Here is a 57,671-nt window from a genome sequence, read left to right as displayed (position 1 = left end):
TCCAGCGTCGGGCCGCTGCCGAAGACGCCGTGGAACGGCCACAGCACCAGGGCGTGCTTTTGCATATCCGTCGCGGTCGCCTGACCGATTTCGTCGGTACCCGGCACCATCCACGGCAGAATGCCGACGCCGTCCGGGAATACCACCAGACACTCGGTGCTGCCTTCCCACAGCTTGCGGGTAAAGAAATCAGAATTATTTTCCAGCACGTAGGTCAGGGCGATCAGGTTGGTGGCGTGGCAGTGCATGATCACGCGGTCTTTGCCGTTGGTCGCCTTGATGCGCTCGCAGTGGGAGAGGAAGTGCGCCGGCAGCTCCGAGGTCGGCACCGCGTCGTCCGTTAGCCCCCAAAGGATGTGGTAGCCCGCGCCGTCGCTGTCCACCTTCACCACGCCGAGGTTGGCTTCCGGGTCCAGCTGAACGTTGCGGAAGAACTTGCCGGAACCGGTAACGATAAACGGCGTGTTGGCGAGCAGCGGCATCGGCTGGCTCAGGGCGATATAGCGCGGCTTCTGGTGGAAATCGGCGGCAAAGGGCTCGATATCCGCGTCGTCCAGGCGCAACGTGAGGTTGCCGCCGTTGCGCTCGTCCCAGCCCTTCAGCCAGGCGTCGGAGGTGGCTTTGATCATGCCCTGGACGAACCAGGAGGTGGTGATGGTCTGCATACAGTGTTTCCTTTGAAAATGCCGGGTGGCGTTACGCTTACCCGGCCTGCTTTTACCTGTAGGCCCGGCATGCAATGCGCTGCCGGGCGATATTTTTTACTGACGAGCGGCGAGAACGTCCTTCTCATACGCCCGCACGTTGTCCAGCCACTGGCTGCCCGCCGGGGCGTCGTGACGCTGGCAGTACATCTCCCACACCGCCTGCCACGGCAGGGATTTCTGCTCTTCCAGCAGCGCCAGGCGCGCGGTGTAATCGCCGCTCTCTTCCAGCTGTTTCAGCGCGGCGGTTGGCTCCAGCAGGGCGCGCAGCAGGGCTTTCTTCATGTTGCGGGTGCCGATAACCCATGCCGCGATGCGGTTGATGGAGGCGTCAAAGAAGTCGAGCCCGATGTGCACGCGGTCAAACAGATCGTGGCGGATGATTTCGCTGGCAATCGCCTGGGTTTCGTCGTCCAGCAGGACCACGTGGTCGCTGTCCCAGCGCACCGGACGGCTGACGTGCAGCAGCAGGCGCGGCACGTAGAGCATGGCGGCGGAGATTTTGTCGGAGATCACCTCGGTCGGATGGAAGTGGCCAGCATCCAGGCACAGCGCGGTCTGGCGGCTGGTGGCGTAGCCCATGTAGAACTCGTTTGAGCCCACGGTGTAGCTCTCTGCGCCAATGCCGAACAGCTTGCTCTCCACCGCGTCGATATGGTGCGACGGGTCCAGCTTTTCGCTGATGGCTTCATCCAGCGCGGCCAGCAGGCGCTGGCGCGGCGCCAGACGGTCAACGGTGATGTCCTTCATGCCGTCCGGGATCCAGATATTCATCACTGACGGCGTGCCGAGCTGCTCGCCGAAATACGCGGAGACGCGGCGGCTGGCCTTCACGTGGTCGATCCAGAACTGCCGGATTTCGTCGTTGGCGTGTGCAAGGGTAAACCCGTCTGCACTCAGCGGGTGCGAGAAGCAGGACGGGTTAAAATCCAGTCCCAGCCGGTTGGCCTTTGCCCACTCCACCCAGTTCTTAAAGTGTTCCGGTTTGATTTCGTTACGCGCGACCGGCGCGTCGGATTCGAGATAAATCGCGTGCAGGTTCAGGCGTTTTGGCCCGGGGATCAGGCTCAGCGCCAGTTCCAGATCCGCACGCAGTTCGGTGGCGTTACGCGCTTTGCCCGGGTAGTTACCCGTTGCCTGAATGCCACCCGTCAGGGAACCGCCCGGGTTCTCGAAGCCGGCAACGTCATCACCCTGCCAGCAGTGCATGGAGACGGGCAGACGGTCGAGCTGGCGCAGCGCCTCTTCGACATCCACGCCGACGGCGGCGAAACGCTGTTTAGCCAGGTCCCAGGCTTGTTCAAGTTGAGTGGTCATGCGCAAAGCTCCTTAGTCAGTCGTTTTTGCTGAAACTGCGCCCGGTAGCGGGCAATGTCATGGCAGGGATTGGGGGTGAAGGTGGTCAGGCTGTTATTCGCCGTCACCACCGTACGGAAATCGTCAACGTTTGATAGTTCGTCCAGCGTCATTAGCTGAATGCCGATGTTGCCGAGCGTGGAAGCCTCTACGGGGCCTGCCACCACGGTAATGCCGCAGGCATCGGCGCAGAGCTGGTTCAGCAGCTGGTTCTGGCAGCCGCCGCCCACGATGTGCAACTGAGTGAACGGTTTACCGCGAAGGTCAGCCAGCTCGCTCAGGATGTCGGCATAGAGCAGGGCGAGGCTGTCAAAAATACAGCGCGCCAGCTCGGCGGGGCGGGAAGGTACCGGCTGCCCCGCGTCAAAACAGGCGGCCTGGATCTCAGCGCTCATGTGCACCGGGTTAATAAAGCGGTCGTCGTTCGGGTTAATCAGGAAGGTGCAGGCCTTCAGCTTTTCGGTTTCCGCGATAAGCGCGGGCAGGTCGGTGACGTTCTGCTCTTTCAGCACCCGCTGGAGCAGCCACAGGCCCATGATGTTCTTCAGCACGCGGTAGCGTCCTTCGGCACCGCCTTCGTTGGTGATATTGGCGGCCAGCGCGGCGTCGCTGGTGTAGGGCGTTTTGCTCTCAAAACCCATCAGCGACCAGGTACCGGAGGAGAGATAGGCCGCGTCTTTGCTGGCGAGCGGCGAGGCAATGACCGCGCTTGCGGTGTCGTGACTGGCGACGGCGACAACGGGAATTTCATTCCCCTGCGGGCAAATCCACTGGCCGATCACGTTGCCCGGATGGGTTGGCGTGCCGAACCAGGACGGCGAGGCGCCCGTCCATGCCAGCAGGTGTTCATCCCAGTTATCGGTGTTGATATTGACCAGCTGCGTGGTGGTGGCGTTGGTGTATTCCCAGTTCATGTTGCCGGTCAGACGATAGCTTAAGTAGTCCGGGATCAGCAGCGCATGCGCCACCTTTTCAACCAGCTCTGGCTGTTGCTCAACCAGCGCCCGCAGCTGATACAGCGTGTTAAACGGCAGGAACTGGATGCCGCTGCGACCATAGATATTCTCCTTGCCAAGCTGCGCGATGGCGTGCGCCATCAGCCCATCGGTGCGGCTGTCGCGGTAGGAGACGGGCAGGCCGACGCGTTCGCCGTGACGGTCCAGCAGCGCGTAATCCACGCCCCAGGTATCAATGCCGATACTGTCGATGCGGATACCGTCTTCGCAGACGTTATGAAGTCCGGTGCGGATCTCCGCTTCCAGCGCATCGATATCCCAGGTCACAAAACCGTCCTGTTTTTGCAGACAATTGGCGAAACGGTGCATTTCACGAAGCGTAAGGGTGTGCTGGTCACAGTCCCAGGTGGCGAGCATTACACGGCCGCTGGATGCGCCTAAATCGACAGCCACACAATGGCGAAAAGTCATGGTCGGGTCCTTTCTTAAGTCATTAGCGATGAGTGTAAGAAAGGGAAGAAATAGCCACCTTCTCGCCACTGACAGCCCAAATCTCGCGCTGGCAAGAAAGCAAAGGTGAACGTGAGGGAGTTCACAGTTTCCAGTAATGACGGGGTTTGCAGGCAGTGTGACGCTGACCGCATTTCCCGATCTTTCCGCCTGTTTCTTGAAAAACCGGCAGCTTTTGCACGGTTTACTGTCAAAAATTTAAGGTGAGCGTGGAAGGCCTTAATTACTATTTTGAGAACTTTTCTCATTGGTGGGGGCCGTTATGACCGTACTGCACAGCGTCGATTTTTTTCCTTCGGGAGCTTCTCCGGTCGCGATTGAGCCACGGCTTCCTCAGGCTGCATTTCCTGAGCATCATCATGATTTTCATGAGATTGTGATTGTTGAGCACGGAACGGGCATCCACGTGTTCAACGGTCAGCCGTATACCATCAGCGGCGGCACGGTGTGCTTCGTGCGGGATCACGACAGGCACCTGTATGAACATACCGACAACCTGTGCCTGACCAACGTGCTTTATCGCTCTCCGGACGCGTTCCAGTTTCTCTCCGGGCTGAATCAGCTGTTGCCGCAGGAGAAGGATGGCCACTACCCGTCGCACTGGCGGGTAAATCAGTCCACGTTGCAGCAGGTGCGTCAGCTGGTGAGCCAGATGGAGCAGAGCGAGGACGCAGAGGAGACGCACGCGATTGCCACCCGCGAGCTGCTGTTTATGCAGCTGCTGGTGCTGCTGCGCCGCAGCAGCCTGGTGGAAGGGATGGAAAATAACGACGCGCGGCTGAACCAGCTCATGGCCTGGCTGGAAGATCATTTTGCTGAAGATGTCTGCTGGGAAACGCTGGCGGACGACTTTTCGCTCTCGCTGCGCACGCTGCATCGTCAGCTCAAGCAGCATACCGGGCTCACGCCGCAGCGTTACCTTAACCGTCTGCGCCTGATCAAAGCGCGCCATCTTTTACGCCATACCGACGAAAGCGTCACGGATATCGCTTATCGCTGTGGTTTTGGCGACAGTAACCACTTTTCGACGCTGTTTCGCCGGGAATTTAGCTGGTCGCCGCGCGATATTCGTCAGGGGAAAGACGCGTTGCTTCAGTAACGCGAGGGCAGTCACCGTTTTTTTGCCGCAAAAAGGCTAATAATGTCCGGTTATTCGCCGTAGAGGTTGTGGTGTGGCTGCTCAGTTAATTCTTCGCAAAGATGATTTTTTTGCCTCCGCGAGTCAGGCTGTCGCGGTGGCGGACCGCTACCCGCAAAATGTCTTTGCCGAGCACACCCACGAGTTCTGCGAGCTGGTGATGGTGTGGCGCGGCAATGGCTTACACGTTCTCAACGACCGGCCCTACCGCATTACGCGCGGGGATCTGTTTTACATACGCGCCGAAGACAAACACGCCTACGCCTCGGTTAACGATCTGGTGTTGCAGAACGTCATCTACTGCCCTGACAGGCTTAAACTGAATGTCGACTGGGCGGGCAACATTCCGGGATTTCTGAATGCCGGAGGCGAACCGCACTGGCGCTTAAGCAGCAGCGGCATGGCTCAGGTGCGCCAGACGATTTCCCAGCTGGAGCAGGAGAGCCAGAAGGGCGACCCGGTGGCGAACCAGATGTCGGAGCTGCTTTTCGCCCAGCTGGTGATGACCCTGAAGCGCCATCGTTACGCCACGGATAATCCCTCCGCCACCACGCAGGAAGCGCTGCTGGATAAGCTGATCGCACTGCTTGCGGGCAGTCTGAACAAGAGTTTCGTGCTGGAAAAATTCTGCGAGCAGGAGCAGTGCAGCGAGCGCGCGCTGCGCCAGCAGTTCCGCACCCAGACGGGTATGACGATAAACCATTACCTGCGCCAGCTGCGCATCTGCCACGCCCAGTATCTGTTACAGCATACGGAGCTGATGGTCAGCGAAGTGGCGATGCGCTGCGGATTTGAGGACAGTAATTACTTTTCGGTGGTGTTTAACCGCGAGGTGGGGATGACGCCGGTTCAGTGGCGTCATCGCAGTCGAAAGGCGGCGTAATCAGTTCGCCATGCCGAGGCCGACAATGTTGGCGGCGATAATAATCACCACGCAGCCCAGGCTCAGCACGCCAACCGGACGACGCCCGGCGTTGTTCCACTCCTTCAGCACCAGCCCAACCAGCCCGCCGCACAGTACGTAGAAGCTCATGTGCAGCATCCAGCTCATATAGTCATACTGCGCCGGAATGCTGGCGTGGCCCCAGGCGTAGAAGAAGAATTGCAGATACCACATCAGGCCGCCGAGTGCGGAGAGCAGAACGTTGGTAAGGATCAGGGGTTTTGCCAGCGAGAAGTCGGCTTTTACCGACAGGTTTTTCACTTTTGCCAGACGAATGAAGCAGAAGCCGAGGTTTACCAGCGCGCCGCCGCCCATGATCACCACATAGCTTGGCAGAGCGACATACAGCGGGTCGACGCCCAGCGCCGCAGCGGCCTCGTGCATCGGTTTGGCGGCGTTCATGGCAAACGACATGCCCGCCGAGAAGACGCCGCACATCACCGCCAGCAGCAGCCCTTTCTTCAGGTTGAACTCTTCGGCCCTGATGCCCATCTTGCGTTCTTTTAGCTGGCCTGCGCGGGTGACGATCCCCACGCCGATCACCGCCACCAGCACGCCCAGCAGCGTCATCCGGCCGCCCTGGGTGTTGATCAGCACGTCGAAATGGCCGTTAAGGATGGGCGTCATCAGGGTGCCCACTATCAGCGTAATGCCAATCGCGATGCCGATGCCCATCGACATGCCGAGGTAGCGCATGGTGAGGCCGTAGTTGATATTACCGATGCCCCACATTGCGCCGAACAGAAACACCGGCAGTAACGTAGAGGCGTTGAAGGAGGAGAAGTAGCCCCAGAAATCGGGCAGCAGCACGGCGCTGATGGTCCACGGCAAAATCAGCCAGGAGACCGTACCGCCAACGGACCACATGGTTTCCCATGACCAGCCTTTCACCTTTTTAAACGGGGCATAGAAACAGGCAGCACTGGCCGCGCCTATCAAATGCCAGAAAATACCCATCGTAATCGCATGATTCATTTTTTTATCCTCATCGTTTTTATTGTCGGTGGCTTCCCGCCGACTTGATGAGTGTAAAAATTAGGCGGTTTGGGAACCTTCAGAAGGTTGCCGCACTTTTGTGGAGGGTGGCAATCAGCACGTTAAGCGCGTGAGCAGACTCACAATTTTGTGATTCATCGAAATCGTAATAACCCTATAAAAACTACGGCATTGATAATCATTTTCAATATCATTTAATTAACTATAATGAACCAACTGCTTACGCGGCATTAACAGCTGTGCCGCCCGACAATAATGGAGAGGATTATGAGTTATACACTGCCATCCCTGCCGTATGCCTACGACGCACTGGAACCGCATTTCGACAAGCAGACGATGGAAATCCATCACACTAAACACCACCAGACCTACGTGAACAACGCGAATGCTGCGCTGGAAAGCCTGCCAGAGTTCGCTAATCTGCCTGTTGAAGAGCTGATCACCAAGCTGGACCAGCTGCCAGCAGACAAGAAAACCGTACTGCGTAACAACGCGGGCGGTCACGCTAACCACAGCCTGTTCTGGAAAGGCCTGAAAACCGGCACCACCCTTCAGGGCGACCTGAAAGCGGCAATCGAGCGCGACTTCGGCTCCGTTGACAACTTCAAAGCGGAATTCGAAAAAGCCGCTGCAACCCGCTTCGGCTCTGGCTGGGCGTGGCTGGTTCTGAAAGGTGACAAACTGGCGGTCGTTTCTACTGCAAACCAGGACTCCCCGCTGATGGGTGAAGCCATCTCTGGCGCATCCGGCTTCCCAATTCTGGGCCTGGACGTGTGGGAACACGCTTACTACCTGAAGTTCCAGAACCGTCGCCCTGACTACATCAAAGCGTTCTGGGATGTCGTGAACTGGGACGAAGCCGCAGCGCGTTTCGCCGCTAAAAAATAAGGTTGCATTGACGCCTGTGAGAAGCGAGTCTGATGACTCGCTTTTTTTGTATCTGCGTAATGGAGGCAGCGATGCATTACCCGGTGAACGTGTTTACAGGCAAGGTAAGGGAGTACGACGGCAGCCGCCCGAGCGCCATCGCCAAAGTGCAGGTCGACGGTGAGCTGTCGCTGACCGAGCTCGGGCTGGTGGGCGACCAGCAGGCCGAAAAGAAAATCCACGGCGGGCCCGATCGCGCGCTGTGCCACTATCCGCGCGAGCATTATCAGCACTGGAAAACCGAATTTCCTGAACAGGCGGACCTCTTCGTCGCGCCCGCGTTTGGCGAAAATCTCTCAACGGAAGGGCTGACGGAAAATAACGTCTTTATTGGCGATATTTACCGCTGGGGCGATGCCCTGATTCAAGTCACCCAGCCGCGCTCGCCGTGCTTTAAGCTCAACTACCATTTCGGTATTCAGGATATGTCGGCCCAGCTGCAAAACGCGGGCAAAACCGGCTGGCTGTATCGCGTTGTGCAGGCGGGACAGGTTTCTGCGGATGCGCCGCTTGAGCTCGCGTCGCGCCTGAGTGAGGTGTCGGTGTACGAGGCCTGCGCGATTGCCTGGCATATGCCTTTCGACGATGAACAGTATCATCGCCTGCTGTCGGCGGCGGGGTTGTCTACCAGCTGGACAAGAACGATGCAGAAGCGGCGTATAAGCGGGAAGATCGAGAGTAGTTCGCGGAGATTGTGGGGGAAATAGGCTCCGTAAAACGTAGGCCGGGTAAGCGAAGCCGCCACCCGGCACATACCGTTACGAACGCTTATACAGCGGTAGCCACAGCGTTAACCGCAGCCCGCCCAGTGGGCTGTCATCGGCTTTCACCCAGCCACGGTGCTGCTGCATGGCGGTTTCAACAATCGCCAGACCCAGCCCCGTACCGCCGGACTCGCGGTCGCGCGCCTCGTCGGTGCGGTAGAACGGACGGAAAATCTGTTCGCGATCTTCCGGGCTGACGCCTGGACCATCGTCATCGACAATGACGGTAATCCCGTCTTTATCCACCGAAAACGCCACTTCAATCTTCGTGTGCGAATAGCGCAGGGCGTTACGCACGATATTCTCCAGCGCGCTTTCCAGCGTGTTGGGGTTACCGTAGAGCGGCCACGGGCCCGGCGGGAAGTTGACGGTGAACGATTTCCCCATCTGCTCCGCTTCGAACGCTGCGTTGTCCAGCACCTCGTGCCACAGGTGATTGGCTTTCACCGTTTCGCTCACCAGCGCGTTTTTCTGCTGGTTACGCGACATCACCAGCAGATCGTTAATCATGCTGTCCAGACGATGCGCTTCCGTCTCAATACGCTCCAGCTCTTTGCTCTCACCGCTGCGGCGGCGCAGCAGGGCGGTGCCCAGCTGTAAGCGCGTGAGCGGCGTACGCAGTTCGTGTGAGATGTCTGACAGCAGGCGTTGCTGGGCAGTCATCATCCGATCAAGCGCGCTGACCATCTGGTTAAAACTGGTGCCGGCGGCCAGAAACTCCTGCGGCCCGGATTCCAGCTCCGGATGCTGCCTGAGGTTGCCTTGTGCCACTTCGTCCGCCGCGTTTTTCAGCTTACGCGCCGGTTTCGCCAGGCTCCACGCCAGCCATAACAGCAGCGGGGAACTGACCAGCATCGTGACGATCAGCAGCAGAAGCGGACGGTCAAACAGCAGGTTGATGAAGTCGGACTGGGAACTGCTCGCAGGGCGAATCAGGTAGAGCTGGTAGTTATCTTCCCCATCCCGTACCGAGAAAGGGCCGACCATCTCTACCCGACCATATTTCTTTTTCTGTGGGTGATCGGCGTTATCCGCCTGGCCAATAAAGTTGCGGATGATCTGCATCTCATTGCGATCGGCCCCAATCACGCGACCTTCGCTGGTAACCAGCAAAAGACGTTGTCCGGGGGGCGCCCACTTGTCGATAGCGCGAAACAGCCTGCGCCACCACATTAAATCGTTCGGCGGATCGTTTGCCAGCTCCGCTTCCACGTGCTGCTCGATCATCACGCCCTGACGTTGCTCGCTGTCGAGAAGCTCCGTCATCTGGCGTGAGTCGAGTTTTGGCAACATCAAAACGAGCATTAAAACCAGTGCCAGCGTCAGCCAGAAGATGGCGAAGATGCGGGCGGTTAAGCTGCCTATCATGAAGCGGAAACCATCAGATAACCGCGACCACGCAGGGTTTTAAACCATGGGTGACCGTCTTTACGCTCCGGCAGCTTACGGCGCAGGTTCGAGATATGCATATCGATGGCGCGGTCAAACGGGGTAAGGCGTTTGCCGAGCACTTCCTGGCTTAAGTGTTCACGCGACACCACCTGGCCGAGATGCTGCGCCAGCAGATACAGCAGGGTGAACTCGGTGCCGGTTAGCTCCAGCGTTTCACCGTCGAAGCTCGCTTCCTGGCGGCCCGGGTTCAGGCTCAGGGAGTCCACTTCCAGCGTAGGTGAACTGTTGTCGGTATTCTGCTGCTGCTCGCTCCAGTGAGAACGTCGCAGGATCGCACGAATTCGGGCCACCAGTTCACGGTCGTTGAACGGCTTAGGTAAGTAGTCATCCGCACCCAACTCAAGGCCGAGAACGCGGTCAAGTTCGCTGCCGCGTGCGGTCAGCATAATAACGGGGGTCTGGTGTGTCTGGCGAAGCTCTTTCAACGTATCAATGCCGTTTTTCTTCGGCATCATGACGTCGAGCAAAAGTAAATCGATGCTGTCGTCAAGGAGACTCAGCGCCTGTTCCCCATCATGGGCAACCAGGACGTTGAAACCTTCCATGTCGAGCAACTCCTTTAAAAGAGATGTGAGCTCTCGGTCATCATCAACTAACAGGATTTTATTCATTGTTTAAATACCTCCGAGGCAGAAATTACGACATCAAGGCTATCTAATCCATGACTTTACGTTGTTTTACACCCCCTGACGCATGTTTGCAGCCTGAATCGTAGACTGTCTCTCGTTGAATCGCGACACGAAAGATTTTGGGAGCAAGTGATGCGCAAAGTTACCGCTGCCGTCATGGCCTCAACGCTGGCCTTCAGTGCGTTTAGCCAGGCTGCTGTAGCTAACATCAGCGATAACGGCTCCTCGGTTGAGGGCGCAACGCAGCACAGCAGCCAAAACCATATGTTTGACGGCATAAGTTTAACCGAACATCAGCGTCAACAGATGCGAGATCTGATGCAGAGGGCACGACACGACCAGCCCCCTGTTAATGTTAGCGAAATGGAGACAATGCATCGCCTTGTCACCGCAGAAAATTTTGACGAAAACGCTGTACGCGCTCAGGCCGAAAAAATGGCGCAGGAACAGGTTGCCCGCCAGGTAGAGATGGCGAAGGTTCGCAACCAGATGTTCCACCTGCTAACGCCCGAGCAGCAAGCGGTTTTGAACACCAAACATCAGCAACGTATGAACCAGTTGCGTGAGGTTGCACGGATGCAGCGAAGCTCAGATATGACGCTTTTCAGTAGCAATAGCAGTACCCGTAGTAACCAGTAAACCCTGTTTTCCTTGCCATAGACACCATCCCTGTCTTCCCCCACATGATGTGGGGGTTTTTTTTGCCCGTCGTTCAGGTTTGTTAACGCTTTATTCATCCTTTCACTCCACCGCCATCCGTTATACTAGCGCCATGGCATGACAGGAGTGTTTATGAATCAATCCTATGGACGGCTGGTAAGCCGGGCCGCAATAGCCGCGACGGTGACGGCGTCGTGTTTGCTGATCATTAAAATCTTCGCGTGGTGGTACACCGGCTCGGTCAGTATTCTGGCGGCGCTGGTGGATTCGCTGGTGGATATTGCCGCCTCGCTGACCAACCTGCTGGTGGTGCGCTACTCGCTGCAACCGGCGGATGAAGAGCATACGTTTGGGCACGGCAAGGCGGAATCGCTGGCCGCGCTGGCGCAAAGCATGTTTATTTCGGGCTCCGCGCTTTTTCTGTTTTTGACCGGCATTCAGCACCTTATTTCGCCTTCCCCTATGAACGATCCGGGCGTTGGCGTGGTCGTAACGGTAGTTGCACTTATAAGCACACTTGTTCTTGTAACGTTCCAGCGCTGGGTCGTACGCAAAACTCAAAGCCAGGCTGTACGGGCCGATATGCTTCATTATCAGTCTGATGTTATGATGAATGGGGCTATTCTTATTGCGCTTGGTCTGGCCTGGTATGGCTGGCATCGGGCCGATGCGTTGTTTGCGTTAGGGATAGGGATCTATATTTTATACAGCGCGTTGCGGATGGGGTATGACGCGGTACAGTCGCTTCTTGACCGTGCGCTTCCGGACGCAGAACGTAATGAAATTTATGCCATCGTGACCAACTGGCCTGGCGTCAGTGGCGCTCACGATCTTCGTACGCGGCAGTCAGGGCCGACCCGCTTTATTCAGATTCATTTGGAAATGGAAGACAACCTGCCACTGGTTCAGGCGCATATGGTCGCTGAACAGGTGGAGCAGGCGATTTTGCAGCGTTTCCCTGGGTCAGACGTCATTATTCACCAGGATCCGTGCTCTGTCGTACCCAGGGCGTTTTGAGCTTTCGTAATTCGTTGTAAAAAAGAGAGCCAGACCAGCATTTTGTGGATAAATTACCACCATATGGCCTGACCTGAATCAATTCAGCTGGAGGGGATTGATATACTATTTGCAGTATTCGACGGTTGAACAGTTTCTTCCGGCAGCAGATTTCAATTTTGCATTCCTAAGTTCAGAGGTAGTCATGATTAAGAAAATCGGTGTGTTGACAAGCGGCGGTGATGCGCCGGGCATGAACGCGGCAATCCGTGGGGTTGTCCGTGCAGCGCTGACGGAAGGTCTGGAAGTTTTTGGTATCTATGACGGTTACCTGGGCCTGTATGAAGACCGCATGGTTCAGCTGGACCGCTACAGCGTGTCTGACATGATCAACCGTGGCGGTACTTTCCTCGGTTCTGCGCGCTTCCCGGAATTCCGTGACGAACACATCCGCGAAGTGGCTATCGAAAACATGAAAAAACGCGGCCTGGACGCGCTGGTGGTTATCGGCGGCGACGGCTCGTACATGGGTGCAAAACGTCTGACGGAAATGGGCTTCCCGTGCATCGGCCTGCCTGGCACCATCGACAACGACATTAAAGGCACCGACTACACCATCGGTTACTTCACCGCGCTGGGTACCGTTGTGGAAGCGATTGACCGCCTGCGTGACACCTCTTCCTCTCACCAGCGTATTTCCATCGTTGAAGTGATGGGCCGTTACTGCGGTGACCTGACCCTGGCGGCGGCAATTGCCGGTGGCTGTGAGTTCGTGGTGGTTCCGGAAGTGGAATTCAGCCGTGAAGATCTGGTCGCTGAGATCAAAGCCGGTATCGCGAAAGGTAAGAAACACGCGATCGTTGCCATCACCGAGCACATCTGTGACGTTGACGAACTGGCGAAGTACATCGAAACCGAAACCAAACGCGAAACCCGCGCGACCGTACTGGGTCACATTCAGCGCGGCGGTTCCCCGGGCCCATACGACCGTATCCTGGCGTCCCGCATGGGTGCGTACGCGATTGAGCTGCTGCTTCAGGGCCACGGCGGCCGCTGCGTCGGTATTCAGAACGAGAAACTGGTTCACCATGACATCATTGACGCCATTGAAAACATGAAGCGTCCGTTCAAAGGTGACTGGCTGGACTGCGCGAAAAAACTGTACTGATTCGCTGTGTTTGTTATGCCCGGTGGCGCTGCGCTTACCGGGCCTGCGTAGCGACAAATGTAGGCCGGGTAAGGCGAAGCCGCCACCCGGCTTTTTTATGCCTCTCCATTTTATATTCCTCCACGTTATAGCCAATCTTTTTTTATTCTTTAATCATCGGTTAGCTTTCTGGCACGCTGCATTCATCAAAACACTGCATAAGAGAGCTGGGCGATGAAGAAATGGGGCGTGGGGTTAACATTATTGCTGGCATCGACCAGCGTTCTGGCAAAGGACATTCAGTTACTGAACGTGTCGTACGACCCGACGCGTGAGCTGTACGACCAGTACAACAAAGCTTTTGCGGCGCACTGGAAACAGGAAACCGGCGATAACGTGGTGGTTCGCCAGTCTCACGGCGGTTCCGGTAAGCAGGCGACATCGGTGATCAACGGCATTGAAGCTGATGTGGTTACCCTGGCGCTGGCTTACGACGTGGACGCTATTGCGGAGCGCGGCCGTATCGACAAAAACTGGATCAAACGCCTGCCGGACAACTCTGCACCCTACACCTCGACCATCGTCTTCCTGGTGCGTAAAGGCAACCCGAAACAGATTAAGGACTGGAACGACCTGGTGAAACCGGGCGTGTCGGTCATCACGCCGAACCCGAAAAGCTCCGGCGGCGCACGCTGGAACTACCTGGCGGCCTGGGGCTACGCGCTGCACCACAACAACGGTGACCAGGCGAAAGCACAGGAATTCGTGAAAGCGCTGTTCAAAAACGTCGAGGTGCTGGACTCCGGCGCGCGCGGTGCAACCAATACCTTCGTTGAGCGCGGCATCGGCGACGTGCTGATCGCCTGGGAAAACGAAGCCCTGCTGGCAACCCACGAGCTGGGTAAAGACAAGTTTGAAATCGTGACCCCGAGCGAATCCATCCTCGCTGAACCGACCGTCTCCGTAGTCGATAAGGTTGTTGATAAGAAAGGGACCAAAGCGGTGGCGGAAGCCTACCTGAAGTACCTTTACTCGCCGGAAGGTCAGGAAATTGCGGCGAAAAACTTCTATCGCCCGCGCGATGAGGCCATCGCGAAGCAATACGAGAACGCCTTCCCGAAACTGAAGCTGTTTACGATCGACGATGTTTTTGGCGGCTGGACCAAAGCGCAGAAAGAGCACTTCTCCAGCGGCGGCACCTTCGACCAAATCAGCAAGCGCTAGGCGTTTCATAAAGCACGACACGGTAACCCGGTGTGAGAAATCCGCCGGGTTTTTTATTTGGTCATCATTTTGCGTTACTCTTTTGCCTTTACTGAAAACAGGGAACGCGTTGTGAAAAAAATTATCTTACTGATTCTGATCGTTATCGCCCTTGCCGCAGGCGGCGTGTATTGGATGAAAGCGGGTAATCCGAATGCGTTGCGCCATATCGTGCTCGACCAGTGTGTGCCCAACCAGCTGCAAAACCGTAACCCGGCGCCGTGTGCGCAGGTGAAGCCGGACGCTGGCTACGTGGTGTTTAAAGACCGCAACGGGCCGCTGCAATACCTCCTGATGCCCACGTACCGTATTAACGGCACCGAAAGCCCGCTGCTGACTGAACCTCAGACGCCGAATTTCTTCTGGCTGGCGTGGCAGTCGCGTAACTTTATGAGCATGAAGCGGGGCGCCGACGTGCCTGACAGCGCCATTTCGCTGACCATCAACTCCCCGACCGGGCGCACGCAAAACCATTTCCATATCCACATCTCCTGCCTGCGCCCGGACGTGCGCGAGAAGCTGAACGCGGCTCAGGGGCAAATCAGCACCCAGTGGCTACCTTTTCCAGGCGGGCTGGAAGGGCATGAGTACCTTGCCCGTCGGGTAACGGAGAACGAACTGGTGCAGCGCAGCCCGTTTATGATGCTGGCGGAAGAGCTGCCGGAAGCCCGCGACCATATGGGACGCTTCGCGCTGGCGATGGCGCAGCAGTCGGACGGCTCGTTTGTACTGCTGGCGACGGAGCGTAATCTGCTGACCTTTAACCGCGCGTCGGCTGAGGAATTACAGGATCATCAATGCGATATCCTGAAGTGACCCCACCATAAATAGCGTTTACTCGCCCTGCCTGTCGCCGTAGACTTGCTGAAAAATTCTACAGGAGACAGGCATGTCGCTCTGGTTAACGCATCCTCTGCTGCTTCCCTCGCTGATCGTCGGCGTCACCATCGTGCTGTGGGCGACGTCGCTGTTGCCAGAATTTATTACCGCGCTGCTGTTCTTCACGGCGGCGATGACCGCCAGAATCGCCCCGCCGGAGGCGATCTTCGGCGGCTTTGCCTCGTCGGCTTTCTGGCTGGTGTTCAGCGGTTTTGTGCTCGGCGTGGCGATCCGGAAAACCGGCCTGGCGGACAGGGCGGCCCGGGCGCTGTCGGCAAAGCTTACCGACTCCTGGGTGCTGATGGTGGCAAGCGTTGTGCTCCTGAGCTATGCCCTGGCGTTCGTCATGCCCTCAAACATGGGGCGTATTGCGCTGCTGATGCCAATTGTTGCCGCAATGGCGAAGCGGGCCGGCATTCCTGATGGCTCGCGGGCGTGGTTTGGCCTGGCGCTTGCCGTAGGCTTTGGCACGTTCCAGCTTTCGGCCACCATCCTGCCCGCCAACGTTCCCAACCTGGTGATGAGCGGCGCGGCGGAAGGTTCATACGGTATCCACCTCAATTATGTCCCTTATTTGCTGCTGCACACGCCGGTGCTGGGCATTCTCAAAGGCCTGATTCTGATTGGCCTGATCTGCTGGCTGTTCCCCGGCAGCCCGAAACCGGCGAAGGATCTGGCGCCATCGGAACCGATGGGGCGTGACGAAAAACGGCTCGCCTGGCTGCTGGCGGCGGTGCTGGTGATGTGGGTGACGGAGAGCTGGCACGGCGTGGGACCGGCGTGGACGGGGCTGGCAGCCTCGGTCATCGTCATGCTGCCGCGCATTGGTTTTATCACCGGCGAGGAGTTCTCCGCCGGGGTGAATATGCGTACCTGTATCTACGTCGCGGGTATTCTCGGGCTGGCGATTACGGTGACGCAAACCGGTATTGGAGCGGCAGTGGGGGAGGCGTTGCTGCATATCATGCCGCTGGATGCAGACAAACCGTTTACCAGCTTCCTGGCGCTGACGGGGATCACCACGGCGCTCAACTTCATTATGACCGCCAACGGCGTTCCGGCGCTGTACACCACGCTGGCGCAGAGCTTCTCGGACGCGACCGGCTTCCCGCTGCTGTCGGTGATCATGATTCAGGTGCTGGGGTATTCCACGCCGCTGCTGCCGTATCAGGCGTCGCCGATTGTGGTGGCGATGGGCTTAGGGAAAGTGCCTGCGAAGGCGGGGATGGTGCTCTGCCTGGCGCTGGCGATAGCAACCTATCTGGTGCTGCTGCCGCTGGATTATCTGTGGTTTAGCCTGCTGGGACGGCTGTAAAAAAGCCCGGTGGCGCTGACGCTTACCGGGCCTACAGAACCGTAGGGCGGGTTAGCGAAGCGCCACCCGCCACAAAGGCAATTACGCCTGCTTAGCCGCTTCTGCTGCTTTAACGATCACCGCGAAAGCGTCAGCCTTCAGGGATGCGCCGCCAACCAGCGCGCCGTCGATGTCTGGCTGGGTGAACAGCTCAGCAGCGTTGGATGCGTTAACGGAACCGCCGTACTGGATGATCACTTGCTCAGCCACTTTCGCGTCTGCTTTCGCAATGTGGTCACGGATGAACTTGTGCACCGCCTGAGCCTGCGCAGGAGTTGCAGATTTGCCGGTACCGATCGCCCAGACTGGCTCGTAAGCGATAACCGCGCCTTCGAACGCTGCCGCGCCCTGCGTTTTCAGCACGGCGTCGATCTGACGCGCGCATACTTCTTCGGTTTTGCCCGCTTCGTTTTCTGCTTCGGTTTCACCGATGCACAGCACCGGGATCAGACCCTGCTCTTTCAGCACGGCGAATTTCTTCGCGATGAACTCGTCAGATTCTTTGTGGTAGGTGCGACGCTCGGAGTGGCCGATGATGATGTATTTCGCGCCGATGTCTTTCAGCATTTCAGCGGAGGTTTCACCGGTGAATGCGCCGGACAGGTTAACGTCAACGTTCTGCGCGCCCAGCACGATGTGGCTGCCGTCAGCGGCACGTTTAGCCAGATCCAGGTACATATCCGGCGGAGCGATAGCAACCGCGCAGCCGGTCACGCCAGCCAGCTCTTTACGCAGGTTAGCAACCAGTTCGTTTACCATGTGGCGGCTGCCGTTCAGTTTCCAGTTACCCATCACTAAAGGATGTCGCATTTCAATTCTCCACGCTCAATAAGCGAATTAAGGAATATGGCCACCCTTAAGGGCAGCATGGTCTGTGAATCAGTATAGAGATTTTCCCTCGAAAGGCTTTGCTTTTTGTCATTAATTCGCCCCCTCAAGTGCGTCTGATAACGCCAGCTTAATCGGTTCAACCGCGAAGGTCAGCCCCTTTTCGCCGTTGTCTGCGACGACGTAGCGAACGGCGCCTTCCGTATCGGCGTAATAGCGTTTGTTTTTCCCGGCGGTAAGCAGTTTTTGCAGCTTTTGCTGGCTTTGCGCTTTGGTGAAGGTGGGGGTAAAGGCGCGCAGGATGGCGCTCATGTACTCCAGCGCTTTCGCTTTCGCCGCTTTCTGCTCTGGCCCCTGAATCGGCAGCCAGGTGATCTGCATACTTTTGATTTTTAACGTTCCGCGCTCAAGGGCAGTGGATGCATACAGATTCTCGTTAATTTTGCTGGCGGCGCGGGTCAGGGTCGGCGTATCGCGGGCACCGTCAATCGCACGGAACTCCCCCAGCGCAAGCGAGGGGTTTTCTTTGTTGAAGGCCTCGCGGAACTGGCTGATAGATTGATCGAAAGAGGGGGCGCCCGCCAGAAGATAGGGCGCGGTGACCGGGGAGGCCGTTTCCGCAGCGAACAGGGGGAAACTGGCGCTCAGCATCGCTAAACACAAATAAAGAGAGTGTGCCGAACTTTTCATCAACATTGCCCCTGGCCGTCATTGCCCATGATTAAAACGATATCTGGTTGGCTTGTCAAAAGGTCACAACTCCAGGGTAAAATGCGGGCTAAACAATAATAAGGAACCTTACATGACCATACAGCAGTGGCTGTTTTCATTCAAAGGGCGTATTGGACGCCGTGACTTCTGGATCTGGATGGCTGCGTGGGTTATCGCCATGCTGCTTCTGTTTTTCGTTGCCTACAACGCCTGGCTGAGCACGCAAACCGCGGCGTTTGCGCTGGTCTGTTTGCTGTGGCCAACCGCCGCCGTGGTGGTGAAGCGTCTGCACGATCGTGGCCGCTCCGGCGCATGGGCTTTCCTGATTATTCTGGCGTGGATGCTGGTGGCGGGAAACTGGGCGATGCTGCCCTCCATCCTCCCGTGGGTAGTGGGCAGACTGCTGCCGACGGTTATCTTTGTGATGATGGTTGTCGAATTGGGCGCGTTTATCGGCACCCAGAGCGAGAACAAATACGGAAAAGATACCCTTGAGGTGAAGTACCGCTGATCACCAGTAGTGTTCAGCGGTCATGTGGCCCGGCCGGCGGCGAAGGTGCTTCGTCATCTGCCGGGTATCCTTCAGCAGCTGCTGCGTATCGCGCACCATCTGCGGGTTACCGCACAGCATCACGTGGCTGGTGTCGGTATTCATCGGTAAACCCACTGCCTCTTCCAGCGCGCCGCTTTCAATCAGCGCCGGAACGCGGCCGGTTAACGAGCCGGCTGCGGTTTCGCGGCTGACCACCGTCTGAATCTTTAATTTCCCGCCGTAACGCTGTTCCAGCGCCTGCATCTGCGGCAAATAGCTCAGGTCGGCGGCGTAACGCGCGGCGTGGACCAGCACGATGTTCTTAAAGCGCTCCAGGTCTTTGCCGTACTCCAGGATGGAGAGATAAGGGCCGATGGCCGTACCGGTCGCCAGCATCCAGAGCGTTTCACAATCCGGAATTTCATCCAGCACAAAGAAGCCTGCCGCGTCGCTGACAATCTGCACCTCATCGCCCGGTTTCAGCGCAGCAAGGCGCGGGCTGAGCTTGCCGTCCGGAACGGTGACCAGGTAGAACTCGAGATCCGGGTTATCAGGCGCGTTAACGTAAGAGTAGGCGCGCTGTACGCGTTCACCGTCGATATCCAGCCCGAGCTTGGCAAACTGCCCGGCGGTAAACGGATGAACGGGCGCGTGCAGCGTGAGGCTAAATAGCGCATCGGTCCAGAACTGTACCTTTGTGACTTTACCTGTTACCCAGTCCGCCATGATCTTCTCCTGTGCTGTGTCTCTCTTCTATCTTCCGTACTTGTGGGAAACATTTCCAGCCCATTCGGGCCGGAAAGCTCTATCGATCAAACGGTTTTACAGAATGTGCGTCTGCACGTCCGGGTCTTTGCGATCGAGATAATGAATGGACTGAATGCGGCGAATGGTGCGGGATTTACCGCGGATCAGCAGGGTTTCGGTGGTGGCCATGTTGCCCTTGCGGGTGATGCCGTCCAGCAGATCGCCTTTGGTGATGCCGGTCGCTGAGAAGACCACGTTATCGCTGCGGGCCATATCGCTCAGGGCGAGCACTTTATTGGCTTCGATGCCCATCGCGGCACAGCGCGCCAGCTCGTCTTCACCGATGCGGCGGTTCTCGTCGCTGTCGCCTTTAACCTCATGGCGTGGCAGCAGGCGCGCCTGCATATCACCGTCCAGCGCGCGGATCACTGCCGCAGAGACCACGCCTTCCGGCGCGCCGCCGATGCCGTAAAGCACGTCGACTTCGCTGTCCGGCATGCAGGTCAGAATAGAGGCGGCAACGTCGCCATCCGGAATGGCAAACACGCGCACGCCGAGTGCTTGCAGATAAGAGATGGTGGCGTCGTGGCGCGGTTTCGCCAGAATGGTCACGGTGAGTTCGTTGAGCGGTTTACCCAGCGCTGCTGCGATATTGCGCAGGTTGGCGTCCAGCGGCAGGCTGAGGTCGATAGCGCCTTTCGCGCCAGGGCCGACAATCAGCTTTTCCATGTACATGTCCGGCGCGTTGAGGAAGCAGCCTTTATCGCCCACGGCCAGCACCGCCAGCGCATTGGCCTGGCCCATCGCCGTCATGCGCGTGCCTTCAATCGGGTCGACCGCAATATCTACCGCATCGCCTTTGCCGGTTCCGACTTTTTCACCGATGTAGAGCATCGGCGCTTCGTCGATTTCGCCTTCGCCAATGACGATAGTGCCGTTGATATTGACCTGATTAAGCACAATGCGCATGGCATGGACGGCTGCGCCGTCTGCGGTATTTTTGTCGCCACGACCCAGCCACTTATAGCCTGCAAGGGCGGCAGCTTCGGTGACGCGGGAAAACTCGATAGCAAGTTCACGTTTCATGAGGTACTCGTACAATCAAAAGGAATTGCACGAAGTTTATCACAGAGTGGAGAGGGGCGAGGGGACCGGTGCGGTCGATGCCCCTCACCCTAACCCTCTCCCCAGAGGAGAGGGAATATAGGCTTACTCGTCGTGTTCTTCCCATGCCAGGGCACGTTTCACCGCTTTCTTCCATCCGCTGTAGCGGTAGTTGCGCTCGGTGGTTTCGATCCCAGGACGGAATTCGCGTTCGATGACTGCTTTTTCCTGAAGCTCATCGAGGTTTTGCCAGAAGCCAACCGCCAGGCCTGCCAGATACGCTGCACCAAGCGCCGTCACTTCTCGCACCTCAGGACGCTCAACGCGGGTGCCCAGAATGTCGGACTGGAACTGCATCAGGAAGTTGTTGGCCACCGCGCCGCCGTCCACGCGCAGGGCGTGCAGACGAATGCCGGAGTCAGCCTGCATCGCTTCCAGCACGTCGCGCGTCTGGTAGGCGATGGATTCCAGGGTCGCACGGATGATGTGGTTTGAGTTTACACCACGCGTCAGGCCGAAAATCGCGCCGCGGGCATACGGATCCCAGTACGGTGCGCCCAGACCGGTAAAAGCGGGCACCACGTATACGCCGTTGGTGTCTTTCACCTTAGTCGCAAAGTATTCGGAGTCAAACGCATCGCTGATCAGCTTCATCTCGTCGCGCAGCCACTGAATGGACGCGCCCGCCATGAATACCGCCCCTTCCAGGGCATAGTTCACCTCACCGCGTGGGCCGCAGGCGATGGTGGTCAGCAGACCGTTTTCTGATTTCACCGCTTTCTCACCGGTGTTCATCAGCATAAAGCAGCCGGTACCGTACGTGTTCTTCGCCATCCCTTCCTTAACGCACAGCTGGCCGAACAGCGCCGCCTGCTGGTCACCGGCGATACCGGCGATAGGAATACGCGTGCCGCCTTTACCGCCGATGTTGGTCTGGCCGTACACTTCTGAAGATTTACGCACCTGTGGCAGCATGGCGCGCGGAATGTCCAGCGCGTCCAGCATCTTGTCATCCCACTCCAGGGTGTTGATGTTGAACAGCATGGTGCGCGAGGCGTTGGTGTAGTCGGTGACGTGAACGCGTCCCTGAGTCATCTTCCAGATAAGCCAGGTATCGACGGTGCCGAACAGCAACTCGCCGCGTCGTGCGCGCTCGCGTGAACCTTCCACATGGTCGAGGATCCACTTCACTTTGGTGCCGGAGAAATAGGGGTCAATGACCAGACCGGTTGCGCTGCGGATGTACTCTTCCATCCCGTCGCGCTTCAGCTTTTCGCAGATCTCTGACGTGCGGCGGCACTGCCAGACAATAGCATTGTAGATTGGCTTACCGGTTTCGCGCTCCCAGACAACGGTGGTTTCACGCTGGTTGGTGATACCGATAGCGGCAATCTCGTCAGAACTGATGTCGGCTTTTGCCAGCACTTCCACCAGCGTGGAGCTTTGTGACGCCCAGATCTCCATTGGGTCGTGTTCTACCCAGCCTGGACGCGGATAAATTTGCTCAAATTCGCGTTGAGACACGCTGACAATGTTCGCGTCGTGATCCATTACGACAGCGCGGGAGCTGGTAGTGCCCTGGTCGAGCGCAACGATATATTTTTTTTCGGTCATGGTATGTGTCCCGTAGTCAGATTACAGCGAAGCTTTTTGTTGTGCGGTGGAAGTCGTCTCTTTTTCCTCTTCCACACAGGTGTCGCACGGTAAGTGGCGACCAATTAATTTGCGATAGCCAAATGCGCCCAGCGCCGCCCCTACGATTGGCCCGAACAGCGGAACCAGGAAGTAAGGAATGTCCTTGCCGCCAGTGAAGGCGACGTCGCCCCATCCGGCAAAGAAGGCGAAGGTTTTTGGGCCCAGGTCGCGCGCCGGGTTCATCGCAAAGCCGGTCAGCGGCCCCATCGACGCGCCGATAACCGCAATCAGCAGGCCAATCAGCAGCGGCGCCAGCGGGCCGCGCGGAATGCCGTTTCCGTCGTCGCCCAGCGCCATAATGACGCCCATCAGAATAGCGGTAATCACCATTTCAACTGCGAACGCCTGCACAAAATTAATATGCGGATTCGGATACGTTGAGAAAATGCCCGCCAGATCCAGACTTTCGACACTACCACGCACCATGTGGTGCGTCTGCTCGAAGTCGCTGAAAAGATTGTAATAAAGCCCGTAAACTAACGCCGCTGCGCAAAAGGCGCCGGCAAATTGTGAAATGATGAAAGGGACAACTTTGCGTCCGTCAAAGCACGCGAACAGCCACAATGCGATGGTCACCGCCGGGTTAAGATGTGCGCCGGAAACGCCTGCGGTCAGGTAGATGGCCATCGCCACGCCCAGACCCCAGATAATACTGATTTCCCACTGACCAAAACTGGCACCCGCCACTTTCAGTGCAGCGACACAGCCTACTCCGAAGAATATCAACAACCCGGTACCCAGAAACTCGGCAATGCACTGGCCTTTTAAGGTTGATGTCTGACTCATAATCGGAATCCTGCAAAAGAGTAATGTTTATTGTTTGCGTGACCGCCCGTGACAGTCACGGTGTCCTGTAGACACAGTGTTAATTTATCGTTAACGAGCACAAACGAGAAATATCGAAATCGAAATGTGTGGTCTGTGTCAATAAAATGAGCGTTTTCGCGCCATAAAGCGCGTTTTTGCAACAGATAATGATTGTGGGCTGAATCATTTCTTTAACTTATGGGTTAACAACTTAGGGGTATATGCGGCGAACGCACCAGGACGAGGCCGAAAAGTGTTGCAAACCGCGATCTGCGTGGCATGCCGCTGGACAGGGGCGACGGCGCTCCATACAATCGGAACATATGTTGTGCGCGTTTATCTTAAAGCGTCGCCTTGCAATTCAGGAGAGGTAGGATCATGTCTTTAGAAGTGTTTGAGAAACTGGAATCGAAAGTACAGCAGGCGATTGACACCATCACGCTGCTGCAAATGGAAATTGAAGAGCTGAAAGAGAAGAACAACTCCCTGTCTCAGGAAGTTCAGAACGCTCAGCACAGCCGCGAAGAACTGGAGCGCGAAAACAACCAGCTGCGCGAACAGCAGAACGGCTGGCAGGATCGCTTGCAGGCGCTGCTGGGACGTATGGAAGAGGTTTAATATTCGTTTCTTCAATGAGTTTAAGTTAACAAGCCATCATGCTCTATGATGGCTTTTTTTGTTAAGCGTCAGGGATTATTCCTTTTTTAAAGACGCGATCATATTGGATGCTGCATCAGGGTATAATTTTAGATATTGTGGCGTCATTCTTAATTGTAATAAATAGGTTTTCTCTTTGTCTTTCAGAAAGACAAAATAAATCCTGTCTGGACTGTCTTTGATCCGGTTTGAAATGTAGTAGATACACTCCAGATGTTCAACATAGCAGCCTTGACTTTCATGATGAGGAATATCTTCTTCCGTCGTCGGGAGGCCCAACGCAAGCGAAATAAATTCTTCATGGGAAAAGTTATCAAGAATATCGACAGGCAGGGTCATCATTTTGCTCAAGGCTAACGCATCACCATTTCTTGAAATAAGCATTTTATCCTCGACCTTCCACGTTTTGTCCGGCAAGGTTATAGAAACGTGTTGCTCGGGAAAGATGTAGGTCCACGGGGTCGTTATTTTATAAACGCCACGAATAGTAGAAAGGATTAAAAAGGCGACCAGGCCGCAGATAAGATAACGCAACCTGATGCTGGTTGTGTTATGGGCGAAGTAAATAATCCCTGCGATAATTATCAGAAAGACTAATAAAATAATGCTAGCTAATATAATTGCGTAAGTAGAGAGGGATATAAACCATAATCCGACACCGAGGAAAGCGAACAGCAGTGTGGTCCCATAAATAATGAGCGTTGCCGATGAGTCACGCATAAACATCCTTGTTGAAATAAAGGGGGAAAATTCCCCCTTTATCTTACAGGAATTATTTATTCGATATCCAGCGCATCCTCGGAAAGGATAATCCCGGTATTATCGGCATAAAGATGGTCGCCGGAGAAGAAGGTTACGCCGCCGAAATTGACGCGCACGTCGCTTTCGCCGATGCCTTCACCCGCTGCGCCAACCGGAATGGCGGCAATGGCCTGAATCCCGATATCCAGGTCTTCCAGATCGTCTACCTGACGCACGGAGCCGTAGACCACAATCCCTTCCCACTCGTTTTGTACGGCAAGGCGGGCGAGGTCTGCATCGATCAGTGCGCGGCGTACTGAACCGCCACCGTCCACCAGCAGGACGCGGCCACGGCCGTTCTCTTCGAGCAGATCGTACAGCAACCCGTTGTCCTCGAAACATTTCACCGTGATGATTTGCCCGCCAAATGACGACCGTCCGCCAAAGTTGGAAAACAGGGGTTCAACGACGTTGACATCTTCCTGGTAGATGTCGCAAAGCTCGGAGGTATCGTATTTCATAGGTTTAACGCTCTGTTGCTGCGAATGTGTTCAGTATATCGTGCGAAATGCGTTGTTGGCAAAATCATCAATTGTTAATTGATATTTGTCAGCTAACTCAGCGTCTGGCTTAAGACAATCCCGATGACGAACAGCAGGTTAGTCAGCAATGCGCCTTTTACCGTGCGTTCCAGCATCGGCGGCATGGCGGCCGGGCTAAGTTCACGCATCACGTAACGGGCCTGCTTAATCAACAGCGGTGCGGCGAGCACAAACAGCCAGCCCCACAGGCTGTGCAGAGAAATCAGGTTGAACAGCGCCAGGCAGACCAGCGCGCCGATGAGCAGGCAGGCGTGATAGCGGCGTGCATTCACCGGCCCCAGACGCACCGCAAGGGTGTTTTTACCGTTCTCGCGGTCGCTGTCGATGTCGCGCAGGTTATTGATATTTAGCACCGCTGTCGCCAGCAGGCCACAGGCGGTCGCGGGCAGGAACAGGGCAGGGATCACCGTATGTGCCTGCAAGTACCAGCTTCCCATCACGCTTAGCCAGCCGAAGAAAACCAGCACGGAGATATCGCCCAGGCCAATATACCCGTAAGGGCGCGTGCCGACGGTATAAGTAATGGCCGCGATAATGGCGAGCAGGCCCAGCACCAGGAAGCCAATGAAGTCGCTGGTGGTTTTCGAGGCGACCGTCACCAGCGCCAGCCCGGACAGGCAAATTAACACCACGGTGATAATCAACGCCCGCTTCATCTGTGCCTGGGTGATCACCCCTTTTTGCATCCCGCGCAGCGGCCCGATACGGTCAGGCTTGTCGCTGCCTTTTACCGCATCGCCATAATCATTCGCGAGGTTAGAGAGGATTTGCAGCAGCCCGGCGGTAATGAGCGCCAGACCTGCCACCAGCGGATCGAAATACCCCTGCCACCAGGCAAGCACGGTGCCGACAATAATAGCGGCAAAAGCCAGAGGAAGCGTTTTAGGGCGCAGACTTTCGAGCCACGCCTGCGTACGGCTGATATCAGTCATAGTTATTTAGCCAATAAAAAATGGGGGCAATAGCCCCCATCAACAGTGATGAAAATGCATTGAACGCGATTATAGAATAAAACGGCTCAGATCTTCATCTGCCACTAACGCATCCAGGTGTTTGCTCACATAGTCTGCGTCAATGGTAATGCTTTGACCGTTAAGGTCGCTCGCATCATAAGAGATGTCTTCCATCAGGCGTTCCAGCACGGTGTGCAGACGACGCGCACCGATGTTCTCGGTGGTCTCGTTGACCTGCCACGCGGCCTGGGCGATGCGCTTGATACCGTCATCGGTAAATTCAATGTTCACGCCTTCGGTCGCCATCAGCGCTTTGTACTGTACGGTCACAGAAGCGTTTGGCTCGGTCAGGATACGTTCGAAATCTTCGGTGGTCAGCGCCTGCAACTCAACGCGGATAGGCAGACGACCCTGGAGTTCCGGGATCAGGTCAGACGGACTGGCAATCTGGAACGCGCCGGAGGCGATAAACAGAATGTGGTCAGTCTTCACCATGCCGTGCTTGGTGGAAACGGTGCAACCTTCTACCAGCGGCAGCAGGTCGCGCTGAACGCCTTCGCGGGAAACATCCGGGCCGGACGCGTTGCCGCGCTTACAGATTTTGTCGATTTCGTCGATAAAGACGATACCGTGCTGCTCAACGGCGTCGATAGCGTCCTGTTTCAGCTCTTCCGGGTTAACCAGCTTCGCGGCTTCTTCTTCAATCAGCAGCTTCATCGCGTCTTTGATTTTCAGCTTACGCGCTTTCTGCTTCTGGCCGCCCAGGTTCTGGAACATGGACTGCAACTGGCTGGTCATCTCTTCCATGCCCGGAGGCGCCATGATTTCTACGCCCATCGGCGCGGCAGCGAGATCGATCTCAATCTCTTTATCGTCCAGTTCACCTTCGCGCAGTTTTTTGCGGAATGCCTGACGCGCAGCAGAAGGTTCAGCCTGCTGTTCGGCCTGTCCCCAGTTGTTTTTTGCCGGTGGGATCAGCACGTCGAGAATGCGCTCTTCGGCCATCTCTTCGGCGCGATAGCGGTTTTTCTCGATCGCCTGGACGCGCACCATCTTAATTGCCGAATCGGTCAAATCGCGGATGATGGAGTCCACTTCTTTACCCACATAGCCCACTTCGGTGAACTTGGTGGCTTCCACTTTGATGAACGGCGCGTTAGCCAGCTTGGCCAGACGACGGGCGATTTCGGTTTTACCCACCCCGGTCGGGCCGATCATCAGAATGTTTTTCGGCGTCACTTCGTGGCGCAGCTCTTCGTCGAGCTGCATGCGACGCCAGCGGTTACGCAGTGCGATAGCCACGGAGCGCTTGGCGTTGTCCTGGCCGATAATGTGTTTGTTCAGTTCGCTGACAATTTCGCGTGGGGTCATTTCAGACATGGGCGATCCTTACGCTTTGGAGGTCAATTCTTCGATGGTGTGATTGTGGTTGGTATAGATGCAGATATCACCTGCAATATCCAACGCTTTCACCGCGATATCGCGCGCGTTCATGTCGGTATTTTCCAACAGCGCACGGGCTGCGGCCTGGGCGTACGGGCCGCCAGAGCCGATGGCAATCAGGTCGTTTTCAGGCTGAACCACGTCACCGTTACCAGTGATGATCAGCGAGGCGTTTTCGTCGGCCACGGCCAGCAGCGCTTCGAGCTTGCGCAGCATGCGGTCGGTACGCCAGTCTTTTGCCAGCTCAACGGCGGCTTTCACCAGATGACCCTGATGCATTTCCAGTTTGCGTTCAAACAGTTCAAACAGCGTGAAGGCATCCGCCGTGCCGCCCGCGAAACCGGCGATCACTTTGTCGTTATAAAGACGACGGACTTTCTTCACGTTGCCTTTCATGACGGTATTACCCAGCGTGGCCTGGCCATCACCGGCAATTACCACCTGGCCGTTACGGCGTACACTTACTATTGTTGTCACGAGCAGACCCCCTGGTTACAGATTCGGGAAACAGAAGCCCTGAGCCTGTGCTCAGGGCTGAATTAAATGATAGATGGGGGGGATTTCGGGGGTTTCAACCCCCGGAGGCGAGTCGAATGCAGTTTGTGTGGCCAGCCACTTTCAAACGGGAAATGGTGCCGTCTGCGTTTTCTTTGCCTTTGACCGGGCCGATCACCACGCGATTCCAGCCGTTATTGGTGGTAATGCGTGAGTCAAATCCTTCAAATGCCAGCTGAGCACGCACCGTTTCGGCCTGCTCGGCGCCTTTAAACGAGCCGCACTGAACCATCCAGCGGCGTTCATCTTTTTTCTCCGCCGTCTGCTTCGGCGCCTCGGTCTCTTTGGTGACCGGGGCAGCCTGCTGCGTTTTTGGCTGTTGCGCAGTGGTATGCGCAGGCGTCTGCAACAGATCTTGATACGGCTGTGCCGTTTGCTTCTGCGGCTGCGCTTTCGGCTGCTGCTGGACAGGCTGCGTTTGCACGGTACGCGTCTGTTGCTGCGGTTGAGTGCGCGGCTGCTGTACCGGCTGCGTTTGCGTCCACTGCTGCTGCTGCTGCTGCTGCGTTTGCTGCTGAGCCTGACGCTGGCGCTGCAACGTTTGCTGACGCTGCGCCGGGGTTTGTTCGTTCCACGGCACTTCGTTCAGCTGCGTAGGCTGCTGGCGCATGTCTGCCTGCATCTGAGCGAGCAACTGACGCTGTTCGTCCGTTAGCTGATCGGCATTCTTCACTTCACCCCCGGCAGAAGGTTCGGTAGGCGCACGTACGCCAGGCTGACGGCTTTCCAGCTCTTTTATGTAGCGCCAGCGCTCTTCAGGCTTCGGAGGCAGGCCGTTACCGACGACCTTGTTGCCCTGAAGGGCTTCAGACTCTTCTTTTTTATGATGCGTAATGAAGTAGAGGCCGCCAATAAAGGCCACCAGCACGGCCGCAGCAATGGCGACCATGGCTGGAGAGACAGCAGACAGGCTACGTTGCTTGCTTTTTGAACTACTCTTTTTGCGTCGCGAAGGTGCCGGCTGGCCGCGACGTACATAATCTCGTTGTGCCACTATCGTTTCGCTGTATTTATTCGTTCGTCAGCCCGCCATGTTACTTAAGCGACGGGGCTTTGACCAGATAAGGGTGTAGAAAGGTATTTACTTTAAGTTAATGCCTGGGTAGAGCCGCGCACAATCAGCTCACAATCCAGTAGCCGTGACCCGCTGCTAACTGTTTGACCGTGCAGCTGATCCAGCAAAAGCAGCATCGCTTCCCGGCCAATCTCATACCGCGGTTGTGCAACGGTTGAAAGCGGCGGATCGCAAAATTCCGAAAGCGAAATATTATCAAAGCCGATAATCGACAGGTCCTGCGGCACGCGCAGGCCGTGACGTTTGGCGTAAGATAATGCGCCCAGCGCCATCACGTCGCTGTGGCAGAACACCGCGGTAGGCGGTTCTGGCAAGGCCAGCAATTTTTCCAGCGCCTGCCCGCCCGCTTCAAAGGTGAAATCACCGCGCGCAATGTAGTGCGGATCGACGATAGCCCCGGTACGGCGCAGCGCCTGAACGTAGCCCTGCAACCGGTAATGACACAGCGGCATCTCTTCTGGCCCGGCAATACACCCGATACGCTTATGCCCCAACTCCTGAAGATAGTTCACGGCGTTGAACGCGGCGGTGAGGTTGTCGATATGTACGGTCGGCAGCTCCAGCTCCGGCGCAAACTCGTTCGCCATGACCATCGGCGGTAGATTGCGCTGTTCTTCGATGCTGGCATCAAACGGCAGGCGCGAGCCAAGCAGCAGCATGCCGTCAATCTGCTTGGTGATGATCAGGTCGATGAACGTTTTTTCCTGCTGGTTCTGGTGGGCACAATCACCAATCAGCACCAGATAGCCCTGGGCGGCGGCGGTAACCTCAATGCCGCGAATGATTTCGCTGAAGAAGGGATCGCAGATGTCCGGCACGATCACCAGGATGGTGCGGGATTCATTGCGTTTAACGTTGCGCCCCATGGCTTGCGGGAAATAACCCACCTCAAGCGCCGCCTTTTCAACCCGGTTTCGGGTTGCCTGGGAGACTTTGTCAGGGTTCATCAATGCGCGGGACACGGTTGCTGTTGAGACTTGTGCTTTCTCGGCAACGTCTTTCATGGTCGCCGAGGCAACCTCTTTCCTGGACTTCAACGTCTTCTCCTCGCCTGAACACCGAACTGCGTACAGCACCATTTTTACAGATAGTTAATGGAATCGGTTACAGAATTTTCATAAAAAGTGTGAGGCGAGTTAAATTTTTCGATCCGCATTCAGCCTTCAATCGGATCGACGTCCAGAACCCACTTCACTTTTCGCGCTTCCGGCAGGGTATTGATCAGCGCCAGCGTGCCGCTGACGATCTGCTGTAAACGGATACGCGAAGGGTGCTGAAGCAAGAGTTGCCAGCGGAAACGGCCCCCGCGTTTCGGGGCGAGCGCGGGGACCGGGCCTAAAATCCACAGCTGATTATCCACCAGCGGGCTGGCTTGCAGAAGGTTTCTCAGCTGTTGCAGGAATAGCGGCGCCTGCTGGTTGTTATGATCTTCCGCACGGATGATGACGTGGCTGGTCCACGGGGGAAGCTGCATCGTCTGGCGTTCAGCCAGCGCCTGGTCCGCGAAGGCGTCATAGCCTTTATGCAGCAGGGTTTGCAGCAGCGGATGTTCAGGATGGTGCGTTTGCAGTACGACCTCGCCCTGTTTACCCGCGCGTCCGGCGCGCCCGGCAACCTGGGTATAAAGCTGGGCGAAACGCTCGGCGGAGCGGAAATCTGCCGAGAACAGCGCGCCGTCGACGTCCAGCAGGGCAACCAGCGTCACGTCCGGGAAGTGGTGCCCTTTCGCCAGCATCTGAGTGCCAATCAGGATGCGCGCCCCGCCGCGATGCACTTCCGCCAGCTGCTGCTCCAGCGCCCCTTTACGGCTGGTGGTATCCCGGTCGATACGGGAAATAGGCACGTCCGGGAAGAAGGGCGCGAGCGCCTGTTCAAGCTGTTCCGTGCCCAGACCGACCGGCACGATGTGCGTTGAGCCGCACGACGGGCACTGGCGCGGCACCGGACGCTGGCTGTCGCAGTGGTGGCAGCGCAGGTGGCGCTGGGCCTGGTGGAAGGTGTAGTAGTGATCGCAGCGCGGGCACTCTGCAATCCAGCCGCAGTCGTGGCACAGCAGCGCAGGCGCGAAGCCGCGGCGGTTCAGAAACAGGATCACCTGGTTGCCCGCCTGCAAATGCTGGCGCATGCGGGAAATCAGTGCAGGCGCTAAGCCGGCCTGCACCTGCTGGCCTTTCAGATCCAGCACGTGCTGGATGGCCGGGCGGGCATTCCCCGCGCGGCGCGTCAGGCGCAGCATATGGTATTTACGCTGGCGCACGTTGTGCAGCGTTTCGAGCGCAGGCGTAGCGGACCCGAGAATAATGGGGATTTGCTCGCTGTGCGCGCGGTAGACCGCCAGATCGCGGGCGTGATAGCGCCAGCCTTCCTGCTGTTTATAGGAGCTGTCGTGCTCTTCATCGATCACGATAACGCCGAGGTTTTTAAACGGCGTAAACAGCGAGGAACGGGTACCGATAACAATCGCCGCTTCGCCATTTTTCGCCTTCAGCCAGGCGCTGAGGCGCTCGCTGTCGTTCAGGCCGGAGTGCAGCACCTCAACGGGCGCGTTAAAGCGTTCACGGAAGCGGGCGATGGTTTGCGGCGTCAGGCCGATCTCCGGCACCATCACCAGCGCCTGTTTCCCCTGCGCGAGCACGTTTTCCAGCACGCTCAGATAAACTTCGGTTTTACCGGAGCCGGTGACGCCCGCCAGCAGCCAGGCGGAGAAACGATCGGCGGCGCTGTGAATCGCGCCCACGGCGGTGGCCTGTTCGGTATTCAGACGCAGGCGATCGCCCGACACGGAAAAGCCGTCGCGCCAGTCGTGCAGGGCAGGTGCTTCGCTGGCCAGCTCGCTCAGCCCTTTCTTCCTTAATGCCTGTAACGCGGTTTCGCTCACCTCAAGCTCGTCGACCTGATGGCGCCAGATTTTTCCCTGACGCAGCGCGGCCAGCGCCTGCTGCTGTTTCTGCGAGCGCTTCAGGCTATTAATGTCGACCGCCTGACCCTGTTCGGTGGCAAACCAGTACCACATGGGCGCATGGCTGGCGCGCTTGCCCTGACGCAGCATGATGGGCAGGGCGTGAAACAGGACGTCGCCAACCGGATGGTGATAGTAATCCGCCGCCCACAGCAGCAGCCGCCAGGTGCTGGAAGAGTAAACCGGTTCATCGTCCAGCACCTCAACGACCGATTTCAGCTCGTTAAGGGGCAGTTCGCTTTTATCGCTGATGGACACTACGATCCCGACGCGCTGCTGTTTGCCAAACGGCACGGTCACGCGACAGCCCGCTTTGGCGCTCATGCTGTCGGGCAGCAGGTAGTCAAAGGTACGGGGAAGCGGAACGGGCAGGGCAACGTGAGCGACGGGCATCGAATCTTCCTGACTTGAAAAGTGGCGCGTTAGTATACACATTAGTGAAAGCGGCGTGCGGATCAGTTTGCATACGTTGGTCAAATTCTGTATGATTCGCCGCCTTTGGTGTATTTTACGCCAAAGAACTTACATTCAACATCGCGTGGTGTCTGGCGTTAGGGCTGGAAGAGCGACGCGGCCTTAACTGAGGTTCTCCCATGAAAAAAGATATTCACCCGAAATACGAAATGATTACTGCAAACTGCTCTTGCGGTAACTCTATCCAGATCCGCTCCACCGTGGGTCACGATCTGAACCTGGACGTGTGCGGCAAATGCCACCCGTTCTACACTGGTAAGCAGCGTGATGTTGCAACCGGTGGCCGTGTTGACCGCTTCAACAAGCGTTTCAGCATCCCGGGCGCTAAATAAGTTTCCCGAAAAAAAGGCACCGCAAGGTGCCTTTTTTGTATCCGCTTCTCAGTATTCCCACGTCTCCGGGTCGATGCCCAGCTCACGCATGATCACCTTCGCCTCTTCCGGAATTTCGTCACTGCGCTCTTTGCGCAGATCTTCATCGTTTGGCAACGGTTGACCGGTAAACGCATGCAGGAACGCTTCGCACAGCAGTTCGCTGTTGGTGGCGTGACGCAGGTTGTTCACCTGACGACGCGTGCGTTCATCGGTGAGGATCTTCAACACCTTCAGAGGAATGGAAACCGTGATTTTCTTGACTTGCTCACTCTTCTTACCGTGCTCAGCGTATGGGCTGATATATTCGCCGCTCCATTCAGCCATGAGATACCTTTAATCCTCTCAGTCATTAATCTAAAGGCGCAAAACCGGTAACTGACGGGTTTTGAACCGTAATCTTGCGTAGTTTACCGTAGAGACGATACCGAGGCACGGATATTGCCGCTGTAGCGTGCCCTAAAGCATATAATTTTAACGGCTATTTGCGCATTGCTCAATCTATACGCAAAGAAGTTTAGATGTCCAGATGTATTGACGTCCATACTTTCAATGTTTACTCTGGTGGCTGACTTTTCACCTCATTCGCCAGGAAGCCCTCACCATGACGCGTAAACAGGCCACCATCGCAGTGCGTAGCGGATTGAATGATGACGAGCAGTACGGCTGCGTTGTCCCGCCGATTCATCTCTCCAGTACCTACAATTTCACCGGATTTAATGAACCCCGCGCGCATGATTACTCGCGTCGCGGCAATCCTACGCGTGACGTCACTCAGCGCGCGCTGGCGGAACTGGAAGGCGGCGCGGGTGCGGTATTAACCAATACCGGCATGTCTGCTATTCACCTGGTGACCACGGTGTTCCTGAAGCCTGGCGATCTGCTTGTAGCACCGCACGACTGTTACGGCGGCAGCTATCGTCTGTTTGACAGCCTGGCAAAGCGTGGCTGCTACCGCGTGCTGTTTGTCGATCAAAACGACGAACAGGCGCTGAAACAGGCGCTTGCCGAGCAGCCGAAGCTCGTTCTGGTGGAAAGTCCAAGCAATCCATTGTTGCGCGTTGTCGACATTGCGAAAATTTGTCAGCTCGCAAGGGATGCGGGAGCGATAAGTGTAGTGGATAATACGTTCCTCAGTCCGGCCCTTCAGAACCCACTGGCACTGGGTGCCGATCTGGTGTTGCATTCATGCACTAAATATCTGAACGGCCATTCTGACGTGGTGGCGGGCGTGGTGATTGCAAAAGATCCCGACGTTGTCACGGAACTGGCATGGTGGGCCAATAACATCGGCGTCACCGCGGGCGCGTTCGACAGCTACTTGCTGTTGCGCGGCATCCGCACGCTGTCGCCGCGTATGGACGTGGCGCAGCGTAATGCCCAGGCGATCGTGGATTTCCTGCAAACCCAGCCGCTGGTGAAGAAGCTTTATCACCCGTCGCTGCCGGAAAACCAGGGGCACGAGATCGCCGCGCGCCAGCAGAAGGGATTTGGCGCGATGTTAAGTTTTGAACTGGATGGTGACGAGCAAACGCTGCGTCGCTTCCTGAGCGGGCTGTCATTGTTTACGCTGGCGGAATCCTTAGGGGGAGTTGAGAGCTTGATCTCCCACGCCGCAACCATGACGCACGCAGGTATGGCACCGGAAGCACGTGCCGCCGCCGGGATTTCCGAGACGCTGCTGCGTATCTCGACCGGTATTGAAGATTCTGAAGATTTAATTGCCGACCTGGAAAATGGCTTCCGGGTCGCAGCCAAGGGGTAATCATGAGTGTGATAGCGCAGGCAGGGGCGAAGGGTCGTCAGCTGCACAAGTTTGGTGGTAGTAGTCTTGCTGATGTGAAATGTTACCTGCGTGTCGCAGGGATCATGACCGAGTATTCACAGCCGGGGGACATGATGGTTGTCTCAGCGGCGGGCAGCACCACCAACCAGTTGATCAGCTGGCTGAAACTGAGTCAGACCGATCGCCTCTCTGCGCATCAGGTGCAACAGTCTTTACGTCGTTACCAGAGCGAGCTGATTGCCGGCCTGCTGCCTGCGGACGTGGCGGACGGGCTGATTAGCGCCTTCACGCACGACCTTGAGCGTCTGGCGGCCCTGCTGGACAGCGGGATCACCGATGCGGTGTATGCCGAAGTGGTGGGTCACGGTGAAGTGTGGTCCGCGCGCCTGATGGCCGCCGTGCTGCAACATCTCGGCGTGGACGCCGCCTGGCTCGACGCGCGTGATTTCCTGCGCGCGGAACGCGCTGCACAGCCGCAGGTGGACGAAGGGCTGTCCTACCCGCTGCTGCAACAGCTGCTGGTGCAACATCCCGGGAAACGTATTGTCGTCACCGGCTTTATCAGCCGCAGCAACGCGGGCGAAACCGTACTGCTGGGCCGTAACGGCTCTGACTACTCGGCAACGCAGATCGGTGCCCTGGCGGGCGTATCCCGCGTCACCATCTGGAGCGATGTCGCGGGTGTGTACAGCGCGGATCCGCGCAAAGTCAAAGATGCCTGCCTGCTGCCGCTGCTACGTCTCGACGAAGCGAGCGAGCTGGCGCGTCTGGCGGCCCCGGTGCTGCATGCGCGCACGCTACAGCCGGTTTCCGGCAGCGACATTGACCTGCAACTACGCTGTAGCTACACGCCGGATCAGGGTTCCACCCGCATTGAGCGCGTGCTGGCCTCCGGCACGGGGGCGCGTATTGTCACCAGTCACGATGACATCTGCCTGATTGAGTTCCAGGTGCCTGCGGGCCAGGACTTCAGGCTGGCGCATAAAGATATCGACACGATCCTGAAACGTGCGCAGGTGCGCCCGCTGGCCGTTGGCGTGCATAATGACCGCCAGCTGTTGCAGTTCTGCTATACCGCCGAAGTGGTGGACAGCGCATTAAAAATTCTTGATGAAGCGGGCCTGCCGGGCGAGCTTCGCCTGCGTCAGGGGCTGGCGCTGGTGGCGATGGTGGGCGCGGGCGTCACCCGTAACCCGCTGCACTGCCACCGCTTCTGGCAGCAGCTGAAGGGCCAGCCGGTTGAATTTACCTGGCAGTCGGAAGAGGGCATCAGCCTGGTTGCCGTGCTGCGTAAAGGGCCAACTGAAAGTCTGATTCAGGGTCTGCACACCTCTTTGTTCCGTGCGGAGAAACGCATCGGCCTGGTGCTGTTTGGTAAGGGCAACATCGGTTCCCGCTGGCTGGAGCTGTTCGCTCGTGAGCAGGTGACGCTTTCGGCGCGTACCGGATTCGAATTTATTCTTGCGGGCGTGGTGGACAGCCGCCGCAGCCTGCTGAACTACGAAGGGCTGGACGCCAGCCGGGCGCTGGCCTTCTTTAACGATGAAGCCGTTGAGCAGGATGAAGAGTCGCTGTTCCTGTGGATGCGCGCGCACCCGTATGACGATCTGGTGGTGCTGGACGTTACCGCCAGCGAACAGCTGGCCGATCAGTATCTGGATTTCGCCAGCCACGGTTTCCACGTCATCAGCGCCAACAAGCTGGCGGGAGCGAGCAGCACCGATAAATATCGCCAGATCCACGACGCGTTTGAAAAAACGGGCCGTCACTGGCTTTACAACGCCACCGTTGGTGCAGGTCTGCCGGTTAACCATACCGTGCGTGATCTGATTGAAAGCGGCGACAGCATTCTGGCGCTGAGCGGCATCTTCTCCGGCACGCTCTCCTGGCTGTTTTTGCAGTTTGATGGCACCGTTCCGTTCACCGACCTGGTGGATCAGGCGTGGCAGCAGGGCTTAACCGAGCCGGATCCGCGCGTTGACCTTGCCGGTAAAGACGTGATGCGCAAGCTGGTGATCCTGGCGCGTGAAGCGGGCTACGACATTGAGCCGGGTCAAGTGCGCGTTGAGTCGCTGGTGCCTGCGGGCTGCGAGGAAGGGTCCGTTGATCACTTCTTCGAGAACGGCGACGAGCTGAACGAGCAGATGGTGCAGCGTCTGGAAGCGGCAAACGAGATGGGCCTGGTACTGCGCTACGTGGCACGTTTCGAGGCGAACGGTAAAGCGCGCGTGGGCGTGGAGGCGGTGCGTCCTGAGCATCCGCTGGCCGCTCTGCTGCCGTGTGATAACGTCTTCGCCATTGAAAGCCGCTGGTACCGCGATAACCCGCTGGTGATCCGTGGCCCGGGCGCGGGACGCGATGTCACCGCCGGGGCAATCCAGTCTGACATCAACCGTCTGGCTAAGCTGCTGTAATCTCGCTTGTTCCCTCTCCCCGTGGGAGAGGGTTAGGGTGAGGGCGGCAGACCGCACTCACCCCCATCATGAACGCCCCTCATCTTCCCTGAGCAATCCTCACCGTTATTGTTGATTATTTCAGTTGACGCCACTCCGCTTTTCCGTCATTTTTACATCTGGACGTCTAAACGTATAGAAGTTCACAGCACAATAAACAACGACACGCGAAAGGTAGAGGTAAGGTATGAGCTTTTTTCACGCCAACCAGCGGGAAGCCCTGAATCAGAGCCTGGCAGAAGTTAACGGCCAGATTAACGTCTCTTTTGAATTTTTCCCGCCGCGCACCAGTGAAATGGAGCAAACCCTGTGGAGCTCTATCGATCGCCTGAGCAGTCTTAAACCGAAGTTTGTTTCCGTAACCTACGGTGCCAACTCCGGCGAGCGTGACCGCACGCACAGCATCATTAAGGGCATTAAAGACCGAACCGGCCTGGAAGCGGCGCCGCACCTGACCTGTATCGACGCCACCCGCGACGAGCTGCGCGCCATCGCTCAGGACTACTGGAATAATGGCATTCGCCACATTGTGGCCCTGCGCGGTGACCTTCCGCCGGGCAGCGGTAAGCCAGAGATGTTTGCCGCCGATCTGGTCGGGCTGCTGAAAGAGGTGGCGGACTTCGATATTTCCGTTGCGGCGTATCCTGAAGTACACCCGGAAGCGAAAAGCGCCCAGGCAGACCTGCTTAACCTGAAGCGTAAAGTGGAGGCCGGTGCCAACCGCGCGATTACTCAGTTCTTCTTTGACGTGGAAAGCTACCTGCGCTTTCGTGACCGCTGCGTCTCGGCGGGTATTGATGTTGAAATCATTCCGGGCATTTTGCCGGTTTCGAACTTCAAACAGGCGAAGAAGTTCGCCGATATGACCAACGTGCGCATTCCGCTGTGGATGTCCAAAATGTACGAAGGGCTGGACGACGATCCGGAAACCCGCAAGCTGGTGGGCGCCAATATCGCCATGGACATGGTGAAGATCTTGAGTCGCGAAGGGGTGAAGGATTTCCACTTCTACACGCTGAACCGCGCGGAAATGAGTTACGCCATTTGCCACACGCTGGGCGTTCGTCCTGCCCTGTAAAGCAAAATCCCTCACAAAGATGAGGGATTTTTAATCGAACCGATAGTTAAAAGGTATTAACTATCGAATCTGTGGATTAATTCAACTATCTCTTATCGCTAGTGGTGTATATCGTAACGGTAACACTGTAAAGGGAGCATAGCGATGAGCATGTCAGACGAGACCAATAACGCGGCATCCGCCGGCAAATGTCCGTTCCATCAGGGCGGCGTCGATCATAGCGCGGGTGCAGGTACCAGCAGCAAAGAGTGGTGGCCTAAACAACTCCGCATCGATCTACTTAATCAACACTCCAGCCGTTCAAACCCACTGGGTGAAGACTTCGACTACCGCAAAGAATTCAGCAAGCTCGACTATTCTGCCCTTAAGGGCGACCTCAAGGCCCTGTTAACCGATTCTCAGCCGTGGTGGCCTGCCGACTGGGGCAGCTATGCGGGCCTGTTTATCCGTATGGCCTGGCACGGCGCGGGCACCTATCGCTCCGTGGACGGTCGCGGCGGCGCAGGTCGCGGTCAGCAGCGCTTCGCGCCCCTGAACTCCTGGCCGGATAACGTCAGCCTGGACAAGGCGCGCCGCCTGCTGTGGCCAATCAAGCAAAAATACGGACAAAAAATCTCCTGGGCCGACCTGTTTATCCTCGCGGGTAACGTGGCGCTGGAGAACTCCGGCTTCCGCACCTTTGGTTTTGGTGCCGGGCGTGAAGACGTCTGGGAACCGGATCTGGACGTGAACTGGGGCGATGAAAAAGCCTGGCTGACCCACCGTGACCCGGAAGCGCTGGCGAAGCGCCCGCTGGCGGCCACTGAAATGGGCCTGATTTACGTTAACCCGGAAGGGCCAAACGCCAGCGGTGAACCGTTGTCCGCGGCGGCGGCAATCCGCGCCACCTTTGGCAACATGGGCATGAACGACGAAGAGACCGTCGCGCTGATTGCCGGCGGCCATACGCTCGGTAAAACGCACGGCGCAGGGGAAGCCACGCACGTGGGCACAGACCCGGAAGCGTCGCCGATTGAAGCGCAGGGCTTAGGCTGGACCAGCACCCACGGCACCGGAATTGGCGCTGACGCCATTACCTCCGGGCTGGAAGTCATTTGGTCGCAAACCCCGACCCAGTGGAGCAACTACTTCTTCGAGAACCTGTTCAAGTACGAATGGGTGCAGACCCGCAGCCCGGCGGGCGCGATTCAGTTTGAAGCCGTGGATGCGCCAGAGATCATGCCTGACCCGTTCGACCCGTCGAAAAAACGCAAGCCAACCATGCTGGTCACCGACCTGACGCTGCGTTTTGACCCGGAATTCGAAAAAATTTCCCGTCGCTTCCTGAACGATCCGCAGGCCTTCAATGAAGCCTTTGCGCGCGCCTGGTTCAAGCTGACCCACCGCGATATGGGGCCAAAAGCGCGGTACATTGGTCCGGAAGTGCCGAAGGAAGATCTGATTTGGCAGGATCCGCTGCCTCAGCCGGTGTTCCATCCGACGCAGGAAGATATCGAAAGCCTGAAAGCGGAAATCGCGGCCTCGGGACTCTCCGTGAGCGAGCTGGTTTCCGTGGCCTGGGCGTCGGCATCCACCTTCCGCGGCGGCGACAAGCGTGGCGGCGCCAACGGTGCACGTCTGGCGCTGGCGCCTCAGCGCGACTGGGACGTTAACGCCGCGGCGGTTCGCGCGCTGCCGGCGCTGGAAGCGATCCAGCGCACCACCAACAAAGCGTCACTTGCGGATATCATCGTGCTGGCGGGTGTGGTGGGCGTTGAGCAGGCAGCGAAAGCCGCAGGCGTTTACGTCAATGTGCCGTTCACCCCGGGCCGCGTGGACGCGCGTCAGGACCAGACGGATATCGAGATGTTTAACCTGCTCGAGCCGATTGCCGACGGTTTCCGTAACTATCGCGCACAGGTGGATGTATCTACCACCGAGTCGCTGCTGATCGACAAAGCCCAGCAGCTGACCCTGACCGCGCCGGAGCTGACGGTGCTGATCGGCGGCCTGCGCGTACTGGGTGCAAACTTCGACGGCAGCAAGAATGGCGTGTTCACTAACCGCGAGGGCGTGCTGAGCAACGATTTCTTCGTGAACCTGCTGGATATGAACACCCAGTGGAAAGCGACCGACGACTCAAACGAACTGTTTGCCGGGAGCGATCGCGCCAGCGGCGAGGTGAAATACACCGCCACCCGCGCTGACCTGGTCTTCGGTTCAAACGCCGTCCTGCGCGCGCTGGCCGAGGTTTACGCCAGCAGCGATGCACACGAGAAGTTCGTTCGTGATTTCGTTGCCGCATGGGCGCGAGTGATGGATTTGGACCGCTTTGACGTGAAGTAACCCTTGTGCCGGGTGGCGGCTACGCCTTACCCGGCCTACAAATTAAAGTGCCATGTAAGCCGGGTAAGCGCAGCGCTACCCGGCTTTTTTATTACTCCCACTCCTGGAGGAATCGCTGTCCGTACTGGTCCGCAACCAGCAGCGCCGCATACACCTGATCCGCCGTTACGCCGCCAGGCATGTTGTGGATGGTTTCCCCTTCGGCACAGGACGCTTCCGCAATCAGCCGCATTTTGGCCGGGATATCCTCTTTGATGTTTAGCTGCGCCAGGGTGATCGGCAGCCCAACGCTGTGGCAAAGCGCGGCGACGGTCTCTATTTCTTCAACCGGCGCGTTCTCCAGAACCAGCTGCGTCAGCGTGCCGAACGCGACCTTTTCACCGTGGTAAAAATGATGTGCATCCGGTACCGCCGTCATGCCGTTGTGAATGGCGTGCGCCGCCGCCAGACCGCCGCTTTCAAAACCCACGCCGCTGAGATAGGTGTTGGCTTCGATAATGCGTTCCAGCGCGGGCGTCACCACGTGCTGCTCTGCCGCCAGCATCGCCTTCTCACCCTCTTCAACCAGTGTGTTGTAGCACAGCTCTGCCAGCGCTAGCGCCGCCTGCGTGCACTTGCCGCCCGCCATGGTCGTGGCGCCACTGCGCGAGCAGGCACGCGCTTCAAACCAGGTTGCCAGCGCGTCGCCAATCCCGGCGGCGAGCAGGCGAGCCGGTGCACCCGCCACCACTTTGGTGTCGACAATCACCATGTTCGGGTTGTGCGGCAGCATCAGATAACGCTCAAACTCGCCGCTGTCGGTGTAAATCACGGACAGGGCGCTGCACGGCGCATCGGTGGAGGCGATGGTCGGGGCAACGGCAACCGGAACGCTCATAAAGTGCGCAAGCGCTTTGGCAGTATCCAGCGTTTTACCGCCGCCGATACCCAGCACTGCCGGACAGTCGGCGCTGTCGGCCAGTTTTTTCAGACGATCGATTTCATTTTGCGAACATTCGCCGCCAAACGGCGCAATTTCGGCGTGGAGATCGGCTTGTTTGAAGCTCTGGCGCAGGGTTTCTTCAGCAAAACCCAGCACAAACTTATCGCCCACCACCAGCCAGCGGGCTGCCAGCGGCTTCAGATAGTCGCCGAGACGGGTGAGCACATCAGCACCCTGGATGTATTTTCCCGGGGATTGAATAATACGGTCCATAACATTACTCCCTTAGTGTTTGAGGTAAATCCTGTCCTGTTCGAACGGCTCTGAGAGTGACTCTACTCCCGGCGTGCCGGACATTTGTTGCGCTATGTCTAAGGGAAGCGTGATTGCCTTACGGGCGGTAGGGAAGAGGAAAGATCGAGATGTGCCCGGCAGGCTTAGCGCTGCCGGGCATTAAGCATTAACCGGTGTTACGCATACCCGCCGCAACGCCGGCAATCGTCACCATCAGCGCCTGTTCAACGCGCGGATCCGGCTCTTTACCTTCCTCTTCCGCCAGGCGGGAACGGTGCAGCAGTTCAGCCTGTAAAACGTTCAGCGGGTCGGTGTAGATATTACGCAACTGGATTGATTCGGCGATCCACGGCAGGTCTTCCATCAGATGGGAATCGTTGGCGATATCCAGCACTACCTTGATGTCGCCTTCCAGCAGCTCGCGCAGCTCTTTACCCAGCGTCCACAGTTCTGGTTTCACCAGGCGCTGATCGTAGTATTCCGCCAGCCACAGGTCGGCTTTCGAGAAGACCATCTCCAGCATGCCCAGACGGGTGGAGAAGAACGGCCAGTCGCGGCACATGGTTTCCAGCTCGCTCTGCTTACCGTCTTCCACCACTTTTTGCAGCGCCGCACCGGCACCCAGCCAGGCGGGCAGCATTAAGCGGTTTTGCGTCCAGGCGAAGATCCACGGAATGGCGCGCAGGGACTCGACGCCGCCGGTCGGGCGACGCTTGGCCGGACGCGAACCCAGCGGCAGTTTACCCAGCTCCTGCTCAGGCGTTGCTGAACGGAAGTAAGGCACGAAGTCTTTGTTTTCACGCACGTAGCCGCGGTACAGGTCGCAGGAGATGTCTGACAGCTCGTCCATGATGCGACACCAGGACTCTTTTGGCTCCGGCGGCGGTAGCAGGTTCGCTTCCAGGATCGCACTGGTATAGAGCGACAGGCTGCTGATGGTCACTTCCGGCAGGCCGTACTTGAAGCGGATCATCTCGCCCTGCTCGGTCACGCGCAGGCCGCCTTTCAGGCTTCCCGGTGGTTGAGAGAGCAGCGCCGCGTGAGCAGGTGCGCCACCGCGGCCAATGGAGCCGCCGCGACCGTGGAACAGGGTCAGCTCAATACCGGCTTTCTCGCAGGTTTTGATCAGTGCATCCTGCGCCTGATACTGAGCCCAGGACGCCGCCATCACGCCCGCATCTTTCGCGGAGTCGGAATAGCCAATCATCACCATCTGTTTGCCCTGAATAAAGCCGCGATACCAGTCGATGTTAAGCAGCTGGGTCATCACGTCGTTGGCGTTGTTCAGGTCGTCGAGGGTCTCAAACAGCGGCGCGACAGGCAGAGCGTAGTCGATGCCCGCTTCTTTCAGCAGAAGGTGAACGCCCAGCACGTCGGACGGGGTTTTCGCCATGGAGATCACATAGGCGGCCACCGATCCTTTCGGCGCATCCACGATCGCTTTACAGGTGTTGAGCACTTCGCGGGTATCATTGCTTGGCTCCCAGTTGCGCGGCAGCAGAGGGCGCTTGGAGTTCAGCTCGCGGATCAGGAACGCCTGCTTGTCGGCTTCTGACCAGCTTTCATAGTCGCCGATGCCGAGATAACGGGTCAGTTCGCCCAGCGCTTCGGTATGGCGGGTACTTTCCTGACGCACGTCGATACGCACCAGCGGTACGCCGAAACACTTCACGCGGCGCAGGGTATCGAGCAGTTCGCCATTCGCAATAATGCCCATTCCGCAGGCCTGGAGCGATTTATAACAGGCATACAGCGGTTCCCAGAGCTGTTCGTTCTGGCTCAGCAGACCTTCTGGCTTTGGCAGGCGCTGGCCTTTCAGGCGCGCTTCCAGCCAGGCCTGAGTTGCAAGCAGCTGACCGCGCAGTTTTTTCATCAGGAAACGGTACGGCTCGCTGGCACCTTCTTCACCGGCCAGCGCACGCAGTTCCGGCGTTGCTTCTACCATCGACAGCTCGGAGATCAGCACCTGAATATCTTTCAGGAACAGGTCGGTCGCTTTCCAGCGGCTCAGCAGCAGGACGTGACGGGTGATTTCCGCCGTCACGTTCGGGTTGCCGTCGCGGTCACCGCCCATCCAGGAGGTAAAGCGCACCGGCACAAAGTCTACCGGCAGGCGATAGCCGAGGTTCTCTTCCAACTGTTCGTTCAGCTCGCGCAGGTAGTTAGGCACCCCTTCCCAAAGGCTGTTTTCCACCACCGCAAAGCCCCATTTGGCTTCGTCGACCGGGCTTGGGCGATGCTTACGAATTTCATCGGTGTGCCAGGACTGGGCAATCAGCTGGCGCAGACGGCGCATCAGCTGGTTACGTTCGTAGTCGGCAATGTCTTTGTTATCCAGCTGCTTCAGGCAGTTGTTCACTTCCACCATTTTGTGGATCAGCGTACGACGGGTGATTTCGGTTGGGTGAGCGGTCAGAACCAGCTCCAGCGAAAGGGATTCCACCGCGTTTTTGATGGTCGCTTCGTTGAGGTCGGGCTGGTCTTTGAGTTTACGAAGGGTGCGGGCAATGACTTCCGGGTTGCTGGCCGCTTCGCCTTTTGGCGAAATGCTGTGATATTGCTCAGCGGTGTTTGCCAGGTTCAGGAACTGGCTAAAGGCGCGGGCAACGGGCAGCAGCTCATCGTTAGAGAGGTTCTGCAAGGTGGTGAGCAGCTCCTGACGACTGGCCTCGTTACCGGCGCGGGAAGATTTGGACAGCTTGCGGATGGTTTCAACGCGGTCGAGGATGTTCTCCCCTAATGCGTCTTTGATGGTATCTCCAAGCACTTTGCCGAGCATGCTGACATTACTACGCAACGCGGAATATTGTTCGTTCATAAAAACCCAGTCACCCCATCATTTTTGTTTATGCCCAGGCGAAAATCTTCTGGACATTATTTTGTCATCTCCCTTTATAAAGCCACGTAAAACCCCCGTCGTCAATTGCTGCGAAAACGGTTCAGCAAACGAATAAATGCGGGCAATTTACGAAATTTAATTCGCATTGCGTCAGATAAGAGATGCTTATGGGAATGTGACGGAGATCGCGGGATTTTCCCCTCTCCAGGGAGAGGGGAAGCGTCATTAATGCCAGCAGAAATGATGCACAACCTGAGTAATCAGTTCGCGGGTGGGCTTGATGAAGCGGGTTTCCAGATACTCATCCGGCTGATGGGCCTGGTTAATGGAGCCAGGACCAAGAACCAGCGTTGGGCACAGGGTCTGAATAAACGGCGCTTCGGTGCAGTAGTTCACCACGTCGGTTTTCTCGCCGAGCAGTTTTTCCACGACCTGAACCAGCTGATGGTCTGGCGGGCATTCGTAGCCTGGAATCGGCGGATGCAGTTCAGAGACCGTCAGGCGACCCGGCCAGCGCTCGCTGACCGGAGCCAGCGCTTCGTTCAGCAGGCCATCCAGATCGCTCAGCGTCATGCCCGGCAGCGGACGAATATCCATATGCAGTTCGCAGCAGGCACAGATACGGTTGGACGCATCGCCGCCGTGCAGGCTACCGAGGTTCAGCGTTGGATAAGGCACGGTAAACGCTTCGTAGTGATAACGCTCTTTCAAATCGTCGCGCAGGGTCATGATGCGGCCAATGGCGTCGTGCATCAGCTCAATGGCGTTCACGCCGCGCGCCGGATCGCTGGAGTGGCCGGACTGGCCCAGCACGCGCACCGCGGTAGAAATATGCCCTTTGTGCGCACGAATCGGTTGCAGAGAGGTGGGCTCGCCGATGATCGCGCAGTCCGGGCGAATCGCTGTGTTTTCAGAGAAATAACGTGCACCCGCCATGCTGGTCTCTTCATCGGCGGTCGCCAGAATGTAGAGCGGCTTTTTCAGGGTTGTCACGTCCACGTCACGCAGCGCGTCGAGGATAAAGGCGAAGAAGCCTTTCATGTCCGCCGTGCCGAGACCGTAGAGCTTGTTGTCGTGTTCGGTCAGCGTGAACGGATCCCGCGTCCAGCGGCCATCGTCAAACGGCACGGTGTCGGTATGACCGGCCAGCAGCAGGCCGCCCGCACCGGTTCCGGTACTGGCGAGCAGGTTAAATTTGTGGCGTGTTCCGGGGACGGGCTGAACCTCAACGTTAAACCCAAGATCGCTAAACCAACCCGCCAGCAGATTGATTAAAGACTCATTGCTCTGGTCCAGCGCTTCTTCCGTCGCGCTGATGGAGGGTGTGGCAATCAGGGCGCGGTAAATCTCGATAAATGGCGGTAAGTTCATTTTCATTGTTGACACACCTTAGGTCGTGATAGTATCAATATTCATGCAATAAATGTGAATAAAAATACATTAACGTTGAGCATAAAGGAACCCGATGTTGAATACGCTGATTGTAGGCGCTAGCGGTTATGCGGGCGCAGAGCTTGTAAGCTACGTAAATCGCCACCCTCATATGACCATAACCGCTTTGACCGTGTCAGCGCAAAGCAATGATGCCGGAAAGTTAATTTCTGATTTGCATCCGCAGCTTAAAGGCATTGTCGATCTGCCGTTGCAGCCGATGTCCGACATCAGCGAGTTCACCGATGGCGTTGACGTGGTGTTTTTAGCCACGGCGCATGAAGTCAGCCACGACCTGGCACCGCAATTTTTAGCGGCCGGCTGCGTGGTCTTTGACCTCTCCGGCGCGTTTCGCGTAAACGACAGCGCGTTCTACGAAAAATATTACGGTTTCACCCATCAGCATCCGGATCTGCTTGAAAAAGCGGTCTACGGCCTGGCGGAGTGGAGCGCCGATAAACTGAAAGAAGCGAACCTGATTGCCGTGCCGGGCTGCTACCCGACGGCGGCGCAGCTCTCCCTGAAGCCATTGATCGACGCCGGTCTGCTGGATCTGCACCAGTGGCCGGTGATCAACGCCACCAGCGGCGTGAGCGGAGCAGGGCGCAAGGCCGCTATCTCCAACAGCTTCTGCGAAGTGAGCCTTCAGCCGTATGGCGTGTTCAATCACCGTCATCACCCTGAAATCACCACGCATCTGGGCGCGGAGGTGATCTTCACCCCGCACCTCGGCAGTTTCCCGCGCGGGATCCTCGAAACCATTACCTGCCGCCTGAAGCCGGGCGTGACCCAGGCGCAGGTGAGCGAGGCCTTCACGCAGGCATACGCGGATAAACCGCTGGTGCGTCTGTACGACAAAGGCGTGCCGGCATTGAAAAACGTGGTTGGCCTGCCGTTCTGCGACATTGGCTTTGCCGTACAGGGCGAACATCTGATTGTGGTCGCCGCAGAAGATAACTTACTGAAAGGCGCTGCCGCGCAGGCAATGCAGTGTGCAAATATTCGTTTCGGCTTCCCTGAAACGCAGGCTCTTATTTAAGGTGTGATGATGAACCCATTAATTATCAAACTCGGTGGTGTGCTGCTGGACAGCGAAGAAGCGCTGGAGCGCCTGTTTACCGCGCTGGTGAACTATCGCGAATCGCACCAGCGTCCGCTGGTGATTGTGCACGGCGGCGGCTGCGTGGTGGATGAGCTGATGAAAGGGCTGAATCTGCCGGTGAAAAAGAAAAATGGCCTGCGCGTCACCCCTGCTGACCAGATTGATATCATTACCGGCGCGCTGGCGGGCACGGCGAACAAAACGCTGCTGGCATGGGCGAAGAAACACCATATCGCCTCCGTTGGCCTCTACCTGGGCGACGGTGACAGCGTAAAAGTGACCCAGCTTGACGAAGAGCTCGGCCATGTTGGACTGGCGCAGCCAGGTTCGCCTAAGCTGATTAACACCCTGCTGGAAGGCGGTTTTCTGCCGGTAGTGAGCTCTATCGGCGTGACCGAAGCGGGCGAGCTGATGAACGTCAACGCGGACCAGGCGGCAACCGCCCTGGCGGCCACGCTGGGCGCTGACCTGATCCTGCTCTCCGACGTGAGCGGCATTCTGGACGGCAAAGGCCAGCGTATTGCGGAAATGACCGCCGCAAAAGCCGAGCAGCTGATCGATCAGGGCATTATTACCGACGGCATGATCGTTAAGGTGAATGCGGCGCTGGATGCGGCGCGCACGCTGGGTCGCCCGGTGGATATCGCCTCCTGGCGCCATGCGGAGCAGCTTCCGGCGCTGTTTAACGGCACGCCGATTGGTACGCGTATTCTGGCTTAAGATTCTGTGCCGGATGGCGCTTCGCTTATCCGGCCTACGTGAATTTTGTAGGCCCGGTAAGCGCAGCGCCACCGGGCAAAAATATCATCATTAAGGAAATTCGTTATGGCACTTTGGGGTGGGCGTTTTACACAGGCAGCGGATCAGCGGTTCAAACAGTTCAATGACTCTTTGCGCTTCGACTACCGCCTGGCCGAACAGGATATCGTCGGCTCTGTGGCCTGGTCCAAAGCGCTGGTGACCGTTGGCGTGCTGACCGCAGACGAACAGCAGCAGCTGGAAGAGGCGCTGAACAACCTGCTGGAAGAGGTGCGCCTGGATCCGCAGCAAATCCTCCAGAGCGATGCCGAAGATATTCACAGCTGGGTGGAAGGTAAACTCATCGACAAAGTCGGCCAGCTGGGTAAAAAACTGCATACCGGCCGTAGCCGTAATGACCAGGTTGCGACCGACCTGAAGCTGTGGTGCAAAGAGACCATAGGCGAACTGCTGGCGGCAAATCGTCAGTTGCAGGGCGCGCTGGTGGAAACCGCGCAGAACAACCAGGACGCGGTGATGCCGGGTTATACCCACCTGCAACGCGCGCAGCCGGTGACGTTCGCGCACTGGTGTCTGGCCTACGTTGAGATGCTGGCGCGTGATGAAAGCCGGTTGCAGGATACCCTAACGCGTCTGGACGTGAGCCCGCTGGGCAGCGGCGCGCTGGCCGGTACCGCATATGAAATCGACCGCGAGCAGCTGGCAGGCTGGCTGGGCTTTGCTTCCGCCACCCGCAACAGCCTGGACAGCGTCTCTGACCGTGACCACGTGCTGGAGCTGCTGTCGAATGCGTCTATCGGGATGGTGCACCTGTCGCGCTTTGCCGAAGACCTGATCTTCTTTAACTCTGGCGAAGCGGGCTTCGTGGAGCTGTCCGACCGCGTGACCTCAGGCTCATCCCTGATGCCGCAGAAGAAAAACCCGGACGCGCTGGAGCTGATCCGCGGCAAGTGCGGTCGCGTGCAGGGCGCGCTCACCGGCATGATGATGACCCTGAAAGGGCTGCCGCTGGCGTATAACAAAGATATGCAGGAAGACAAAGAAGGGCTGTTCGACGCGCTCGACACCTGGCTGGACTGCCTGCACATGGGCGCGCTGGTGCTGGACGGCATTCAGGTGAAACGTCCGCGCTGTCAGGAAGCGGCGCAGCAGGGCTATGCTAACTCCACCGAGCTGGCGGACTACCTGGTGGCGAAAGGCGTACCGTTCCGCGAGGCACACCATATTGTGGGCGAAGCGGTAGTGGAAGCGATTCGTCAGGGTAAAGCCCTTGAAGCGCTGGCGCTGGCCGACCTGCAAAAATTCAGCGCGGTTATTGGGGATGACGTCTATCCGATTCTGGCCCTGCAATCCTGCCTGGATAAGCGTGCAGCGAAAGGCGGCGTATCGCCGAAGCAGGTGGCGCAGGCGATTGCGGATGCGAAAAACCGCCTGATTTGATGCCTGAAACGTCGGGTGGCGGCTTCGCCTGACCCGACCTACAAAACCCCAGCCCAACCCTGAGTTGGGCTTTTTTTTGCAAAAAAAAAGCGGACCACGGGGTCCGCAAAAGTTCACGTTGGCTTTAGTTTTTCGAGTTTTGAGAGAAACTCGCTGACGGTGCGGGGACGTCAAGGGTCAAACACGGCCGCCTCGTCTATGTGGCGTATTATTCAACAGAATGCTTGATAGGGATAATCGTTCATTGCTATGCTATCTATCGCCATGAACTATCGTGGCGACGGAGGATGAATAATGAATATTCGTGATCTTGAATACCTGGTAGCGTTAGCCGAGCACCGCCATTTTCGCCGCGCGGCAGATTCCTGCCACGTCAGCCAGCCAACCCTGAGCGGACAGATCCGCAAGCTGGAAGATGAGCTGGGCGTAATGCTGCTGGAGCGCACCAGTCGTAAGGTACTGTTCACCCAGGCAGGTCTGCTGCTGGTGGATCAGGCGCGCACCGTGCTGCGCGAGGTCAAAGTGCTCAAGGAAATGGCAAGCCAGCAGGGGGAGGCGATGTCCGGCCCGCTGCATATTGGCCTGATCCCAACCGTTGGCCCGTACCTGTTGCCGCAAATCATTCCAATGCTGCACCAGACGTTCCCGAAACTCGAAATGTACCTGCACGAAGCGCAAACCCATCAGCTGCTGGCTCAGCTGGACAGCGGCAAGCTCGACTGTGCGATTCTGGCGCTGGTCAAAGAGAGTGAAGCATTTATTGAAGTGCCGCTGTTCGACGAACCGATGATGCTGGCGATCTATGAAGATCACCCATGGGCGAACCGCGATCGCGTGCCGATGGCCGATCTGGCGGGTGAAAAGCTGCTGATGCTGGAAGACGGTCACTGCCTGCGCGATCAGGCGATGGGCTTCTGCTTCGAAGCGGGCGCTGACGAAGATACCCATTTCCGCGCAACCAGTCTGGAAACGCTGCGTAATATGGTGGCAGCGGGAAGCGGTATTACGCTGCTGCCGGCGCTGGCGGTGCCGCACGAGCGTAAACGCGATGGCGTGGTCTATCTGCCGTGCATCAAGCCGGAGCCGCGTCGCACCATTGGTCTGGTTTATCGTCCGGGTTCACCGCTGCGCAGCCGCTATGAGCAGCTGGCAGAGGCCATCCGCGGTGCGATGGATGGCCATTTCGACAGCGCGTTAAAACAGGCGGTTTAAGCCATTCAGCGCGGCTACCCGATAGGCTTCCGCCATGGTCGGGTAGTTAAAGGTGGTGTTAACGAAGTACTCAATGGTGTTGCCACCACCTTTTTGCTCCATGATCGCCTGGCCGATGTGAATGATTTCCGCCGCGCGTTCACCGAAGCAGTGAATCCCGAGGATCTCTTTCGTCTCGCGATGGAACAGGATCTTCAGCGTACCCACGCTCATCCCCACGATTTGCGCCCGCGCCAGATGTTTAAACTGGGCACGACCCACCTCGTAAGGCACCTTCATGGCCGTCAGCTGCTGCTCGGTCTTACCGACAGAACTGATTTCCGGAATGGTGTAGATACCCGTCGGGATATCTTCGATCAGATGCGCCGTCGCTTCACCTTTCACCAGGGCCTGTGCGGCGATGCGGCCCTGATCGTACGCAGCGGAGGCCAGGCTTGGGTAACCAATCACGTCGCCCACCGCGTATACGTGCGGCAGCGCGGTCTGATACATGCTGTTGACCTTCAGCTGACCGCGGCTGTCGGTTTCGAGCCCGATATTCTCCAGCTGCAATGAATCCGTGTTGCCGGTACGGCCGTTGGCGTACAGCAGGCAGTCTGCCTTCAGCTTCTTACCTGACTTCAGGTGCATGATCACACCGTCGTCGCAGCCCTCAATCTTTTCGTACTCTTCGTTGTGGCGAATCACCACGCCGCTGTTCCAGAAGTGGTAGGAGAGAGAGTCCGACATCTCCTGATCGAGGAACGCCAGCAGGCGGTCACGGGTGTTAATCAGGTCAACTTTGACCTCCATTCCGCGGAAGATCGAGGCATATTCACAGCCAATCACCCCCGCACCATAGATGATCACATGGCGTGGCTCGTGATGCAGGCTGAGGATGGAGTCGCTGTCGTAAATGCGCGGGTGCGAGAAGTCCACGTCTGCCGGATGGTACGGACGGGAACCGCAGGCGATCACAAATTTTTCAGCGGTGAGCGTCTCAACCGAACCATCGTGGCATTCCAGCGCCAGGGTGTGTTCATCCACAAAATGGGCGTTGCCTTGCAGAATTTCACAGTGGTTGCGCTCATAAAAACCCTGACGCATGCGCGTCTGCTGGTTAATGACCGTGTCTGCGTGATTCAGGATATCGGCAAAGGAGGAACGAAGAAGTCGGGAGTGGTCGCTGTAAAGAGGGTTCTGGTTAAATTCGATAATGCGGCTAACGGCGTGGCGGAGGGCTTTCGAAGGGATGGTGCCCCAGTGGGTGCAACCGCCGCCAACATTATGGTAGCGCTCAATCACCGCTACTCTGGCTCCCTGTTTTACCAGACCCATAGCAGCACCTTCGCCGCCGGGGCCGGAACCAATAACTATTGCGTCGTAATCGTAGGAATGTGGCATGGCAAGGCTTACCTGTTCTTATACATAAAAGCAACAGAATCATAACATCATTGCCTGGGTAACCCAATTATCGTTGTGCTTTTTTCGGGCAGTGGGGCACAAACCGCGCGTAAACAATCATTCACAAAGCCAGGTAAACAGATTAATTTTATTCTCTGGTATAGTGCCAACGGGCCTTTGGAAGGATTCAACTATCGTGATGGGCGTAAGAGCACAACAAAAAGAGAAAACCCGGCGTTCGCTGGTGGAAGCCGCATTCAGTCAACTGAGTGCTGAGCGGAGTTTTGCCAGTTTGAGCCTGCGTGAAGTGGCGCGCGAGGCCGGGATTGCGCCAACGTCCTTCTATCGTCATTTCCGTGATGTGGATGAACTGGGCCTGACCATGGTCGACGAGAGCGGTTTAATGCTGCGCCAGCTTATGCGTCAGGCGCGTCAGCGTATCGCCAAAGGCGGCAGCGTGATCCGCACCTCCGTATCGACATTTATGGAATTTATCGGCAATAACCCTAACGCGTTTCGCCTGCTGTTGCGTGAGCGTTCCGGGACGTCAGCCGCGTTTCGTGCCGCCGTCGCGCGTGAAATTCAGCATTTCATCGCGGAACTTGCCGACTATCTGGAACTCGAAAACCATATGCCGCGTGCGTTTACCGAAGCACAGGCTGAGGCGATGGTGACGATTGTGTTCAGCGCGGGTGCCGAAGCGCTGGACGTCAGCATTGAACAACGTAAGCAACTCGAAGAGCGACTGGTATTGCAGCTGCGGATGATTTCTAAAGGTGCGTACTACTGGTATCGCCGTGAACAAGAGAAGTTGGCACATCAAAACGATGAGTGAAGGTGAGTAATGAAACAGTCAGGTCAGGATAAAGGAACGCTGTTGCTGGCATTGATCGCTGGCTTATCCATTAATGGTACGTTTGCGGCGGTTTTCAGCTCAATTGTACCGTTCTCGATTTTCCCGATTATCGCGCTGGTGCTGACGGTGTACTGCCTGCATCAACGTTATCTGAACCGCACCATGCCTGTCGGGTTACCGGGGCTAGCCGCAGCCAGTTTTATCCTGGGTGTGCTGCTGTACAGCACCGTGGTGCGTGCGGAATACCCGGATATTGGCTCTAACTTCCTGCCTGCGGTACTGTCCGTGGCGCTGGTGTTCTGGATTGGCTCTCGTATGCGTAGCCGCAAGAGCCAGTTGCCAGAATAAAGGGTTTTGTCATTGTAGGCCGGATAAGCGATGCGCCATCCGGCTTTTTTGGCAGGTGTCGCTTCGCTTACCTGCCCTACAAGATTCACATTACTTTGCAGTAAGCAGTACGCCGCACTCCATATGGTGCGTATACGGGAACTGATCGAACAGCGCCAGACGTTCAACCTTGTGCGTCTGGCTCAATGTTTCCAGATTCTTGCACAGCGTCTCCGGGTTACAGGAGATGTACAAAATACGCGGGTACGCCTGCACCATCTTCTCGGTTTCGCTGTCCAGCCCGCTGCGTGGCGGATCGACAAAAATCGTCTCGCACTGGTAGCTCTTCAAATCAATGCCTTGCAGGCGGTTAAACTCACGTACGCCATTCATCGCCTGGGTGAACTCTTCTGCCGCCATACGAATGATTTGCACGTTATCGATGTGGTTAGCGGCAATGTTGTACTGCGCGGCCGCCACCGACGGTTTGGCAATTTCCGTCGCCAGCACGCGATCGAAGTTACGCGCCAGCGCCAGCGAGAAGTTACCGTTACCGCAGTACAGTTCCAGCAGATCGCCCGTCGACCCTTCCGTCGCGTTCAGCGCCCACTCCAGCATCTGCACGTTCATGGCGGCGTTCGGCTGGGTGAAGCTGTTCTCCACCTGACGGTAAACCATCTCTTTACCCGCTACCGGCAGACGCTCATCGACGTAATCCTGATCCAGCATGATTTTGGTTTTGGTCGCGCGGCCAATCAGGTGCACGTTGATGTTCTGCGCGCGCAGCGCATCGCGCAGGGCTTCGGCCTGCTCGCGCCACTCGTCGCTCAGCGCTTTATGATAGAGCAGAGAGACAATGGCCTGATTGCTTTGGGTGGTCAGGTAGTCTATCTGGAACAGCTTGTTGCGCAGCACTGGATTGTTGCGCACGCCGTCAATCATCAGCGTCATCAGCTGGTTTATCAGTTCACTTGCCGCCGGAAAACTGTCTACGCGAATGCGGGATTTCGTCTGCTGATCGAAAATGATGTGGTACAGGTCATCGCCATCGTGCCAGATGCGAAACTCGGCGCGCATACGGTAGTGGCTGACCGGAGAACGAAACACCTCAGGAACGGGCGCGTTGAATGGCGTCATCATACTTTGCAGGCGGACAACTTTTTCTGCCAGCTGTGCGTCGTACTGTTCTGTCGGGAGGTGTTCTGGGGTCATGATGCATCCTGAGTGAGAAAGAATTACGCGGGGATTGTAGGGATTGTGCAGGGGATGTCCAGATTTAATGGCTAATAGCTATCTGGACATCTATACGTGTCTAATTGTAGCATTCTGTTTCCGGTCTCCTGAGAGTGAAAAGGGAATCCAGTGCAAATCTGGAGCTGACGCGCAGCGGTAAAGACTGGCGGGATGAACGTTGTAGACACTGTGAATACGGGAAGTCTTCATCCATAAACGCCACCCAGCCCGAAGACCTGCCGGGACCACGTCGCATTTGGTTTCATCATCGCGTGCTATCGATGAGGCCTGCGGCATCCTTCTTATATTATGGATGCTTTAACAATGATTAAAAAAGTATCGCTGTTGACGGCGTTTTCCGTCACGGCATTTTCGGGCTGGGCGCAGGAAAGCGCTGACTCGTTGGTGGTGACAGCAAACCGTTTCGAACAACCGGCAAAAACTGTTCTGGCTCCGACATCCGTCGTGACGCGTGAGGATATTGAACGCTGGCAGGCAACGAGCGTTGTGGAAATCATGTCACGCCTGCCGGGCGTGGACATCGCACAAAGCGGTGGGATGGGGTCGACCTCTTCTACGTTTATTCGCGGTACGGAATCCCGTCATGTTCTGGTGCTGATTGATGGCATCCCCCTGAACAATGCCGGGATCAGCAACGTTCCCGACTTAAGTCAGATCCCGACCTCGCTGATTCAGCGTATTGAGTACATTCGCGGCCCGCGTTCGGCGCTGTACGGCTCCGACGCGATTGGCGGCGTGATTAACATCATTACCGGGCGCGATAAGCCGGGCGCGGAAATTTCGGCGGGCGTTGGTTCAAAGGGGTATCAAAACTATAACGGTGCCTTCCAGCAGGTGTTCGATAAAACGAAAATCACCATGGCCGGGGATTACACCTATACCCGTGGTTTTGATATTGCCGCAAAAGATGCCCCGCGCCAGCCAGACCGCGATGGTTTTATGAGTAAATCTCTGTTTGGCTCGGTGGAACAGCAGTTTACCGACAGCGTCAGCGGGTTCTTCCGTGGCTTTGGCTACGATAACCGCTCCGCGTACGACGGTTACGATCACTATGGCGCGACCGGCATTGACGGGCGCCCGGACACGCGTCAGGTCTACAGCCAGAACTGGGACACCGGGTTGCGTTACAACCAGGGTATCTTCCAGTCACAGCTGGTGGCAGGCTATGGCCGCAGCAAAGACCAGAACTATGATCCGAAAAAAGGCCGCTACGCTGACTCCGCAACCATGGATGACGTGAAGCAGTACACCACCCAGTGGCTTAATACGGTTGAAGTGGGACACGGCAATATCGGCGCGGGTCTGGACTGGCAGAAGCAGAAAACCCAGGCGGGAACGGGCTATCTGGAAAAAGGTTACGAACAGCGTAACACCGGCGTGTTCCTTTCAGCGATGCAGCAGTTCAACAGCGTGACGCTGGAAGCGGCGGCGCGTAATGACGATAACTCTAACTTTGGCAATCATGCCACTTGGCAGACCAGCGCCGCATGGGAGTTCATCGACGGGTATCGCATCATCGGTTCTTACGGCACAGCGTATAAAGCGCCGACCATGAGCCAGATCCACAGTAAGGATTACGGCAATCCGGACCTGAAGCCAGAAGAGAGTAAGCAGTGGGAAGGTGGTTTTGAAGGCCTGACGGGGCCGGTAAACTGGCGCGTGACGGGCTATCGTAATGATATTGATAACCTGATTAACAGCGACCCGCGGACCTACCGTTATTACAACGTGGATAAGGCTCGCATCAAAGGGATTGAGGCGACGGCGCAGTTCGATACCGGACCGGTAGGGCACCAAATTTCCTATGACTACGTTGACCCGCGCAATGCGAAAACCAACGAAGTTCTGGCGCGTCGCTCAAAGCAGCAGGTTAAGTATCAGCTTGACTGGCAGGTGTGGGACCTCGACTGGAATCTGGCGTACCGTTATCTGGGCACCCGCTATGACGTCGCCGTTGATCCCAATACTTATGCAACAGAACGCGTAAAAATGGGCGGCGTCAGCCTGTGGGATGTCGCGGTTTCATATCCTGTCACCTCTCATCTCACAGTTCGTGGTAAAATAGCCAACCTGTTCGATAAAGATTACGAGACAGTTTATGGCTACGAAACTGCAGGACGGGAATACACCTTGTCTGGCAGCTACACCTTCTGATCCGCGTCCCACCGTGCTGGTGTTTGATTCCGGCGTCGGTGGGCTTTCAGTCTATGATGAGATTCGGCAGCTCCTGCCGGATCTCCATTACATCTACGCCTTCGATAACGTCGCGTTCCCGTATGGGGAAAAGAGTGAAGACTTTATCGTTGAGCGCGTGGTTGAAATCGTTACCGCGGTACAAAAGCGCTACCCCCTGGCGCTGGCGGTGATTGCCTGCAATACGGCAAGCACGGTCTCTCTTCCTGCCCTGCGCGAAAAATTCCCGTTCCCGGTTGTGGGCGTGGTGCCGGCAATTAAACCTGCTGCGCGCCTGACGGCGAACGGCATTGTGGGTTTGCTGGCGACGCGCGGTACTGTAAAACGTCCTTATACGCGCGAGCTTATTGAGCGCTTTGCCAATGAATGCCAGATCGCCATGCTCGGTTCCGCGGAGCTGGTGGAAATGGCGGAAGCGAAGCTGCACGGCGAGACGGTCTCGCTTGAAGAGCTGCGCCGCATTCTGCGTCCATGGCTGCGGATGCAGGAACCCCCGGATACGGTTGTTCTTGGATGTACCCATTTCCCGCTGTTACAGGAAGAGCTATTAAAGGTCTTGCCTGAAGGAACCCGGCTGGTGGATTCCGGTGCGGCGATTGCGCGTCGGACGGCCTGGCTGCTGGAACACGAGGCGCCGGATGCGAAATCAGCGGAAGCGAACATCGCTTTCTGTATGGCGATAACAAAAGAAACTGAACAACTTTTACCCGTTTTACAGCGTTACGGCTTCGAAACGCTCGAAAAACTGGCGCTGTAGCACGGTTTTGAGCAAAAAAGAGACGGTTGAACGTTTTTTTTCAAAGAGGGGTTGTCAACGTCTGAGAACTCCCTATAATGCGCCTCCACTGACACGGAACAACGGCTTACAAGCCGCCGGGACAGCGGGGTTCAGAGATGAACGCCAACAGAGAAAAGTAAAAATAATTGCTTGACTCTGAAAGAGGAAAGCGTAATATACGCCACCTCGCAACGGTGAGCTGAAAGCCGCGTTGCAACTGCTCTTTAACAATTTATCAGACAATCTGTGTGGGCACTCAAAGTGACATGGATTCTTAATGTCGCAAGACGATAAATGAATACCAAGTCTCA

General features: G+C 57.0%; 51 protein-coding genes, 1 pseudogene and 1 riboswitch (1 of these 53 running past the window's edge). Of the genes and pseudogenes, 25 read left to right on the top strand and 27 right to left on the bottom strand.

The genetic code is table 11. From position 1 onward, the window contains the following. The 3 genes from rhaD to rhaB all read right to left on the bottom strand — a co-directional run. Positions 1-665, bottom strand: the 5' portion of a protein-coding gene (gene rhaD, locus IM267_RS06665; protein WP_063865445.1) for a rhamnulose-1-phosphate aldolase. The gene continues 166 nt to the left of window position 1, outside the view; 665 of the gene's 831 nt are visible here — the first part of the coding sequence; the start codon lies at positions 663-665; its stop codon lies off the left edge, out of view. Positions 666-761: 96 nt separating this feature from the next. Further along, positions 762-2,021: an L-rhamnose isomerase gene (rhaA, locus tag IM267_RS06660; RefSeq protein WP_102750828.1), complete on the bottom strand. Its 1,260-nt coding sequence runs from the start codon at positions 2,019-2,021 to the stop codon at positions 762-764. Continuing rightward, positions 2,018-3,487 (bottom strand): rhamnulokinase, encoded by a 1,470-nt coding sequence (rhaB, locus tag IM267_RS06655; protein ID WP_193033036.1) that lies wholly within the window; start codon positions 3,485-3,487, stop codon positions 2,018-2,020. The genes rhaA and rhaB overlap by 4 nt, the downstream gene beginning before the upstream one ends. A 301-nt stretch (positions 3,488-3,788) precedes the next feature. On the opposite strand from rhaB, the gene rhaS reads away from it, so the two are divergent. After that, positions 3,789-4,625 (top strand): HTH-type transcriptional activator RhaS, encoded by an 837-nt coding sequence (rhaS, locus tag IM267_RS06650; protein ID WP_063449704.1) that lies wholly within the window; start codon positions 3,789-3,791, stop codon positions 4,623-4,625. 73 nt (positions 4,626-4,698) lie between these two features. Beyond that, entirely contained in the window at positions 4,699-5,547 is an 849-nt protein-coding gene (rhaR, locus tag IM267_RS06645) for an HTH-type transcriptional activator RhaR (RefSeq protein ID WP_063865449.1), read from the top strand. On the opposite strand, the gene rhaT is transcribed toward rhaR, so the two are convergent. Continuing rightward, entirely contained in the window at positions 5,548-6,582 is a 1,035-nt protein-coding gene (rhaT, locus tag IM267_RS06640) for an L-rhamnose/proton symporter RhaT (protein WP_102750825.1), read from the bottom strand. A 288-nt stretch (positions 6,583-6,870) separates the two neighbouring features. Here rhaT and sodA point away from each other — a divergent pair, with 288 nt between their 5' ends. Further along, positions 6,871-7,491: a superoxide dismutase [Mn] gene (sodA, locus tag IM267_RS06635; protein WP_003861999.1), complete on the top strand. Its 621-nt coding sequence runs from the start codon at positions 6,871-6,873 to the stop codon at positions 7,489-7,491. 71 nt (positions 7,492-7,562) lie between these two features. Next, entirely contained in the window at positions 7,563-8,237 is a 675-nt protein-coding gene (gene yiiM / locus IM267_RS06630; RefSeq protein ID WP_193033059.1) for a 6-hydroxyaminopurine reductase, read from the top strand. Positions 8,238-8,288: 51 nt separating this feature from the next. On the opposite strand, the gene cpxA is transcribed toward yiiM, so the two are convergent. Both cpxA and cpxR read right to left on the bottom strand, forming a co-directional pair. Next, a complete protein-coding gene (gene cpxA, locus IM267_RS06625; protein WP_015569937.1) occupies positions 8,289-9,662 on the bottom strand; it encodes an envelope stress sensor histidine kinase CpxA in 1,374 nt (457 codons plus the stop codon). Next, positions 9,659-10,357, bottom strand: coding sequence for an envelope stress response regulator transcription factor CpxR (cpxR, locus tag IM267_RS06620; protein ID WP_003862004.1), 699 nt, complete (start codon positions 10,355-10,357; stop codon positions 9,659-9,661). The genes cpxA and cpxR overlap by 4 nt, the downstream gene beginning before the upstream one ends. Before the next feature lie 150 nt (positions 10,358-10,507). Between cpxR and cpxP the strand changes: the two genes are divergently transcribed. The 6 genes from cpxP (at position 10,508) to IM267_RS06590 (ending at position 16,635) form a co-directional block, all read left to right on the top strand. Next, positions 10,508-11,014: a cell-envelope stress modulator CpxP gene (gene cpxP, locus IM267_RS06615; RefSeq protein WP_064910931.1), complete on the top strand. Its 507-nt coding sequence runs from the start codon at positions 10,508-10,510 to the stop codon at positions 11,012-11,014. A 153-nt stretch (positions 11,015-11,167) separates the two neighbouring features. Continuing rightward, positions 11,168-12,052 carry a CDF family cation-efflux transporter FieF gene (fieF, locus tag IM267_RS06610; protein ID WP_107534226.1) on the top strand — a complete coding sequence of 295 codons (885 nt, stop codon included), beginning with the start codon at positions 11,168-11,170 and terminating at the stop codon, positions 12,050-12,052. Positions 12,053-12,236: 184 nt separating this feature from the next. Further along, positions 12,237-13,199: a 6-phosphofructokinase gene (pfkA, locus tag IM267_RS06605; RefSeq protein ID WP_003862009.1), complete on the top strand. Its 963-nt coding sequence runs from the start codon at positions 12,237-12,239 to the stop codon at positions 13,197-13,199. 213 nt (positions 13,200-13,412) lie between these two features. Continuing rightward, the gene (locus IM267_RS06600) at positions 13,413-14,402 is read left to right on the top strand and encodes a sulfate ABC transporter substrate-binding protein (protein ID WP_063865454.1); all 990 of its coding nucleotides are present in this window, start codon (positions 13,413-13,415) and stop codon (positions 14,400-14,402) included. 111 nt (positions 14,403-14,513) lie between these two features. Continuing rightward, positions 14,514-15,257, top strand: a complete 744-nt coding sequence (locus IM267_RS06595) for a CDP-diacylglycerol diphosphatase (protein WP_063449712.1) — start codon at positions 14,514-14,516, stop codon at positions 15,255-15,257. Positions 15,258-15,330: 73 nt separating this feature from the next. Continuing rightward, positions 15,331-16,635, top strand: a complete 1,305-nt coding sequence (locus tag IM267_RS06590; RefSeq protein ID WP_193033035.1) for an SLC13 family permease — start codon at positions 15,331-15,333, stop codon at positions 16,633-16,635. An 81-nt stretch (positions 16,636-16,716) separates the two neighbouring features. Here the strand turns inward: IM267_RS06590 and tpiA are convergent, their stop codons facing one another. Both tpiA and IM267_RS06580 read right to left on the bottom strand, forming a co-directional pair. Beyond that, positions 16,717-17,484, bottom strand: coding sequence for a triose-phosphate isomerase (tpiA, locus tag IM267_RS06585; protein ID WP_006808674.1), 768 nt, complete (start codon positions 17,482-17,484; stop codon positions 16,717-16,719). A gap of 111 nt (positions 17,485-17,595) precedes the next feature. Beyond that, complete coding sequence (locus IM267_RS06580) at positions 17,596-18,192, bottom strand: DUF1454 family protein (protein WP_063449715.1); 597 nt, start codon at positions 18,190-18,192, stop codon at positions 17,596-17,598. 112 nt (positions 18,193-18,304) lie between these two features. Between IM267_RS06580 and IM267_RS06575 the strand changes: the two genes are divergently transcribed. Further along, positions 18,305-18,724 carry a DUF805 domain-containing protein gene (locus IM267_RS06575; protein WP_063865457.1) on the top strand — a complete coding sequence of 140 codons (420 nt, stop codon included), beginning with the start codon at positions 18,305-18,307 and terminating at the stop codon, positions 18,722-18,724. Here the strand turns inward: IM267_RS06575 and fpr are convergent, their stop codons facing one another. From fpr to IM267_RS06555, 4 genes are all read right to left on the bottom strand, one after another. Further along, positions 18,725-19,471, bottom strand: a complete 747-nt coding sequence (gene fpr / locus IM267_RS06570; RefSeq protein ID WP_107534223.1) for a ferredoxin--NADP(+) reductase — start codon at positions 19,469-19,471, stop codon at positions 18,725-18,727. A gap of 96 nt (positions 19,472-19,567) precedes the next feature. Further along, positions 19,568-20,578, bottom strand: coding sequence for a class II fructose-bisphosphatase (glpX, locus tag IM267_RS06565; RefSeq protein ID WP_193033034.1), 1,011 nt, complete (start codon positions 20,576-20,578; stop codon positions 19,568-19,570). A 123-nt stretch (positions 20,579-20,701) separates the two neighbouring features. Further along, positions 20,702-22,210 carry a glycerol kinase GlpK gene (glpK, locus tag IM267_RS06560; protein ID WP_063449719.1) on the bottom strand — a complete coding sequence of 503 codons (1,509 nt, stop codon included), beginning with the start codon at positions 22,208-22,210 and terminating at the stop codon, positions 20,702-20,704. A 21-nt stretch (positions 22,211-22,231) separates the two neighbouring features. Beyond that, the gene (locus tag IM267_RS06555) at positions 22,232-23,077 is read right to left on the bottom strand and encodes an MIP/aquaporin family protein (protein ID WP_063865458.1); all 846 of its coding nucleotides are present in this window, start codon (positions 23,075-23,077) and stop codon (positions 22,232-22,234) included. Positions 23,078-23,476: 399 nt separating this feature from the next. Between IM267_RS06555 and zapB the strand changes: the two genes are divergently transcribed. Next, complete coding sequence (zapB, locus tag IM267_RS06550) at positions 23,477-23,716, top strand: septal ring assembly protein ZapB (protein ID WP_022649799.1); 240 nt, start codon at positions 23,477-23,479, stop codon at positions 23,714-23,716. A 75-nt stretch (positions 23,717-23,791) separates the two neighbouring features. Here the strand turns inward: zapB and IM267_RS06545 are convergent, their stop codons facing one another. From IM267_RS06545 to priA, 8 genes are all read right to left on the bottom strand, one after another. After that, on the bottom strand, positions 23,792-24,475 hold the full coding sequence (locus IM267_RS06545; protein WP_193033033.1) for a hypothetical protein: 684 nt from the start codon (positions 24,473-24,475) through the stop codon (positions 23,792-23,794). A gap of 56 nt (positions 24,476-24,531) precedes the next feature. Next, on the bottom strand, positions 24,532-25,017 hold the full coding sequence (gene rraA / locus IM267_RS06540; RefSeq protein ID WP_003862032.1) for a ribonuclease E activity regulator RraA: 486 nt from the start codon (positions 25,015-25,017) through the stop codon (positions 24,532-24,534). Positions 25,018-25,109: 92 nt separating this feature from the next. Further along, positions 25,110-26,036 (bottom strand): 1,4-dihydroxy-2-naphthoate polyprenyltransferase, encoded by a 927-nt coding sequence (gene menA / locus IM267_RS06535; RefSeq protein WP_193033058.1) that lies wholly within the window; start codon positions 26,034-26,036, stop codon positions 25,110-25,112. Positions 26,037-26,099: 63 nt separating this feature from the next. Continuing rightward, positions 26,100-27,431, bottom strand: coding sequence for an HslU--HslV peptidase ATPase subunit (gene hslU / locus IM267_RS06530; protein ID WP_063449721.1), 1,332 nt, complete (start codon positions 27,429-27,431; stop codon positions 26,100-26,102). Between the two features lie 9 nt (positions 27,432-27,440). Continuing rightward, on the bottom strand, positions 27,441-27,971 hold the full coding sequence (gene hslV / locus IM267_RS06525) for an ATP-dependent protease subunit HslV (protein ID WP_022649795.1): 531 nt from the start codon (positions 27,969-27,971) through the stop codon (positions 27,441-27,443). Positions 27,972-28,065: 94 nt separating this feature from the next. Beyond that, positions 28,066-29,043: a cell division protein FtsN gene (gene ftsN / locus IM267_RS06520; protein WP_193033032.1), complete on the bottom strand. Its 978-nt coding sequence runs from the start codon at positions 29,041-29,043 to the stop codon at positions 28,066-28,068. A gap of 92 nt (positions 29,044-29,135) precedes the next feature. After that, a complete protein-coding gene (gene cytR, locus IM267_RS06515; protein WP_107534218.1) occupies positions 29,136-30,161 on the bottom strand; it encodes a DNA-binding transcriptional regulator CytR in 1,026 nt (341 codons plus the stop codon). 119 nt (positions 30,162-30,280) lie between these two features. Then, positions 30,281-32,476 carry a primosomal protein N' gene (priA, locus tag IM267_RS06510; protein WP_063865461.1) on the bottom strand — a complete coding sequence of 732 codons (2,196 nt, stop codon included), beginning with the start codon at positions 32,474-32,476 and terminating at the stop codon, positions 30,281-30,283. 200 nt (positions 32,477-32,676) lie between these two features. Here priA and rpmE point away from each other — a divergent pair, with 200 nt between their 5' ends. Continuing rightward, positions 32,677-32,889, top strand: a complete 213-nt coding sequence (rpmE, locus tag IM267_RS06505; RefSeq protein ID WP_003862040.1) for a 50S ribosomal protein L31 — start codon at positions 32,677-32,679, stop codon at positions 32,887-32,889. Between the two features lie 48 nt (positions 32,890-32,937). Here rpmE and metJ read toward each other — a convergent pair whose 3' ends face one another. Further along, a complete protein-coding gene (gene metJ, locus IM267_RS06500) occupies positions 32,938-33,255 on the bottom strand; it encodes a met regulon transcriptional regulator MetJ (protein ID WP_015966498.1) in 318 nt (105 codons plus the stop codon). A 277-nt stretch (positions 33,256-33,532) separates the two neighbouring features. On the opposite strand from metJ, the gene metB reads away from it, so the two are divergent. The 4 genes from metB (at position 33,533) to katG (ending at position 40,570) form a co-directional block, all read left to right on the top strand. Then, entirely contained in the window at positions 33,533-34,693 is a 1,161-nt protein-coding gene (gene metB / locus IM267_RS06495; RefSeq protein ID WP_063449724.1) for a cystathionine gamma-synthase, read from the top strand. A 2-nt stretch (positions 34,694-34,695) separates the two neighbouring features. After that, a complete protein-coding gene (locus IM267_RS06490) occupies positions 34,696-37,128 on the top strand; it encodes a bifunctional aspartate kinase/homoserine dehydrogenase II (protein ID WP_102750816.1) in 2,433 nt (810 codons plus the stop codon). Between the two features lie 226 nt (positions 37,129-37,354). Continuing rightward, complete coding sequence (gene metF, locus IM267_RS06485; RefSeq protein ID WP_063449726.1) at positions 37,355-38,245, top strand: methylenetetrahydrofolate reductase; 891 nt, start codon at positions 37,355-37,357, stop codon at positions 38,243-38,245. A gap of 144 nt (positions 38,246-38,389) precedes the next feature. Beyond that, a complete protein-coding gene (gene katG / locus IM267_RS06480) occupies positions 38,390-40,570 on the top strand; it encodes a catalase/peroxidase HPI (RefSeq protein WP_063865464.1) in 2,181 nt (726 codons plus the stop codon). Between the two features lie 91 nt (positions 40,571-40,661). Here katG and IM267_RS06475 read toward each other — a convergent pair whose 3' ends face one another. From IM267_RS06475 to argE, 4 genes and pseudogenes are all read right to left on the bottom strand, one after another. Continuing rightward, on the bottom strand, positions 40,662-41,765 hold the full coding sequence (locus IM267_RS06475; RefSeq protein WP_193033031.1) for a glycerol dehydrogenase: 1,104 nt from the start codon (positions 41,763-41,765) through the stop codon (positions 40,662-40,664). A 12-nt stretch (positions 41,766-41,777) separates the two neighbouring features. Continuing rightward, positions 41,778-41,885, bottom strand: a pseudogene (locus IM267_RS21190) (fructose-bisphosphate aldolase); the annotation flags it as partial. A gap of 67 nt (positions 41,886-41,952) precedes the next feature. Beyond that, positions 41,953-44,604: a phosphoenolpyruvate carboxylase gene (gene ppc, locus IM267_RS06465; RefSeq protein WP_063449729.1), complete on the bottom strand. Its 2,652-nt coding sequence runs from the start codon at positions 44,602-44,604 to the stop codon at positions 41,953-41,955. Between the two features lie 246 nt (positions 44,605-44,850). Continuing rightward, complete coding sequence (gene argE, locus IM267_RS06460; protein ID WP_058610676.1) at positions 44,851-46,002, bottom strand: acetylornithine deacetylase; 1,152 nt, start codon at positions 46,000-46,002, stop codon at positions 44,851-44,853. Positions 46,003-46,090: 88 nt separating this feature from the next. Here argE and argC point away from each other — a divergent pair, with 88 nt between their 5' ends. The 4 genes from argC to oxyR all read left to right on the top strand — a co-directional run bounded on the left by argC (position 46,091) and on the right by oxyR (position 50,569). Then, a complete protein-coding gene (argC, locus tag IM267_RS06455; protein ID WP_131637420.1) occupies positions 46,091-47,095 on the top strand; it encodes an N-acetyl-gamma-glutamyl-phosphate reductase in 1,005 nt (334 codons plus the stop codon). A 6-nt stretch (positions 47,096-47,101) separates the two neighbouring features. Beyond that, positions 47,102-47,878, top strand: coding sequence for an acetylglutamate kinase (gene argB, locus IM267_RS06450; protein WP_107534212.1), 777 nt, complete (start codon positions 47,102-47,104; stop codon positions 47,876-47,878). Positions 47,879-47,983: 105 nt separating this feature from the next. Then, positions 47,984-49,357 (top strand): argininosuccinate lyase, encoded by a 1,374-nt coding sequence (gene argH, locus IM267_RS06445; protein WP_063865468.1) that lies wholly within the window; start codon positions 47,984-47,986, stop codon positions 49,355-49,357. 294 nt (positions 49,358-49,651) lie between these two features. Further along, positions 49,652-50,569: a DNA-binding transcriptional regulator OxyR gene (oxyR, locus tag IM267_RS06440; protein ID WP_003862055.1), complete on the top strand. Its 918-nt coding sequence runs from the start codon at positions 49,652-49,654 to the stop codon at positions 50,567-50,569. Here oxyR and sthA read toward each other — a convergent pair. Continuing rightward, positions 50,552-51,952 carry a Si-specific NAD(P)(+) transhydrogenase gene (gene sthA, locus IM267_RS06435; protein WP_003862057.1) on the bottom strand — a complete coding sequence of 467 codons (1,401 nt, stop codon included), beginning with the start codon at positions 51,950-51,952 and terminating at the stop codon, positions 50,552-50,554. The genes oxyR and sthA overlap by 18 nt on opposite strands. A 196-nt stretch (positions 51,953-52,148) precedes the next feature. On the opposite strand from sthA, the gene fabR reads away from it, so the two are divergent. Next, positions 52,149-52,787, top strand: a complete 639-nt coding sequence (gene fabR, locus IM267_RS06430; protein WP_003862059.1) for an HTH-type transcriptional repressor FabR — start codon at positions 52,149-52,151, stop codon at positions 52,785-52,787. A 9-nt stretch (positions 52,788-52,796) separates the two neighbouring features. Next, complete coding sequence (locus IM267_RS06425; protein ID WP_006808647.1) at positions 52,797-53,156, top strand: YijD family membrane protein; 360 nt, start codon at positions 52,797-52,799, stop codon at positions 53,154-53,156. 90 nt (positions 53,157-53,246) lie between these two features. On the opposite strand, the gene trmA is transcribed toward IM267_RS06425, so the two are convergent. Further along, a complete protein-coding gene (gene trmA / locus IM267_RS06420) occupies positions 53,247-54,347 on the bottom strand; it encodes a tRNA (uridine(54)-C5)-methyltransferase TrmA (protein WP_193033030.1) in 1,101 nt (366 codons plus the stop codon). 104 nt (positions 54,348-54,451) lie between these two features. Next, a riboswitch (cobalamin riboswitch) is annotated at positions 54,452-54,627 on the top strand. Positions 54,628-54,692: 65 nt separating this feature from the next. Here trmA and btuB point away from each other — a divergent pair. Beyond that, positions 54,693-56,543 (top strand): TonB-dependent vitamin B12 receptor BtuB, encoded by a 1,851-nt coding sequence (gene btuB / locus IM267_RS06415; protein WP_193033029.1) that lies wholly within the window; start codon positions 54,693-54,695, stop codon positions 56,541-56,543. Then, positions 56,488-57,339 (top strand): glutamate racemase, encoded by an 852-nt coding sequence (gene murI / locus IM267_RS06410; protein WP_032608099.1) that lies wholly within the window; start codon positions 56,488-56,490, stop codon positions 57,337-57,339. Before btuB ends, murI begins: the two co-directional genes overlap by 56 nt. The last annotated feature ends 332 nt before the right edge of the window (positions 57,340-57,671 follow it).

Origin of the sequence: Enterobacter cloacae complex sp. P15RS (genome assembly GCF_014895905.1) — a bacterium.
Classification (GTDB): domain Bacteria; phylum Pseudomonadota; class Gammaproteobacteria; order Enterobacterales; family Enterobacteriaceae; genus Enterobacter; species Enterobacter quasihormaechei.
This window is presented reverse-complemented; position numbering and strand designations above follow the sequence as displayed.

Bases quoted from the DNA above. Each gene is read 5' to 3' on its own strand.
- rhaA (WP_102750828.1), bottom strand. From the start codon at position 2,021: ATGACCACTCAACTTGAACAAGCCTGGGACCTGGCTAAACAGCGTTTC.
- rhaB (WP_193033036.1), bottom strand. From the start codon at position 3,487: ATGACTTTTCGCCATTGTGTGGCTGTCGATTTAGGCGCATCCAGCGGC.
- rhaS (WP_063449704.1), top strand. From the start codon at position 3,789: ATGACCGTACTGCACAGCGTCGATTTTTTTCCTTCGGGAGCTTCTCCG.
- rhaT (WP_102750825.1), bottom strand. From the start codon at position 6,582: ATGAATCATGCGATTACGATGGGTATTTTCTGGCATTTGATAGGCGCG.
- sodA (WP_003861999.1), top strand. From the start codon at position 6,871: ATGAGTTATACACTGCCATCCCTGCCGTATGCCTACGACGCACTGGAA.
- yiiM (WP_193033059.1), top strand. From the start codon at position 7,563: ATGCATTACCCGGTGAACGTGTTTACAGGCAAGGTAAGGGAGTACGAC.
- cpxA (WP_015569937.1), bottom strand. From the start codon at position 9,662: ATGATAGGCAGCTTAACCGCCCGCATCTTCGCCATCTTCTGGCTGACG.
- cpxR (WP_003862004.1), bottom strand. From the start codon at position 10,357: ATGAATAAAATCCTGTTAGTTGATGATGACCGAGAGCTCACATCTCTT.
- cpxP (WP_064910931.1), top strand. From the start codon at position 10,508: ATGCGCAAAGTTACCGCTGCCGTCATGGCCTCAACGCTGGCCTTCAGT.
- fieF (WP_107534226.1), top strand. From the start codon at position 11,168: ATGAATCAATCCTATGGACGGCTGGTAAGCCGGGCCGCAATAGCCGCG.
- pfkA (WP_003862009.1), top strand. From the start codon at position 12,237: ATGATTAAGAAAATCGGTGTGTTGACAAGCGGCGGTGATGCGCCGGGC.
- IM267_RS06600 (WP_063865454.1), top strand. From the start codon at position 13,413: ATGAAGAAATGGGGCGTGGGGTTAACATTATTGCTGGCATCGACCAGC.
- IM267_RS06590 (WP_193033035.1), top strand. From the start codon at position 15,331: ATGTCGCTCTGGTTAACGCATCCTCTGCTGCTTCCCTCGCTGATCGTC.
- tpiA (WP_006808674.1), bottom strand. From the start codon at position 17,484: ATGCGACATCCTTTAGTGATGGGTAACTGGAAACTGAACGGCAGCCGC.
- IM267_RS06580 (WP_063449715.1), bottom strand. From the start codon at position 18,192: ATGAAAAGTTCGGCACACTCTCTTTATTTGTGTTTAGCGATGCTGAGC.
- IM267_RS06575 (WP_063865457.1), top strand. From the start codon at position 18,305: ATGACCATACAGCAGTGGCTGTTTTCATTCAAAGGGCGTATTGGACGC.
- fpr (WP_107534223.1), bottom strand. From the start codon at position 19,471: ATGGCGGACTGGGTAACAGGTAAAGTCACAAAGGTACAGTTCTGGACC.
- glpX (WP_193033034.1), bottom strand. From the start codon at position 20,578: ATGAAACGTGAACTTGCTATCGAGTTTTCCCGCGTCACCGAAGCTGCC.
- glpK (WP_063449719.1), bottom strand. From the start codon at position 22,210: ATGACCGAAAAAAAATATATCGTTGCGCTCGACCAGGGCACTACCAGC.
- IM267_RS06555 (WP_063865458.1), bottom strand. From the start codon at position 23,077: ATGAGTCAGACATCAACCTTAAAAGGCCAGTGCATTGCCGAGTTTCTG.
- zapB (WP_022649799.1), top strand. From the start codon at position 23,477: ATGTCTTTAGAAGTGTTTGAGAAACTGGAATCGAAAGTACAGCAGGCG.
- IM267_RS06545 (WP_193033033.1), bottom strand. From the start codon at position 24,475: ATGCGTGACTCATCGGCAACGCTCATTATTTATGGGACCACACTGCTG.
- rraA (WP_003862032.1), bottom strand. From the start codon at position 25,017: ATGAAATACGATACCTCCGAGCTTTGCGACATCTACCAGGAAGATGTC.
- hslU (WP_063449721.1), bottom strand. From the start codon at position 27,431: ATGTCTGAAATGACCCCACGCGAAATTGTCAGCGAACTGAACAAACAC.
- priA (WP_063865461.1), bottom strand. From the start codon at position 32,476: ATGCCCGTCGCTCACGTTGCCCTGCCCGTTCCGCTTCCCCGTACCTTT.
- rpmE (WP_003862040.1), top strand. From the start codon at position 32,677: ATGAAAAAAGATATTCACCCGAAATACGAAATGATTACTGCAAACTGC.
- metJ (WP_015966498.1), bottom strand. From the start codon at position 33,255: ATGGCTGAATGGAGCGGCGAATATATCAGCCCATACGCTGAGCACGGT.
- metB (WP_063449724.1), top strand. From the start codon at position 33,533: ATGACGCGTAAACAGGCCACCATCGCAGTGCGTAGCGGATTGAATGAT.
- IM267_RS06490 (WP_102750816.1), top strand. From the start codon at position 34,696: ATGAGTGTGATAGCGCAGGCAGGGGCGAAGGGTCGTCAGCTGCACAAG.
- metF (WP_063449726.1), top strand. From the start codon at position 37,355: ATGAGCTTTTTTCACGCCAACCAGCGGGAAGCCCTGAATCAGAGCCTG.
- katG (WP_063865464.1), top strand. From the start codon at position 38,390: ATGAGCATGTCAGACGAGACCAATAACGCGGCATCCGCCGGCAAATGT.
- IM267_RS06475 (WP_193033031.1), bottom strand. From the start codon at position 41,765: ATGGACCGTATTATTCAATCCCCGGGAAAATACATCCAGGGTGCTGAT.
- ppc (WP_063449729.1), bottom strand. From the start codon at position 44,604: ATGAACGAACAATATTCCGCGTTGCGTAGTAATGTCAGCATGCTCGGC.
- argE (WP_058610676.1), bottom strand. From the start codon at position 46,002: ATGAAAATGAACTTACCGCCATTTATCGAGATTTACCGCGCCCTGATT.
- argC (WP_131637420.1), top strand. From the start codon at position 46,091: ATGTTGAATACGCTGATTGTAGGCGCTAGCGGTTATGCGGGCGCAGAG.
- argB (WP_107534212.1), top strand. From the start codon at position 47,102: ATGATGAACCCATTAATTATCAAACTCGGTGGTGTGCTGCTGGACAGC.
- argH (WP_063865468.1), top strand. From the start codon at position 47,984: ATGGCACTTTGGGGTGGGCGTTTTACACAGGCAGCGGATCAGCGGTTC.
- oxyR (WP_003862055.1), top strand. From the start codon at position 49,652: ATGAATATTCGTGATCTTGAATACCTGGTAGCGTTAGCCGAGCACCGC.
- sthA (WP_003862057.1), bottom strand. From the start codon at position 51,952: ATGCCACATTCCTACGATTACGACGCAATAGTTATTGGTTCCGGCCCC.
- IM267_RS06425 (WP_006808647.1), top strand. From the start codon at position 52,797: ATGAAACAGTCAGGTCAGGATAAAGGAACGCTGTTGCTGGCATTGATC.
- trmA (WP_193033030.1), bottom strand. From the start codon at position 54,347: ATGACCCCAGAACACCTCCCGACAGAACAGTACGACGCACAGCTGGCA.
- btuB (WP_193033029.1), top strand. From the start codon at position 54,693: ATGATTAAAAAAGTATCGCTGTTGACGGCGTTTTCCGTCACGGCATTT.
- murI (WP_032608099.1), top strand. From the start codon at position 56,488: ATGGCTACGAAACTGCAGGACGGGAATACACCTTGTCTGGCAGCTACA.